Source organism: Coprococcus sp. RTP21281st1_F1_RTP21281_210402, from assembly GCF_040915325.1.
Taxonomy (GTDB): Bacteria; Bacillota; Clostridia; order Lachnospirales; family Lachnospiraceae; genus Coprococcus; species Coprococcus aceti.
This window is the reverse complement of record NZ_JBCPDQ010000001.1, coordinates 129,218-170,958: the sequence shown is the minus strand read 5'-3', so window position 1 is coordinate 170,958 and position 41,741 is coordinate 129,218. Positions and strand designations below refer to the sequence as shown.

The 41,741-nt window shown below is 42.0% G+C and carries 28 protein-coding genes and 1 other annotated feature; of the genes, 26 read left to right on the top strand and 2 right to left on the bottom strand.

The annotated features are described in order from the left end of the window. The 16 genes from AB5150_RS00835 to AB5150_RS00760 form a co-directional block, all read left to right on the top strand. A partial coding sequence (locus tag AB5150_RS00835) for a DUF512 domain-containing protein (RefSeq protein WP_368291057.1) occupies window positions 1-464 on the top strand: 464 nt, incomplete at its 5' end. 25 nt (window positions 465-489) lie between these two features. After that, complete coding sequence (gene der / locus AB5150_RS00830) at window positions 490-1,812, top strand: ribosome biogenesis GTPase Der (protein WP_022216420.1); 1,323 nt, start codon at window positions 490-492, stop codon at window positions 1,810-1,812. Window positions 1,813-1,823: 11 nt separating this feature from the next. Then, complete coding sequence (gene plsY, locus AB5150_RS00825) at window positions 1,824-2,474, top strand: glycerol-3-phosphate 1-O-acyltransferase PlsY (protein WP_334290618.1); 651 nt, start codon at window positions 1,824-1,826, stop codon at window positions 2,472-2,474. A 375-nt stretch (window positions 2,475-2,849) separates the two neighbouring features. Further along, window positions 2,850-3,839, top strand: coding sequence for an NAD(P)H-dependent glycerol-3-phosphate dehydrogenase (locus tag AB5150_RS00820; protein WP_022216421.1), 990 nt, complete (start codon window positions 2,850-2,852; stop codon window positions 3,837-3,839). Window positions 3,840-4,056: 217 nt separating this feature from the next. Next, complete coding sequence (locus AB5150_RS00815; RefSeq protein ID WP_368291056.1) at window positions 4,057-14,712, top strand: Cna B-type domain-containing protein; 10,656 nt, start codon at window positions 4,057-4,059, stop codon at window positions 14,710-14,712. Window positions 14,713-14,886: 174 nt separating this feature from the next. Beyond that, the gene (spoIVA, locus tag AB5150_RS00810) at window positions 14,887-16,353 is read left to right on the top strand and encodes a stage IV sporulation protein A (RefSeq protein WP_368291055.1); all 1,467 of its coding nucleotides are present in this window, start codon (window positions 14,887-14,889) and stop codon (window positions 16,351-16,353) included. 122 nt (window positions 16,354-16,475) lie between these two features. After that, window positions 16,476-17,234, top strand: a complete 759-nt coding sequence (locus tag AB5150_RS00805) for a ScpA family protein (protein ID WP_022216424.1) — start codon at window positions 16,476-16,478, stop codon at window positions 17,232-17,234. A 13-nt stretch (window positions 17,235-17,247) separates the two neighbouring features. Next, window positions 17,248-17,922, top strand: a complete 675-nt coding sequence (scpB, locus tag AB5150_RS00800; RefSeq protein WP_173794515.1) for an SMC-Scp complex subunit ScpB — start codon at window positions 17,248-17,250, stop codon at window positions 17,920-17,922. Between the two features lie 101 nt (window positions 17,923-18,023). After that, complete coding sequence (locus AB5150_RS00795) at window positions 18,024-19,211, top strand: D-alanyl-D-alanine carboxypeptidase family protein (protein ID WP_368291054.1); 1,188 nt, start codon at window positions 18,024-18,026, stop codon at window positions 19,209-19,211. A 60-nt stretch (window positions 19,212-19,271) separates the two neighbouring features. Beyond that, a complete protein-coding gene (locus AB5150_RS00790) occupies window positions 19,272-20,189 on the top strand; it encodes a dipicolinate synthase subunit DpsA (protein WP_368291053.1) in 918 nt (305 codons plus the stop codon). Window positions 20,190-20,236: 47 nt separating this feature from the next. Next, complete coding sequence (locus tag AB5150_RS00785; RefSeq protein ID WP_368291052.1) at window positions 20,237-20,818, top strand: dipicolinate synthase subunit B; 582 nt, start codon at window positions 20,237-20,239, stop codon at window positions 20,816-20,818. Between the two features lie 232 nt (window positions 20,819-21,050). After that, window positions 21,051-21,251 (top strand): type II toxin-antitoxin system Y4mF family antitoxin, encoded by a 201-nt coding sequence (locus tag AB5150_RS00780; RefSeq protein WP_015534972.1) that lies wholly within the window; start codon window positions 21,051-21,053, stop codon window positions 21,249-21,251. After that, complete coding sequence (locus AB5150_RS00775) at window positions 21,251-21,586, top strand: HipA N-terminal domain-containing protein (protein ID WP_022216427.1); 336 nt, start codon at window positions 21,251-21,253, stop codon at window positions 21,584-21,586. The genes AB5150_RS00780 and AB5150_RS00775 overlap by 1 nt, the downstream gene beginning before the upstream one ends. Further along, complete coding sequence (locus tag AB5150_RS00770; protein WP_117874208.1) at window positions 21,583-22,533, top strand: HipA domain-containing protein; 951 nt, start codon at window positions 21,583-21,585, stop codon at window positions 22,531-22,533. Before AB5150_RS00775 ends, AB5150_RS00770 begins: the two co-directional genes overlap by 4 nt. Before the next feature lie 163 nt (window positions 22,534-22,696). After that, the gene (locus AB5150_RS00765) at window positions 22,697-23,350 is read left to right on the top strand and encodes a TetR/AcrR family transcriptional regulator (protein WP_368291051.1); all 654 of its coding nucleotides are present in this window, start codon (window positions 22,697-22,699) and stop codon (window positions 23,348-23,350) included. 42 nt (window positions 23,351-23,392) lie between these two features. Beyond that, window positions 23,393-27,454, top strand: coding sequence for a leucine-rich repeat protein (locus tag AB5150_RS00760; protein ID WP_368291050.1), 4,062 nt, complete (start codon window positions 23,393-23,395; stop codon window positions 27,452-27,454). 106 nt (window positions 27,455-27,560) lie between these two features. Here the strand turns inward: AB5150_RS00760 and asnB are convergent, their stop codons facing one another. Further along, window positions 27,561-29,417: an asparagine synthase (glutamine-hydrolyzing) gene (gene asnB / locus AB5150_RS00755; protein ID WP_368291049.1), complete on the bottom strand. Its 1,857-nt coding sequence runs from the start codon at window positions 29,415-29,417 to the stop codon at window positions 27,561-27,563. A gap of 210 nt (window positions 29,418-29,627) precedes the next feature. Here asnB and AB5150_RS00750 point away from each other — a divergent pair, with 210 nt between their 5' ends. The 7 genes from AB5150_RS00750 (at window position 29,628) to AB5150_RS00720 (ending at window position 36,882) form a co-directional block, all read left to right on the top strand. Beyond that, a complete protein-coding gene (locus tag AB5150_RS00750) occupies window positions 29,628-30,983 on the top strand; it encodes an MATE family efflux transporter (RefSeq protein ID WP_368291048.1) in 1,356 nt (451 codons plus the stop codon). Between the two features lie 109 nt (window positions 30,984-31,092). Continuing rightward, on the top strand, window positions 31,093-32,403 hold the full coding sequence (locus tag AB5150_RS00745) for a GNAT family N-acetyltransferase (RefSeq protein ID WP_368291047.1): 1,311 nt from the start codon (window positions 31,093-31,095) through the stop codon (window positions 32,401-32,403). Between the two features lie 74 nt (window positions 32,404-32,477). Further along, window positions 32,478-32,766: a binding site (T-box leader), on the top strand. 101 nt (window positions 32,767-32,867) lie between these two features. Beyond that, window positions 32,868-34,592, top strand: a complete 1,725-nt coding sequence (ilvB, locus tag AB5150_RS00740; RefSeq protein ID WP_022216433.1) for a biosynthetic-type acetolactate synthase large subunit — start codon at window positions 32,868-32,870, stop codon at window positions 34,590-34,592. 81 nt (window positions 34,593-34,673) lie between these two features. Then, window positions 34,674-35,180, top strand: a complete 507-nt coding sequence (gene ilvN / locus AB5150_RS00735) for an acetolactate synthase small subunit (RefSeq protein ID WP_022216434.1) — start codon at window positions 34,674-34,676, stop codon at window positions 35,178-35,180. Window positions 35,181-35,261: 81 nt separating this feature from the next. Then, on the top strand, window positions 35,262-35,708 hold the full coding sequence (gene dtd, locus AB5150_RS00730; protein WP_022216435.1) for a D-aminoacyl-tRNA deacylase: 447 nt from the start codon (window positions 35,262-35,264) through the stop codon (window positions 35,706-35,708). A 166-nt stretch (window positions 35,709-35,874) separates the two neighbouring features. Further along, window positions 35,875-36,537 (top strand): DivIVA domain-containing protein, encoded by a 663-nt coding sequence (locus AB5150_RS00725; RefSeq protein WP_173795395.1) that lies wholly within the window; start codon window positions 35,875-35,877, stop codon window positions 36,535-36,537. Between the two features lie 15 nt (window positions 36,538-36,552). Beyond that, the gene (locus AB5150_RS00720) at window positions 36,553-36,882 is read left to right on the top strand and encodes a hypothetical protein (RefSeq protein ID WP_055144410.1); all 330 of its coding nucleotides are present in this window, start codon (window positions 36,553-36,555) and stop codon (window positions 36,880-36,882) included. Between the two features lie 109 nt (window positions 36,883-36,991). On the opposite strand, the gene AB5150_RS00715 is transcribed toward AB5150_RS00720, so the two are convergent. After that, window positions 36,992-38,020: a 3-deoxy-7-phosphoheptulonate synthase gene (locus AB5150_RS00715; protein ID WP_022216437.1), complete on the bottom strand. Its 1,029-nt coding sequence runs from the start codon at window positions 38,018-38,020 to the stop codon at window positions 36,992-36,994. A 149-nt stretch (window positions 38,021-38,169) separates the two neighbouring features. Between AB5150_RS00715 and AB5150_RS00710 the strand changes: the two genes are divergently transcribed. The 3 genes from AB5150_RS00710 to AB5150_RS00700 form a co-directional block, all read left to right on the top strand. Further along, window positions 38,170-39,417, top strand: a complete 1,248-nt coding sequence (locus AB5150_RS00710) for a D-alanyl-D-alanine carboxypeptidase family protein (protein ID WP_368291045.1) — start codon at window positions 38,170-38,172, stop codon at window positions 39,415-39,417. A 10-nt stretch (window positions 39,418-39,427) separates the two neighbouring features. Beyond that, window positions 39,428-40,282, top strand: a complete 855-nt coding sequence (locus AB5150_RS00705; protein WP_349818366.1) for a metallophosphoesterase — start codon at window positions 39,428-39,430, stop codon at window positions 40,280-40,282. 126 nt (window positions 40,283-40,408) lie between these two features. Further along, the coding region (locus AB5150_RS00700; RefSeq protein WP_368291044.1) for a peptidoglycan binding domain-containing protein at window positions 40,409-41,741 on the top strand (1,333 nt) is incomplete at its 3' end.

Below are 41,741 nucleotides of genomic sequence, written 5' to 3'. Positions count from 1 at the left end.
GGTATGATGGCTTTATCCAGCTTGAAAATGGTGTGGGCATGGTGAGACTGCTCATAGATGAGTTTGATGAAGAGTGGAGCTGCGTAGAGGGCGATGACAGAGAGTATGAGGTGTCCATGGTTACTGGAGTGCTCGTATATGATTCCATAAAGCTCCTTGCTAACAGGATCCCTGAGAAGTTCCCTAATGTGAAGGTGCATCTGTATAAGATCATTAATGATTTTTTTGGACATAGAATAACCGTGACAGGATTGCTTACGGGTGGAGATATAAGAAAGCAGCTCACAGGAAAGCCTCTTGGGCAGCGGCTTATACTGCCTTCCAATACTCTTATGGCGGATGAGCCAAAATTCCTTGATGATGTGACGCTTGCAGAGCTCACAGATGCTTTACAAGTCGATGTTTGTATTGTAGAATCAAGTGGTGCTGATTTTATTCATGCAGTAATTGGCGATGATATGTAATTAATTATATATGGAGGAAGATAGAATGAGTAAACCTATAGTTGCCATAGTGGGCAGACCCAATGTAGGTAAATCAACTCTGTTCAATGTGCTTGCCGGAGAAAAGATATCCATAGTTCAGGATACACCGGGAGTTACGCGAGACAGAATTTATGCTGATATCAACTGGCTGGATTACAATTTCACTCTGATAGACACAGGAGGAATTGAGCCGGAGTCAGACAATATTATACTTAAGAGCATGAGAGAACAGGCAGAGATAGCCATAGAGACAGCGGACGTCATCCTGTTCATGACGGATGTCAGACAGGGAATGGTTGATGATGATGCCAAGGTTGCCGATATGCTCAGAAGATCCAAGAAACCTATAGTTCTCGTTGTCAACAAGGTAGACAGCTTTGAAAAGTTCATGCCGGATGTGTATGAGTTCTATAATCTTGGACTTGGAGATCCACATCCTATATCAGGTTCATCCAGACTTGGAATAGGAGATATGCTCGATGAGGTGGTATCACACTTCAATGAGTCTGCAAAGGATGACACGGAGGATGAGAGACCTAGAATCGCCATCATAGGAAAGCCAAACGTAGGAAAATCTTCTATAATTAATAAGCTTCTCGGTGAGGACAGGGTTATTGTATCAGATATAGCCGGAACCACAAGAGATGCCGTGGATACAGAGATCGTCAGAAATGGCAGAGAATATGTATTCATAGACACAGCGGGACTCAGACGAAAGAGCAAGATTAAAGAGGATATAGAGAGATACAGTATCATAAGAACAGTATCAGCGGTTGAGAGATGTAATGTTGCAGTCCTCGTAATAGACGCAACGGAGGGAATAACCGATCAGGATGCCAAGATCGCGGGAATCGCACATGATCGTGGCAAGGGAATGATAATAGCTGTGAACAAATGGGATGCTATCGAGAAGAATGACAAGACCATATATAAGTTTACAGAGGAGATCAGAAACAAGCTTTCATACATGCCGTATGCGGAGCTGCTCTTCATATCAGCCCAGACCGGACAGAGACTTCCAAAGCTGTTCGAGACCATAGATGCTGTTATAGAGAATCATTCACTCCGCATAGCTACTGGTGTTCTGAATGAGATTATGAGTGAGGCGGTTGCTATGCAGCAGCCACCATCAGATAAGGGTAAGAGACTTAAGCTCTATTATATTACCCAGGTGTCAGTTAAACCTCCTACATTTGTCATATTTGTAAATGACAAGGAGCTTATGCATTTCTCATATACACGTTATATAGAGAACAGGATAAGAGAATCCTTTGGATTCAGAGGTACACCTCTAAAATTCATAATCAGGGAGAGGAAAGAGAAGTAGTCATGGAGATGTTGATTAGGGCTATATGTCTGGTTGGGGGCTATGGAGTAGGACTCATTCAGACAGCGTATATTTACGGCAGGATAAAAGGTGTTGATATAAGAAAGTATGGAAGTGGAAATGCGGGAACGACAAATGCACTGAGAGTTCTTGGAAAGAAAGCTGGACTGATAGTTTTCCTGGGGGATTTCCTCAAAGGAATAATCGCCTGCTCACTGACACATATCATACTTGGCCAGCTAGGTATAGGTAATGCATACATGTTCGTACTGTATACAGGACTTGGAGTTGTGCTTGGTCATAACTTCCCATTCTATATGCAGTTCAAGGGCGGCAAGGGAATTGCTGCCAGCGGCGGAATGATAGTAGGTCTGTGGGACTGGAGATTGGTAGTGATACTCCTTGCAGCGTTCGTTATAAGTGTTGTGATAACAAGATATGTATCGGTTGGATCACTTACGATCATGATCGGATTCTTCATATTATACACAGTATTTGCAATTCATGGAGATTATAATTTCACATCGAATGCAAAAATGATCGAAGGAATAATCATGGCGGGAATCATAGCCGGAATGGCCGTGATAAGACATTGGCAGAATATCAAGAGACTGATAGCGGGAACGGAGAATAAGTTGTCGTTTGGTTCTAAGAAGGCTTGATGGAAAGCGGAAGCGAATAGAGAGTTATTGAATCCCCTCCTTACTGGATAAAACAGGAAGGAGGGGATTTTTTGTAGTGAGCAACGTTTTATAGATGTCTGGATAAAACAAAATCAGATAACATAATGAGTATACATAAAACCGAGATTATGGTTATGTGATATTTATACGCAGTGAAATGCGTATTAAAAACTGTTGATTAGAATAATGTGAGTTTACATAACTAGCCCAAAATCTAAAAATACAGTAAAAATTTGCAAAAACATCCATGTATTGTCACTATAGACTGGATTAAATGATGAAAAAAAGTTAAAATAGAAAAAAATGATTCAAGGATTGAAAAAAGAAATATAAATATTTTGGAGGTATTTTACGATGAAAATAGGTGTTCTCGGAGCAGGTGGATGGGGTTCTGCACTTGCTAATCTGCTGGCAGGAAATGGACACGAGGTTATAGTGTGGTCTATAGATGAGAGAGAGGTTGCCATGCTCAAGGAATTTCATGAGCAGAGAGACAGACTTCCGGGCGTTATACTTAACAGCAGTATTGAATATACAACAGATGCGTCAAAGGCTGTTATTGGTCAGAAGATGATAGTGTGCGCAGTGCCTTCTCCGTTTGTCAGAAGCACAGCAAAGAACATCGCTGACAAGGTGAGCAACGGACAGCTTATCGTGAATGTCAGCAAGGGAATAGAAGAGTCCACACTCAAGGCTCTCGTGGAGATCATTGAGGAAGAAATCCCACAGGCTAAGGTGGCTGTCCTTTCGGGTCCGTCACATGCAGAGGAAGTAGGCCGCGGAATACCTACAACGGTAGTTGCCGGTGCCCGTGATATAGAGATTGCAAAGACGATCCAGAACGCATTTATGAACGATTATTTCAGGGTATATACAAGCACTGATGTGACTGGTATTGAGCTGGGTGGTTCAGTGAAGAATGTAATAGCTCTGGCAGCCGGAATATCAGATGGACTTGGACTTGGCGACAACACGAAGGCTGCTCTTATGACCAGAGGAATGGCGGAGATCATGAGACTTGGACTTGCCATGGGCGCAGATGTCAAGACGCTGTCAGGACTTTCAGGAATGGGAGATCTTATAGTTACATGTACATCCAAGCACAGCCGTAACAGGAATGCCGGATATCTCATCGGTCAGGGTAAGACCTATGAGGAAGCTATGGCGGAGGTCAAGATGGTTGTTGAGGGTGTTTATTCTGCCAAGGCAACACTGGCACTTGCCAGGGAGCATGGGGTTGAGATGCCTATCGTTGAAGCAGTCAATAATGTATTATTTAATGGCATGACGGCAAAAGAGGCTCTCACAGAGCTTCTCAACAGAGACAGAAAGAGTGAATTGTAATCGATTATATTTTATATGTTTGATATATTTCGATAGATTATGCTGCCGAAGAATAGTAGTACAAAATCACCTAATAATTAAACGATAAAGTAAATGTGAACAAAAAAGCAACAGAAAACTGTTCTTTTTGTTCACAAACTGTTTACAATTACCATGTGTTATGATAAATTTAAAGCAAGTGTGTAAGTCGAAAAATAATTAGAAAAGAGGTATTACAATGGCAAAAACTACGAAAAAGCTTATAGCACTGCTGCTGGCGGTAGTTATGATAACTACGTTGATTTCGCCTTCTAATTATAGTTGGTCCAATGCGGCCGAGACGAGAGGGGGAGACGCATACGCCACGGCTACTGATTCGATAGCAATGCTGTCGAGTGCAGCAGTAACCGGAAATCTTGAAGATTATATTACTGGAGCTACGATTGCTGATAAAGCAGGTAATATATATGGTAGCAGTTCAAGACCGTCCACAACGCCGCTTCCTGTAGATCCAAATGATCCTACAAAAGCCGGTGTAGATATCCAGATGTCTATGGATATAGTGTTTCCGGAAAATGTTGTTAATAGCATAGTGGAGTCTGGTGAAGATGCAACATTTACTTATACGATGCCGGATACCATAAAGTTTAATTCCGATATTCTGAATGAGGATATAACTGATGGAAGTGGTAACAGGATCGGTTCGTATTCAGTTGTGAACGGAGTCCTTACTGCGACGATCGATCATACAGCACTCGAGGGGGGAGCCCAGCTCAAGGCTTTCTTCAAGGCGTGGATCGATATGGATCTCACAAAGTACAATGAGAAAAACCAGGTCGAGAACAAATTCACAAGCACTGTGATTGTGACTGTGGATGTGGATTTCAAGCCTGATGTGGATGTGAAGAAGACCGCATCCGAGGGTAGAGTTACAGATCCTAAGGATGGATATGTATACTTTGACTATACCGTAGAAGTTTCATCCAATCATGGAAGTGCCAGTGAGGATCTGAACTTTAGTGATGTTATAGCCAACGACATAGCAGGTGTCATACCTGAAGTTACAGATATAAAGGTGATTAAGTCTGACAACACAGACTGCAGCTCATCACTCACATATAACAGTAGTACCTCTACTATAGAAGGAACTCTTCCTGCACTCGGTGCAAAGGAGTCATATAAGATAACCTATACAGTAAAGAGTAAAGTCGATGATCTTTCTCAGGACGTGATCAATCTGAACCAGAGCAATATTGCAGAGGCTAAGAATTCAAAGGTTGATGATAAGGATCAGACCAACAAGGGCTACAAATATGTGAAGGACGGTGCCACAGATCTCAAGGTTACAAAATCCTCAGATGGTGTGAGCATTGATCCTGACGATCACAAGATAGTTTACAAGTACAAGGTTATAGTAAGTTCTGAGTATGGAAGCGATGGTGATATTACACTTGATGATATTCTTGCAAATGAACTTGACTCAAAACTTGGATCTGATGCCAAGAGAACAGTACAGAATGTTACATGCAAGCTCAAGGACAGCAACGGACAGTACACGGATGTCACAGCAAATGGATATGTGACTCCTGCAACAGGAACCATAGGAAATGGTGAAACAGTTATAAATGGAAATCTTCCGAAGCTTGACGCTAATTCACAGTATGAGATCACATACGAGGTTATTGTCTCAGATATTGCCGATGACATCGGAAGCATAAATGTACACAATAAGAATGGTGTAGACGTGTCAGATGATTCACATGACGAGCATACTGATAACGACAGCAGTACATGGTACAATGCCGGCAAGTCTACAGCATCCATAAGTAAGACCGGTTCACTGTCAGGTGACAAGTCAACCATAACATGGACAGTAACCGTGAATGCGGATAAGAAGAAGAATCTGACAGGAATGTCAGTATCGGATATACTCACAAAGAATGGGACAGAGCTCACAGACGAAAAGACGTGCAGCGTATCCATAAATGACACAGATGTTTCAACCACTATCAATCTTCCTGCAAGCTTTGTGGAAGAGAATGGTAAACTTTATTTGACGGATGGAACTTCAAGGGTTGATGTGACAGAGAACAAATCCAAGATCGTGTTCACCTACACAACAGATTCATCCAAGCTTGATAAGCTGACTGATGTTTATAAGAATGTAGCGACAATAGAGAAGAACGGAGTTACGGACAGCGCCGAGGCGACTGTAGAGGTGGCCGGTGATTCAGTAAAGAAGGAATTCGTATCAGAGACGGAGAACGATGATACATATACCCTTGCATGGAAGTCTACAATATCTGGCGTTGACAAGCTCAATGCGAATGATACATATACTGACTCTGTAACATATGATAATGGAGCACTTCCAAAGCATTACTTTACGGCAGATCAGATAAACGGACTTACAATAGCTGGCCTCACAGAGGGAGTTGACTACAAGGTAAAGGTAACATACGCTGACTTCTCAAATGTATGGGCACCAACGCTTTCAACTATTGACAGCGTTGCAGATGTTCCGGCATCATCTGATAACTACATAATAGGATATACAATAGAATTCCTCAGAGATATAACAGGCACGGAGGAGACCCCGATAGATTATGTTATCACATATAATACGACAGTAAAGTCTGACAGCAAGTATACGGCAGTCAACAAGGGTACTCTTACTATTGATGGTTCATCCAAGACATCACAGGATTCACATCCTGTATCTGGAATAACGAAGGGGTCTGTTGTAGAGAAGTACAGCTACACTAATGGTACTGATGAGAAAGAAAGCATTGTAGTATATGACAAGGCTAACAATGTGTTCGTATATAAGGTAGTTCTCAACGGTGACTTTGCGTATGGAGATGGAGACAGACTTTCCTTTACAGATACACTTCCTGCAGGAACTGAGCTCGATACTACATACCTTAAGAGTGATATGCTTCCAGAGGGTGTAGGAGAGACTATTGGCCATGCTGGAATATATTTTGTTTCTTATTATGCAGATAATAAGACGAGACCTCAGACAGGTGCAAATAATTATATAGAGAACTTTAATGTGGCAAGCAACAGTATTAGTTTTGACATAAAGTCACTTGAGTTTTATACCAGAAATGTCAAGGTTGTTGTCTACTATGCAGTCAAGGTCACAAAGGATATATCATCCGTTGTTGGTGGCAGTGACGTGGAATTCACCAACAATTGTTCGGCAACAGTTGTCAGAACCGACGGTTCAACTAAGACCAAGGATGACAGCGCAAAGGTTACTGTGACTGGACCGAATATTACCAAAACTGCAGGAAACTATGATAATGACACCAACAGTATTGAATATACTGTGCATATCAATGAGAAGGGTGAGGCTCTTGGCAATACAGGATCCATAACTGTAGTTGACAAGTATGACTACAGCAATGCGGATGCAGTAAAGAGAGTATTTATCAAGGATGGTTCGTTTAAGCTTCTGTACGCAGATACAGGCGCTGAAGTTCCGGCGGACAAATACAGCTATACATATGCAGATGATACGACAGCTAAGATGTCTACACTGACACTCACCATGCCGGATGAGACAAAGTTTATTCTGAAGTATACATATACTCTTGTATATACAGGTAAGCTTACAGCGGATGTTAAGAACAGCGTTGGTATTCTTGGATCTACAAGTTCGGCAGATTCGTCATCAACGGACACGAACATCAATGATCAGGATTCATCAATGGGAACTGATACAGAGCAGTTTAATCTTTCGATAATAAAAACTGACTCTATAATGACAGGAATCAAGCTTGCTGGTGCGAAGTTTGCGCTTTACAGATATGGTGATCCAAACAACAGTGCAGACACTAACTGGAATCTCATGGTACCTGGAAGCGATGAGGAAAGAGTAACTAACGAACAGGGAAGACTTACATTATCAAGTTTGTATTATAATTACTATTACAAGCTTATAGAGGTGGAAGCACCAGAGGGTTATGAGAAGCTCACAGATCCTATATACATATATGAGAACAATATCTCATCCAGCCTGACAGGACCGAAACCTGCTGAGGTGACAACTGATTCTATCTCAGACATAGTCCTTGACAGCAAAGGTTCACAGGATTATACACTGCCAGTAGATAACACTCCTGAGAACAGAAAGATAACTGTTAAAAAGGTATGGAAGGATGCTGCAGGTGGAACACTGAAGGATATTCCGGTTGACAGTATAACAGTTAAGATCTATGCATCAACTAATCCATCAAGTTACGACAAGAACACAGATCCTGTTGTAAAGACAATTACCTTAAATAGTGCAAATAAGTGGACAAGCGATGAGATAGAGCTTAAAGTAGCTGATGCAAATGGCAACTACCTCTACTACTTTGCAGAAGAGGATTTCGATAATGCTGATTACCAGGTCACAATAAGTAATAATGGAACAGCAACCGGAACGATCACCATCACGAACACCAACACAAAGGTGACAAATGAGACGATCGATATTCCTGTAACCAAGAAGTGGGATGACAGCGACAACATTCTGTCAGCAAGACCAAAGAACATCAAAGTTACACTTGCCACAGAGGATGCGGCGGGCAATATAACAAAGATCGTTGACAAGACACTTACACTCAATGATTCAAATAACTGGAGTGGAACATTTACAGATCTTGATAAGAAGGATGCCGATGGCAATCTTATCAACTACACTGTAGATGAGGATGACGTAGAAGGATATACAAGCGATGTTCAGCTCACAAAGGATGAGAACGATGTAGTTACCGCTGCAACGATCACAAACAAGCTGAATGTTGGAAGCCTTGTTATCACGAAGTTCTTCAGCGGAGACCTCGATGATACAAAGCTTACAGATGCACAGAAGAAGCAGATCACATTTACAATATCAGGCCCTGAGGGATACAAGGGACCTACAATCGTAACATATGATCAGTTTTACTTAGGAAGCTACGTTATCAATAATGCTCCATATGGAAAATACACTGTAACAGAGACAAGTGCAGCGTTTGATGGATATACACATAAAGTTACATATACTGTAGGTTCATCAACAGGCAATACGGCTGCGGATGTTGTTATTTCATCATCGTCATCATCACTTGTGACTGTGGCGAATGAATACAAGGCATTTATCACGGTAAGTGGAACCAAGGTTTGGGATGACAATAATAATCAGGATGGCAAGAGAGCTGAGGATATTAAAGTCCGTCTTATGAATGGAACGACTGAGGTCGCAAGTAAGACGGTTACCCCTGATGCGTCAGGTAACTGGAATTTCAGCTTTGCTGATCTTCCAAAGTACGATGATAACGGCAATGAGATAGCTTATACCGTTAAAGAGGATGCGGTTGCGGGTTATGATACCAAGATAACCGGCGACGTGAAGACTGGATTTGTCATCACCAACAGTCATACACCTGAGACAATTGATATCAGCGGAACAAAGACATGGAATGATGCAGATAATCAGGACGGAAAGAGAGCTTCTGAGATTACAGTAAGACTTCTTGCAAATGGCAATGAGGTTGCTTCAAAGAAGGTTTCAAAGAATGATAACTGGAAGTACAGTTTCACAGATCTTCCTAAGTATGACAACGGATCAGAGATCATGTATACAATAACAGAGGATGCTGTTAAAGATTATACAACTTTGATAGATGGATATAACATCACCAACAGCTACACACCTGGTAAGACAAGCATTTCAGTGACAAAGGTTTGGGATGATAACAATAATCAGGATGGCAAGAGAGAAACCAGTGTTAAGGTCAAGCTCCTTGCTGATGGATCAGATGTTGCAGATTCAGAAGTAACACTGAATGCCGATAACAACTGGACAAACACATGGAACGATATTCCACTTAAGTCCGGCGGTAAGGATATAACATATACTGTTGAAGAGACAAGCAATGTGCCAGGATATAAGGCTGAAGTTACAGGAGATGTCAAGACAGGTTTCACTGTTACCAATAGTCATACACCTGAGACGATAGATATTGATGGAATAAAGACCTGGAATGATGCAAATGATCAGGATGGTAAGAGACCTAAGAGCATCACAGTAAATCTCCTTGCAAATGGTCAGACTTACAAGACAAAGTCTGTTACAGAGGCAGAAGGTTGGAAGTACAGCTTTACAGGTCTTCCAAAGTACAGCAATGGTCAGGAGATAAAGTATACCATCACAGAGGCCAGTGTGGAGGGATATACAGCAGCTCCAAATGGTTATGATATTACAAACACACATGTTCCAGAGACTACAGATGTCAATGTCACGAAGATCTGGGATGACGCTGGAAATCAGGACGGCAAGAGGGCAAAAGAAATCACTGTCAAATTATTTGCTGATGGCACAGAGGTTGCCGGTTCAGAGGTAACTCTTAAAGAGGACAACAACTGGACGTATACATGGAAAGATCTTGCAGTTTATAAGAACGGTACAGCTATAGGTTATACAGTAGATGAGACAGCCACAGTAACCGGATATACGAAGAAGGTCACGGGTGATGCCAAGACAGGATTTGTAATAACCAACAGCTACACACCAGAGACCATCAATATAGCTGGTACAAAGACATGGGATGATGCAAACAATCAGGATAGAAAGAGACCTGAGAGCATAACTGTAAATCTTCTTGCGGATGGTCAGTTATACAAGACAAAGACTGTTACAGCTGAGGAAGACTGGAAGTATAGTTTCAAAGATCTTCCAAAGTATAGCAGTGGCAACAAGATAGTTTATACCATTACAGAGGATGCGGTCGGTGATTATGCTACTGTAATAGACGGATATAACATTACAAACACATATACACCGGCAAAGACAAGTGTATCAGTCACAAAGAGCTGGGATGATGCAAACAATCAGGACAGAAAGAGACCTACGAGTGTAAAGGTTCAGCTGCTTGCGAACGGAATAACAGTAGATGGCTCAGAGACTATATTAAAAGCAGATAACAACTGGACACATACATGGACAGATCTTGATGTGAACAAGGATGGAGCTGCGATAGCTTACACTGTAGAAGAAACAGATATTACTGAAGGATATACTCCAGTGATAACCGGAGATATGACAACAGGATACACAGTTACGAACAGCTACACACCAGAGACGACATCAGTAAAGGGCGTTAAGATCTGGGACGACGGTGAGAATCAGGATGGTATCAGACCTCCAAGTATCACAGTCAACCTGATTGCAAACGGAACAAAGATCAAGAGTCTTGAAGTCACAGCAGCAAATGACTGGAAGTTTAGTTTTACAGACCTTCCTAAATATGCAGATGGATCAGAGATAACATACGAAGTAACTGAGGATGCTGTTTCCGAATACACTACAGCTGTGACAGGAGACGCAGAAAACGGATATACATTTACCAATAGTCACACGCCTGAAACGATCAATATAGAAGGAACAAAGACCTGGAACGATGCAAACGATCAGGATGGCAAGAGACCAGGAAAGATTACGGTAAATCTTCTTGCAGATGGAGACATATATGCTACGAAGGAAGTAACTGAGGCAGATGGTTGGAAGTACAATTTCACGGATCTTCCAAAGTACAAAAATGGCAATAAAATCACGTACACCATCACAGAGGATACTGTTGAGGACTATCAGACACTTGTCAACGGATATGATATCACGAACAGTTATACGCCAGGAAAGACAAGTGTATCAGTTACAAAGGCCTGGGATGATGCTGATAACCAGGATGGCAAGAGAGCTAGAAATATAAAAGTAAGACTTCTTGCCGACGGAAACGTAGTTGCAGATTCTGAGGTGGATCTCAGTGATGCCAACAACTGGAGTCATACATGGAGTGATCTTGATATCAACAAGAATGGATCACCTATTGAATATACTGTTGAAGAGATTACATCGGTTGAAGGATATGCAACAGTTATCACAGGATCTGCGAAGACCGGTTATATCATCAAGAACAGTTACACACCAGAGACAACTTCAATAAGTGGTAAGAAGATATGGAATGATGCAAATGATCAGGATGGTAAGAGACCAGGAAAGATCACAGTAAATCTTCTTGCAAACGGAGTGAAGGTGGCTGATAAGGAGGTTACAGCTGCGAACGGCTGGAAGTACAGCTTTACAGATCTTCCAAAGTACGCAGGTGGCAACGAGATCACATACGGTATCACAGAAAATGCTGTTGAGGATTATCAGACACTTGTAAATGGATATGATATCACGAACAGTTACACACCAGGAAAGACAAGTGTATCAGTTACAAAGGCTTGGGATGATGCCGACAATCAGGACGGCAAGAGAGAGAGTTCAGTAAAGGTTGAACTCCTTGCTGATGGAACTCCTGTTGTTGGATCAGAAACAACTCTCAGTGCTGACAACAACTGGACATATACATGGGCAGGACTTGATGTCAAGAAGAGTGGTGTGAATATCGTCTACAGTGTAAGAGAGATAACCGCAATTGATGGATATACAACCACAGTCACAGGCGATGCTGAGACAGGATTCACAATAAAGAACAGCTATACACCAGAGACGACATCAGTGAGCGGCAGCAAGTCATGGGATGATGCGGACGATCAGGATGGCAAGAGACCTGGAAATATCAAGGTAAACCTTCTTGCAGATGGCAGCGTATATGCTACAAAGACGGTAACCGAGGCAGAAAACTGGGAGTATAGTTTTACAAATCTTCCAAAGTATAGAGATGGTGGAATTCAGATCAAGTATTCTGTATCTGAGGTTGATGTACCAGAATATACAGGTGAGGTTACAGGTTATAATATCACGAACAGTTACACACCGGGAAAGACAAGTGTATCAGTTACAAAGAAGTGGAGTGATAATGATAACCAGGACGGCAAGAGAACACCTAGCGTAATGGTTCGTCTTCTGGCTGATGGACAGGTTGTAGCTGGCTCTGGGGTAACACTCAGCAAGGCAAATAACTGGACACATACATGGAATGCTCTTGACGAGAAGAAAAATGGACAGACCATCGACTACACAGTTGAGGAGACTACAACTATAGATGGTTACACAACAGTCATAACAGGAAATGCAGCTGATGGATATGTGGTTGACAATCAGCACACACCTGAGACGATCAATGTATCAGGTACTAAGACGTGGGTTGATGACGATGATCACGATGGTCAGAGACCAGATTCAATAACAGTTAAGCTTCTTGCAGATGGTACTGTTATAAAGAGCCTCGTGGTTACAGCAGATACTGACTGGAATTACAGCTTTACAGATTTACCAAAGTACAAAGATAATGGAACCCTGATCAAGTATTCTGTATCAGAGAATGCTGTTTCGGGATACAAGGCATCTGTTACTGGATATGACATAACAAACACATACAAGCCAAATGTTATAAAACTTACCAAGACCATAAATGGAGATATTACAGCAGATGATGCAGCGACAAATGTAAAGTTCAATGTTACAAACAATGCAGGCTACAGTAAGATCATAAAGCTTACAGACTCTGAGGTTGCAAAGCTTGGAAATGGCAAGTATGAGATAACTCTTGTAAATGTGCCGGATGGTACATATACAGTTGAGGAAACATCATATGCATATGATGGAGCAGCGGTAACAGTCAGCTATACTGTGGATGGAATAGACGGTGAAGGAACAGAGGCATCCGGAATAACACTTATTGGTGGAAATACAGCCGATGTAGAGTTCGTTGATACCTACAAGCTTGGCACTGTCAAGTTCACTAAGGCTGGACTTTATAAGGAGTCATGTGCTGAAGACCCGGATGATGTAAAAATGCTTGATGGTGTAGAGTTTGCGCTCTATGAGGGTACAGATACAGAGTGTGAGAATCCTGTAATGACAGCAACAAGTGTAAATGGTGTTGTGACATTCAAGGATCTTAAGATTGGTACGTATCTTGTAAAAGAGAGTAAGACTATCGGAGATTATATTATCGATAACACAGTCTACACAGCAGAGGTAACAGAGGCAAACATTGACACTTATGCAGTGTTAAATGGTGTTCAGGATAACACACTGATAAATGATCTTCCTAGAACAGATCTCAAGATAGAGAAGGTTGCAGAGGAGAACAATGGCATAAAGCTTCCAAATTCAGTATACGGACTCTACAAGGAGAACGAGAATGGTGAGGAAGAGCTTGTCGCTAAGGCTACAACAGACAGCAACGGAGTTCTCAAGTTTGACGGTATTTTGATCGGCACAGAGTATACGATCAGAGAGATACAGGCGCCGGATGGATACTATGTATCTGAACAGCCAATATCAATCAAGTTCAAGAAAGATGAGAACGGAAAGATTACAGTTGAATCATTTGACGGTGGTTTTAATACTGACACAGGTAAAGTCACAGCCAGAGTTGATGAGAATGGAAACATTACATGGCTTGAACCTTCAGTAAAATACAGCTTTGAGAAAGTAGATGAGGATGGTGTTCCTGTAAAGGGCGCAACACTTCGACTCGAGGATGCTGATGGAAAACTCATTGATGAGTGGGTAACAGATGGCAGTGCGCATGAAGTCAACAATGTACTTGTAATTGGCAAGATCTATGCACTCATAGAGGTTAAGGCTCCTTCGGGCTATGACAAGGCTGATGATATACTGTTCACAGTTTCTGATGATAAGGTTGCAGCTGGCGAGGATATTGTTGTTACTATCACAATGGTTGATAAGAAGACAACAACGACCGAGACTACGGAAACCACAGAGACAACCGAGACAACACAGACAACTGAGACTACTGAAATAACAACAGAGGACAAGAACAAGCCGGATACTGGTGACAGAGCTCCTGTTGTACCAATAGCAGTTGTGCTCTTAATAAGTCTTGCCGGATGCGGTGTTATTGTGGCATCTAAAAAGAGAAAAAATAATCAGAGCAGCAAGTAATACAAAGCTGTGACATGTCCCCCGGGAATATCACCTTATATGGTGGTATTCTGGGGGATTTTTTTGTTCATAAAACAGCAGTTACATTCATATGCTATATATAGAAAATGACCGTAGATCTATTGTGTTTACAGTAATATAATTATGTAAATAAATAGCATGTCAGGAGGATGTATGGAGGAGTATCAGGTATATCAGGATATCAAGGCGAGAACAAACGGAGAAATATACATCGGCGTAGTTGGACCGGTGAGAACAGGAAAATCCACATTTATAAAAAGATTTATGAACCAGATGGTTATTCCTAACATTTCAGGGGAAAATGACAGGCAGCTTGCACAGGATGAACTGCCGCAGTCGGCATCAGGAAAGACCATAATGACGACTGAGCCGAAATTTATACCAAAGGAAGCTGTATCAATCAATGTTGCTGACAATCTGGATATGAAGGTAAAGATGATCGATTGCGTGGGATATGTCGTCAAGGATGCCGAGGGTCAGTTTGAGGATGGCAAGGAGAGAATGGTGAGAACGCCGTGGTTTGACTATGACATTCCGTTTTCCAAGGCGGCGGAGATAGGCACAAACAAGGTTATAAATAACCATTCAACTGTTGGGATTGTTGTGACCACGGATGGCAGCTTTGGTGAGCTTCCGAGGGAGAGCTATCTTGAAGCTGAGCAGAAGACTGTTGATGAGCTGAAGGCCATTGGGAAGCCATTTGTCATTCTTCTCAACACCGACAAACCATCCAGCAGTCAGACGGCTGCGCTCTCGGCAGAAATGAGCGATACATATGGTGCAAGTGTTATTCCGGTAAACGTGGAGCAGCTCAGAGAATCGGATATTACATATATTTTTACAGAACTTCTTATGAGCTTCCCTGTCACATCTATATATTTTGAGATACCGAAATGGCTTGAGGTTGTCGATGATGACAATGAGATCAAGAGCAGCGTTATATGTGATGCAGTCCAGATAATGGCGGCTGCAGACAGCCTGAGGGATATCGATCATATGGACTACCCTGAGAATGAATATGTCAGGAGATATAAGTGTTCCAGCATAAATATGGCGGATGGATGTGTGAATATAGACGTCGATATCTGCGATAATTATTATTACGCAATGCTGTCAGATATGATGGGCGCAGATATAACAAACGAGTACGATTTTATCACTGAGCTCAAATCCATGGCAGATAATCGTAAGTATTGTGTGAGTGTCATAGGAGCGCTTGAGCAGGTGAACAATGGAGGTTATGGCCTCGTTATGCCGGATAAGTCGAATGTCCAGCTCGGAAGTCCTGAGGTTATAAAGACCGGAGGAAAATTTGGAGTGAAGATATCGGCGAGCGCGCCATCGGTACATATGATCAAGGCGAATATCACCACCGAGATCATGCCTCTTGTGGGAAGCAAGGAGCAGGCGGATGATCTTGTCACATACATATCTGACAACAGCGATGATGGAGATATGTGGGGAGTTAATATATTTGGCAAGACCATAGAACAACTCGTTGACGATGGACTTAACAACAAGGTCAGCAAGATAGGTGCGGAGAGTCAGCAGAAGCTTCAGAATACCATGGAGAAGATCGTAAATGACGGAAATGGCGGAATGGTGTGCATAATAATATAAGATTGCATATTTATGGCAGGCTATGTTAAAATGTCTAAGGTGTTCTGGTGGATGCCTTAGACATTTGATTGTCCGGGCATGGAACATTATGGTGGTTATCAATTCAGGATGGAGACGTACATATGTCTGCGATAGATGTAAAGCTTAATGTATTTGAGGGCCCACTGGATCTTCTTTTGCATTTGATAGAGAAAAACAAAGTCAATATATACGATATTCCGATCGTCACTATCACAGAGCAGTATCTGGAATATGTGAACAATATGGAGGAAGAAGATCTTGACGTCATGAGCGAATTTCTGGTCATGGCGGCGACTCTGATCAAGATCAAGTCCAAGATGCTCCTGCCGAAGGATGAGGAGGATCCTGAGGATGAAGAGGATCCTAGAGAAGAGCTCGTCAGACGACTGCTTGAGTACAAGATGTACAAGTATGCTGCCGGTGAACTGAAGGATCTGGAGATTGAGGGAAACAAGGCATTTTTCAAGAAGGCGACCATACCGGCTGAGGTGAAGAATGTCAAGCAGGAGGTCGATCCTTATGAGTTGATCTCCAAGGCTGATGTGGATCTCCAGAAGCTCAATGAGATATTCAAATCGGTTATGCGTAAGCAGGTCGACAAGGTAGATCCGATACGAAGCAAATTCAAAGAGATCGAGAGGGAGGAGATTTCCCTTGAGGAGAAGATGGCGGAGGTAAGAGAAGAAGTCAGAGGACTGGAGGGCATAAACTTCAGGACACTGCTTGAGATGCAGGCATCAAAGATGAATATCATAGTCACATTCCTTGCCATACTTGAGCTTATGAAGATAGGCGCAATAGCGATCAGACAGGAAGATATATTCGGAGAGATAATCATTGATTCTCTGGATACTATATAGAGATGAGGTAACGATGAATAACGAAGATTTACAGAATGAGGAAATAGATGAAGTAAATACCCCTTCAGAAGAGAATGAGGAGGCCAGGACGGACAAGGAGTACAGTGACGATTATCTCACATCCGCCATCGAGGCTATACTTTTCTCAGTGGGTGAGTCTGTATCGATCGACAGACTTGCCTCAGCTCTTGAGATGGACAAGAGGAAGCTTACAAAGCAGCTTGAGGGTATCATATATAATTACAACAACAACGACAGGGGTATCAGGATCATAGATCTTGACGGTTCGCTTCAGCTCTGTACGCGCAACGAATACTATGGAATTCTCGCCAAGGTTGTCAATACACCGAAGAAGCTTTCCCTCACGGATGTTGTTCTTGAGACTTTGTCTATAATTGCATACAAACAGCCGATAACAAGGCCCGAGATCGAGGCTATAAGAGGAGTTTCATGTGTACATGCCATAAACAAGCTCATAGAGTACAATCTCGTGCAGGAGGTTGGAAGACTTGATGCTCCTGGACGACCTATCATGTTTGGAACAACAGAGGAATTCCTCAGATGCTTTGGAGTGTCATCGACAAATGATCTTCCGATGATAAGCCCTGATAAGATAGAGGACTTCAAGAAAGAAGCGCTGGAGGAAGCAGATTTCACGCTCAGTGTAGATACGACATCCGAAGAATAACAGACATGTTCCTGTAATATAATATCATGACCAATATTATGAGGATATGACGGTATATGTATATGTTTTCTACAGGAAAAAGATCACGCATAAGGCGGTTTATGTTGCTTGTTGCAGCCTGGACTGCAGCAAGTCTGGTAATACAGTTTCTCGTTGGTAACAATATATTTATAAAAGCGTATGCTGAGGAAGACAATACAGCGGATGTACAGCTATTTGCCAGAAATGCGATTCTGCTGGATGGGGAGACTGGAGATATACTATATGACAAATGTAGTGATGAGCACAGACCCAACGCCAGCACGACCAAGATACTTACATGTATACTTGCAATCGAGTGCGGGAATCTGGCGGATGATGTGACAGCTTCATCCTATGCATCCAAGATGCCTGAGGTCAGACTTGGGGTTCGTGACGGCGAGAAGTACACACTTGAAGACATGTTGTACGCCATGATGCTCGAGAGCTACAACGACGCTGCTGTAGTCATAGCGGAACATATCGGTGGCAGTGTACAGCACTTTGCGGAGATGATGAACGCAAAGGCTGAGGAGATAGGCTGCCATTCTACATATTTTATCACGCCAAATGGTCTGGATGCCCAGGACGAAAATGGCGTCCATGGCACCTCTGCGGAGGATCTTGTCAGGATCATGAGGTATTGTATTCTTATTTCACCCCAAAAGGATGAATTTCTGAAGATTACCCGAACAAAATCATACACATTCAATGATAATACCGGAAATAGAACATTTGCATGCATTAATCACAATGCATTTCTCGATATGATGCCATGCGCATTGTCAGGAAAAACCGGCTTTACCTGCGATGCTGGATATTGCTATATAGGAGCTGCGGAGGTTGAGGGACATACATATATATGGGCTCTCCTTGGCTGCGGATGGCCGAATAATAAGACTTATAAATGGAAAGATTCCAGGGCGCTTGTGGCATTTGCGCAGGAACACACCATATACACGGAGCTTAAGGCGCCTGCTTCGCCTGACATCAGGATAACATATTCATCGGGCTCGTCGGCAGATGGAAGCACAGCGACAAAATGCAGGCTGAACAGGACTGTGACAGCATCTGAAGGTAGTATACAGTATGTATACAAAGTCGCGGATACATTAAAGGCACCTGTGCATAAAGGCGCTGTAGCCGGTTCGCTTGAAGTGTACCTGGACGATGAACTTATAGATGTTGAGAATGTTATTGTGTCCGAGGAGATAGCTGATGTGACATTTAAGGATGAGATAATAAAAGTTTTATATCGTGCTGCAATGTAACATTTGCCTGGCACAGGCATATCCTAAATTATCAATAATATAAGGGCGGTGCACTGAGGTATGGATATGAATTGTGTATACTACGTGGTAGGCGGTGACAGGAGAAGCTGCTATATGTCTCTCAGTCTGGCGGAGAAAGGCAGTAATGTGTTTCATTTCGATCCATATGATGCCGATCTGCTGAGACATTCGCCGGTCACCATTATTTCGGGGGCTTCAGGAGTGGGCTTTCGCAGACTGATAGAGGGCGAATGTGCGTCTCCATCTGTAGAAATGCTGAAAGCTATCATTCTTCCTGTGCCTGTTACGAGGGATGGTGAATTTGTCAACGGCAGAACCCTTCTCACCATGAACAGCATTCTGGAATGCAGCAAGGAATTTGACATTGTGTTTGGAGGCGGGATAGGCAAATATATGTCTGATACAAACGAAAATAGTCCTTATGTATTTGATTTTCTTGCAGATGATGTTGTGGCCGAGAGAAATGCAGTTGCAACCGCGGAGGGGGCAGTCTGCGATGCGGAGGAGCTGTCTGATATTAATATAGACGGAAGCGTATGTCTGGTGACGGGATTTGGCAAATGTGCCAGGGTTCTTGCCGAAAGGCTTGCATCCTGGGGAGCAGATGTAATAGTTATGGCAAGACGTCCAAAGCAGAGGAGTGATGCGGCGCTCATAGGCTACAAGGTTATGTCATTTGAGGATATTCCGATATATAAGCATATACTGTCAGAAGTGGATTTTTGCTTCAATACAGTACCTGCGAGAGTTGTATGTGAAGATATCCTGTCTCTGCTCAGCAGACATGCGGTTGTAATAGATATAGCATCTATGCCGGGAGGGGTGGATTTTGATTATTGCAAGGAACATGATATTCCTTATAAACACAGCCTGGGAATCCCGGGTAAGCTGTCTCCAAAGACCTCGGGGATGATTCTTGCCGATGCAGTGATAGAGGCAGTGTCGGCTCACCGCTGAAATGGATTTGTATGAACTGACGCTTAATAAATAGGAGTGTATATAACATGGATTTATCAAAGTGCAATGTAGGTATGGCTATAACCGGTTCATTTTGTACCTTTGATAAGATTAAGATAGAAATAAAGAAAATGGTTGAGATGGGAATAAATGTGTATCCGATATTCTCGCCTCACTCCGCAGAGTACGACACAAGATTTGGAAAAGCTGACAAATTCGTAAATGACGTTGAGACGATAGCAGGGCGAAAGGGTATTTACACTATACAGGAGGCTGAGCCTATAGGTCCCAAGGCCTATCTTGATGCGCTGGTCATAGCACCTTGTACCGGAAACACCATCGCCAAGCTGACAAATGGAATAACTGACACATCGGTTCTCATGGCGGCAAAGGCGCATCTGAGGAACAATAAGCCGATCATCATATCTGTGTCAACAAATGATGCCATGGGTATGAACTTCAAGAATATCGGCCAGCTCATGAACATGAAAAATATTTATTTTGTTCCATTTGAACAGGATAACTGTGTGAAGAAACCCAATTCACTCATAAGCAGACTTGATCTCATCCCAGCCACCATAGAGGAGGCTCTTGAGGGAAGGCAGATACAGCCGGTTCTCATAAAGTAGTTTTACTGCACCCGATAGGGTATAAGTTTGTTGCTTATTGCGGCTATTATACCCCATCGGGTGTAGTTTTGTTTTATATAATACTTTTTATACCCGTTATGGTATAAAAAATATTATATTCGATTGAAATTATACCTTATCGGGTGTAATATATAAGGAGAATAGCGTATAAGAAGAATCACGTGTAAGAGGAATCACGTGTAGGAGGAATCACATATAAGAGGTAATAACGATGAATAAGATAGCTGAATTTATAAAGACTAACAGAAAAGAAGCGGGTCTTACACAGGAAGAATTCGCAATAAGATCAGGCCTCGGACTCAGATTTGTCCGCGAACTTGAACAGGGGAAAGAAACTGTGCGTATGGACAAGGTCAATGAAGCTCTTGCAATGTTCGGCATGGAGGCGGTTCCAGGGAGAAAGGATGATTGATGGTGGATAATACTTTTAGAACGGCTTATGTATATATAAGAAATGAATTTGCGGGAATTTTATGTGAGACCGACGAGGGATATACATTTTCTTACGATGAAGAATATCTTGATAGAGAAAATGCCAGTGCTGTATCACTTACCATGCCATTGTCGAAGGACATGTATCGATCCAAGACTTTATTTTCTTTTTTTGATGGACTCATCCCCGAGGGCTGGCTGCTTGATGTGGTCAGTAGAAATTGGAAAATAGATGTAAGGGACAGGTTTGGATTGCTGCTTGTTGCATGCCGCGATGCGATAGGCAATGTAAGTGTCAGGGAGGATCGCATATGAATTGTTTGTGCTGTGGAAAAACTTTGAAAAATGACGACGGAACAGGCTGGCATAAAGCTTGTGTGAAGAGATTTTTTATGACGACTAAGCTGCCAGACATAGATATAGATGATCAGAAACTAAAAGTTCTTGCAGAGGAAAGTATAAACAAGGGGTATACGGTTCCGGGTGTACAGAAGAAACTGTCGTTACACCTGCTTTCTGAACCAGGTAATCCAAGACTTACATTGGTAAACTACCCAACAGGATATATACTTAAACCTCAGGTTGATCAATTTAAAGCGATGCCTGAAGCGGAGCAGCTTGTGATGTCTATGGCTGATATGATAGGAATTTCAACGGTGCCGCATGCATTGATCAAAGGAAATGGGCAGATGGCATATATTACTAAAAGAGTGGATAGGATATTCGAGAAAACAACTGTTGAAATGCTTGCAATGGAAGATTTCTGTCAGTTGGACTATCGTCTTACACAGGACAAATATAAAGGTTCATACGAGCGATGTGCAAAGATCATAGAAAAATATTCAAGTCGTGTAGGTCTGGATATGGCAGAATTCTATATGAGAATTGTATTTTCTTTCGTGACTGGCAATTCCGATATGCATTTGAAGAATTTTTCGCTTATTGAAACAGAGGTGGGAAGCGGAGATTATGTTCTCTCACCAGCCTATGATCTGCTGCCGGTAAATGTTATCATGCCTGAGGATACAGAGCAATTGGCGATACCGATGAATGGGAAAAAGAGAAATGTGAGAAGAAAAGATTTCCTTATATTTGCTGATGTATGTGGTTTAAGTCGGATATCAGCGGAGAAGATGATAAGTTTGGTAGTTAAAAATAAGGATAAAATGAAAAAGATGTGTGACGAATCTTATATACCTGAAAAAATGAAATCAGACTTCGATCATTTGATTGAGGAAAGAATGCTGATTTTGGCAGATTGATAAAAATTTAATATAATACGAAATCCCAGTAGTTACTTACTATCGAAATGTGATTCGAAATGTGACTTCTGGGATTTTTGTTGACTGACATAAGATAGTCCTGTAGAATATTTATTGTGAGACAGGGAGTATCACAATATAACTTTGGAGTGTAAAGTAATATATGAGAGATCCAGATAAATTGAAAGAGGAAATGGACGAGCGCAATAGAAAGATCCTTGACGTTGCATTTGAACTGTTCGTAGACAAGAAGATAGAGGCGGTGAGTATGGGAGATATCGCAAGGGCTGCCGACGTGGGAAGGGCTACATTGTTCAGGTACTATCCAAGTAAGCTTGAGCTGGTCATAGCGGTATGTGCTGATCAGTGGAAGAGATACCTGGATGGCCTGGACGAGAGAAGGCCTATATCGTCTGTACATGACATACCAGCCATAGACAGACTGATATTCACCATGGACAGCTACATAGATATGTATCAGAACCACAAGGCGTTGCTGAAGTACAACGATAACTTCAACTATTATGTAACCCATGAGGGCAAGAACAATGATCAGCTTGTAGATTTCCACAGCTCACTGTATTCGGTGGACACCAGACTTCACATGATGTACGAGAAGGCGAAGGTGGACAGAACTATACGGACTGACATACCGGAATCAGAATTCATGCGTGTCACCGTCCACTCCATGATGACGGCCTGCGCCCACTATGCGGAGGGCTTCATATGGGGATCGGACGACAACAAGGACTACACAGACGAGCTTATAATGATCAAGGAAATGATACTTGATTATGCAACAAAAGGGATAAAGTAACAGAGTTTATAGGATAGAATGTTATGGAAATGGAGGTATGGAATGAGAAAAGAAATACTATTTAAGAAGGGAATTATAACAGCACTTACGGTGGCGATGGTTACGTCGCTGGCGCCTGCGATCGGGGCAGGTGGCTTAAAAACAATCACTGCGAAAGCTGAAGAAACAGAATCGCACAACTATAATTCACAGGGTTTTTGTACAGAATGTGATGCTTACCAGTCGGCGGTGCTCACTACAGACAAGTATGATATTGACGATGATAATAGCAAGGACGATGTGTACGAGATTGGAAATGCAGGTCAGCTTTTCTGGTTTGCAGGACTTGTAAACGGCACTCTTGATGGAGTTAAACAAAACAAATTAGCCAATGCAGTTCTGACAGCCAACATCACAGTAAATGAAAATCTTCTTGATTCCTTACAATACGATGCAGAGGGCAACGTTTCCAACGGAAGTGATTTTATAAGCTGGACTCCGATTGCAGATTGGATGGGAAATCGTACAACACAGTATTCAGGAACGTTTGACGGAAATAATAAAACCGTAAGTGGTTTGTACTTTAATGGTGATTCAACATGTATTGGATTATTCGGAAGTTCAGAATCCGATGGCAACATAAAAAATGTTGGAGTCGTTGATTCCTATTTCAAAGGGAATGATCATGTGGGCGGTGTGTGCGGAAACAATGCTGGCACAATCACAAACTGTTATAATGCAGGGAATCTTACCGCTATTGAGTCATCTGCTACTATAGGCGGTATATGTGGATATAATAATGGTGGCACAGTCACAAACTGTTATAACACAGGAACTGTTACTGCTACCGGCTCAGCAGCTTCTGTAGGTGGTGTGTGTGGTTGTAGTATTGAACTAATTTTAAACTGTTATAACATAGGAACTGTTACTGCTACTGGCTCAGATGCTGATATAAGCGGTATATGTGGATACAATTTTGGGCCAATCAAAAATTGCTATTACCTCGCAGACACAGAAGATGAAAATGGCGGCAAAACCGCCGCACAATTCGCCAGCGGTGAAATTGCGTATCTCCTGTCACAGGGCTGCTCAACCGGAGAAGGTGATAACACTGTGACTTACGATGGCTTCATCTGGGGACAGACCATCGGAACAGACACATATCCTGTATTACGCGGTGCAAAGGTATATAAGAACATAACTTATTTTGGCTGTAACGATTCGTCTGACGTTGTCTCGGTTGCGTATAGCAATGAAGATAAGACAACTTATGGAGACCATGACTATGTTGACGGGGTGTGCAGATACTGTGACGAAGAAGCCTTGGCATCTGTTACAAGTGGTGAGATTATCACATACTATTCATCATTTCAGGATGCGATAGATTATGCCGAAAATATACCTGGCAGTGTTGTCGCTGTGATGTCATATACGGGATATAAAACTTGCTATGTAAATAATCCTGATTCCGATTTTACCATTGATATAAACGGAAATAATGTAAATGGGGTTACAGTAAACAATGGGAAAATAACAATAATTGATTCCAAAGCGAACGGTGAAATGCAGGGCAGCTTAGTAGTAAGTAGTGATTCAATAGTAACGCTTGGCGATGTGAAGATATCAGAGTTAATAAAAGTCCATGGACAACTGGTATTAAATGGCGGAGATTTAGAAAGAATAAATTTATATGAAAACAGTGCGAAAGTATTCTTTAACAACAGTGATATAAAAATCAACAATTGTATATATTGGTGGGATGAATATTTTGAAGGACTGATTATAAATGCCGAACTTCACAATATTATTCCTATTATTCCAAATTGGTCTAGACTTGAAGCAAATACTCCACTTGTCGGGGCAGGAAATAATATTACATTGGATGTAAATTGGTTCAATATATTGTCAGGGGTTACGGAACGTGATATGACATCCAGCATAAAGGATAATAAACTTATAATTGGAGCATTGATCAATGAAAAAGTGAAGACCGAATTTGAGGAAGGCGCAACGTTTACTTATTCTGGCGCTGAATTAAAACCAACTGTTAAAGTATATATTAATAAAGTTTTACAGGATGATGAACAGTTAATAGAAAACACGGATTACATCGTATCATATTCTGACAACATCAATGCCGGCACAGCAACTGTAACCATAACAGGAATCGGCGCTTACTCAGGATCAAAGAATGTCACATTTACCATCGAGCCAAAGAAGATTGACAGTCCAATATTTGACGGACTTAAGTCTGAGTACACATACACAGGACAGAAGGTAGAGCCTGAGTTTGCTCTCATGGACGGTGATACAGTCATTCCATCAAGCGAGTATGAAGTCATATACAGTGACAACACAGAAGTTGGAACAGCTACAGTAACCATCAAAGATGCCTCCGGTGGAAATTACGAGGTGAATTGTAAGGCTGAATTCAATATAGTTAAAATTGATACAGTTATTATAAATGAACTTCCAGTGGCAGATGCTGTAAGCTATGATCCAAATAAAACTTTAGGAGCTATAAACATTTCTGGTGGAAATGTACTTGACCCTTCAGGGAAAAACGTACCAGGAAGCTGGAGCTGGGCAGATACCTCAGTAGTACCGACAGTGGACAATTCAGGTTATGATGTTGTATTTACCCCTGATGAACAGGAACATTACAATCCGGTCAGTGGAACTGTTCAGGTAAATGTCTCAAAGGCTGATGTAAACGTAGTTGATTTGCCAGTGGCAAGCGCAATAACATATGGCGACGATCTTGCAAAAGCTGTTATATCTGGAGGAAGAGTGTCCTTTGATGGTATTGATCAGGTTGAGATACCGGGAACATTTGCATGGAAAGATGAATCCATAAAGCCATTTGTATCTGACAGCGATAAGACACTATACACCGTTGTATTTACTCCGGCTGACAGTGTGAATTACAACACTGCAGAAGCTGAGATTACGGTAAATGTGAGCAAGGCTACAATGCCGAATCTGCTGTTAAGTGTAGATAATACAAATAAGACAGTTGGAAGTATTGCACTTCCGGGAGACTGGACATGGCTTGATGCGGATGCTAAGACTGCGATAAAGGCAGGCGGATCAGTGGAGGCAACCGCTGTATACGTTGGCGATGACAAGGAAAATTATGACAGCACAGAGCTGAAGATAACCATCTACAGAGCGGCATGTTCAGAGGGCAAGACTGTAAAGTATACACTAAAAGGAGAGAAGGCACCAACCTGCACAAAGGCAGGAACTGGACATACAGAGTGTTCAATCTGCGGCGATGTAATGAGCACAGGTGTATATGTAAAGGAACTTGGACATAAGTGGAATTCCGGCAGGGTGACAAAGAAACCTACATACACGGCGACAGGTGTGAAGACATTCACATGTACCGTGTGCAAAGCAACTAAAACCGGAAGTATTGCCAAACTTGCAACCACAGACATAAGCAAGAATACAAGCAAGATCACTGTTTCCGGAATAGAAAACAAGATCTACAATGGAAAGGTACATACCCAGAAGTCTCTTGTTGTAAAGGCTGGTGCAAAGACACTTAGACTGAACAAGGATTACACTGTCACCTACAGCAAGAACAAAGCGGTGGGCAAGGCTAGTGTGATAATACGTGGTAAGAATGCATATTCAGGAAAGATAACAAAGACATTTGCCATAGTAAAGGCTGCCAAGGGAAAGACATATACAGTTGGAAAATTCAAATACACTATAACCGGAGCAAAGACAGACGGCACCGGAACAGTTGCAATTGCCGGTACAACGTACTCAAGGTCAGATAAGAAATTTGCATCACTGACCATCGCAGATACTGTCATTATAGGAGATGTAAGGTTTAAGATAACATCTGTAAGCGCAAATGCATTCAGCAGGTATACGGCTCTAAAGAATGCCACTATAGGTAACAATGTGACAAGCATAGGGTCAAACGCATTTTTATCATGCAAAAACCTTAAGAAGATGACGATAAAGTCAGCTAAGCTCAAGAGCGTTGGCGCAAAAGCCTTCAGTGGAACATACAGCAAAATTACATTTGCAGTACCTAGGAATAAGGCCACAGCATACAAGAAACTGATAAAGAAGGGCGGTCCTTCTGCGAAAGCAATCTATAAATAACAAATATATAAATTGCCTGTAAAAACAAGACTTTCAGACCTCTTGTACATGCAGCGTATTCGCCATTTTCGATACGCCACATGTATACAGAAGGCTGGAAGTCTTTTTATATGTCAAGGACAATGGCATATTTTCTCAACCAGTGATCAATCTGGAGAAGATATGCCATCATCTGAGGGCCTGCCATGAGCTGACCGAACCAAGGTCTGCCGTAATCCTTTGGCGCATTTATGAAACTTTTCACATATTCTCTGTCGATGAGAGGCAGAAGAGGACTTTCCGGATCGTTTAGCACGCAGAGAAGCCTCTTTGCAAGCTCCTGTTCATAATGAGGGTCATATGACTTTGGATATGGGCTTTTCTTTCTGTACATGATCTCGTGCGGTACGTAATCCTTCATGGCTTCTCTCAGAAGCTTTTTCTCACAGCCTTCGGAATATTTGAATTCCCATGGTACGTTGAATACATATTCAAGTATCCTCGGATCGGCAAATGGAACTCTGGCTTCCAGACCGCTTGCCATGCTGGTTCTGTCCATTCGGTCAAGCAATGTCTGCATGAACATCCTGATATTCAGATAAGATATCTGCCTGCGCCGCTTTTCTGTATCGGATTCCCCCGGAAGAAGATTGATCTCGGACAGGAGAGAATTGTATAGTGATGACACATATCCCGGTATATCAAGACTATCTCTGATGTCCGGCGACAGTACTGAGAGCCTTGGCGACAGATCCTTCATCCATGGAAATGTGTCTGCAGACAGCAGTTCATCCCTGTAAAACCAAGGGTAGCCTCCGAATATCTCATCTGCGCATTCTCCGGTCAATACTACTTTGTATTCATTTGCCACAAGTGAGCAGAAGTAGAGAAGGGAAGAATCCACATCCGCCATCGTCGGCATATCCCTTGATTCCACGGAAGTATACAGATAGTCTGCAAGATCACTGTAATTGCAGGTGAGATATGTGTGGTCTGAACCTATGTGGGCTACCATCATATCTACATATGGTCGATCCTGCTCCGGCTGGAATGCATTTGACTTGAAATATTTGGAATTATCTTTGAAATCAAATGAGAAAGTGTGCAGCTTTTTCCCTTGCTCCCTGAGTTTTGCGGCGCATACGCTGCTGACGATTGATGAGTCGATGCCCCCCGAGAGAAATGTACATACAGGCACATCCGATACGATCTGTCTCTCTATACTGTCCTTGACAAGATAACGGACTTTTTCCACAGTGTCTTCATAGCTGTCAGTGTGAGGATTGCTGGTTATGCGGTAATATGTGAAGTCTGTCATTCCGTAGGATGAGAATTTCATGAAATGTCCCGGCTTTACTTCGTCTATATTCTGAAATACTCCACAGCCTGGAGTCTTGGACGGCCCGATTCCGAACACCTCACATAGTCCCCGTGCATCAATGACAGGCCTTATACCTGGATAGTAGAGCAGGCCTTTGATCTCTGAGGCGAAGACAAGTGTTCCGTCATCAGTTACTGAGTAGTACAGCGGCTTCACACCGAAGTGATCCCTGTACAGATATATGGTCTGGATATGTTCGTCATATATCGCAAATGCAAATATTCCGTTCAGCCTGTGAACAAAATCGGGACCGAAGTGAAGAAAACAGTTGAGAATAACCTCTGTGTCCGAAGTTGTATCAAATGTATATCCAAGGGCGAGCAGCTCCGATTTCAGTTCCTTTGTGTTGTAGATCTCGCCGTTGTACACTATGTATATAGTATTTTCGCCGATGACCTTTTTCATAGGCTGTTCGCCTCTTGCTACGTCACGTATGGAAAGTCTTGTGTGTGCCATTCCACAGTGCGATGACAGCACTGTATTTTGTGCATCCGGACCTCTGTGAGCAAGTGCCTTATTCATGTCGTTCAATATGTATGAGTATCGTTCATGTTCGGTATTGAAATCCCTGTTGGAATTATAGAATCCTGCGATGGAACACATATATTTACCTCTTTTTGTGGTATCTATATATTATATTGGGGAGTTGATTTTATAGAACTTTTATATAATACTATAAGTTTGATGCAAGATATGTTAAGTATTGATATAATGTATCATATTTGTTTTTTGTGAGTATGAACACAAAATCGGCAATAAACATCATGACATTTGAACCTACAAAATATTGATAAAAGAAAGAGAAATACTGCAATGAAAAACACTTTAATAAAGACTAACAAAAAATACCTTCCGGGACTTTTAAACATCGCGGTTCCGATCATGCTGAGCAATCTGATATCACAGCTTCAGATGCTTATAGACAGAATATTTTTAGGACACGTAAACAGCATGTACATGAGCGCACTTGGCAATGTGACTTCACCGATGTGGACCACCATGTCGTTCTGTTTCTCCATCGTGACAGGAGCGTCTATACTGATAAGTCAGAGCGTTGGTGCAGGAGATACCGAACACATAGAGGAATACTCCGGTGCCATGGTGAAATACAATAATATCATACCGATACTGTTATTTTTCTTCTGGACATTCTGCGCTGAATTTGTATTCAGACTCATGGGTGTGTCAGACGGCCTGATGCCGATGTGTCTTGATTATTCCAGGTATTATGCGCCCGTATTTTTGATAACAGGACTGGGCGGTGCATTCAGCGTCATACTCCAGACATCAAACTATACCAAACCACTTGTTGTATATGGAATATTAAGATCTGGTGTAAATATACTCCTTGACTGGGTTATGATATTTGGAAGATTTGGGTTCCCAGCCATGGGGATAAAGGGTGCAGCCATAGCGACGACAATAGCGGAGTACTCTGGACTTATATTTGCAGTGATATTCGTGGTATCAAGCAAGAAACTTAACACTAAACCATCTATGAAATGGGTAGTAAAGGCACATATAAAGCCGTATCTTTTGTCGGCAAAGCTGGGAGTGAACACAGCTCTTGAGGATTTTGCATGGAATCTTGGTAATCTGCTGATTATAAGGATTCTCAACGCCATAAATGAGATGGCTGCCGGAATTTATTCCATCATATTCAGTGTCGAGGTCCTGGCGGTTGTCATCATTGGAGCGATAGGAAACGGTACAATGACGCTAACCGGTGAGGCAAAAGGAAACAATGATCTGAGTAAATACAAGGGTGTATGTGTCTGTGCGTATGGCTTGTGTATAGTAGTTGGAATCATCACACTCGGTGTCTGTCTTGCGTTTCCACAGCAGATCATATCACTTTTCACCAACGACAAGAGTATAATTGCATCGTGTGGGATATATCTGATCTTTATCAGTATCAATCTGTTTGCCAAATCAGCAAATATAGTGGTTGGCAATGCGATCAGGGGCAGTGGCAATACGATATGGATGCTCATAACACAGCTGTTTGGTACGGTGTGGGTGGTTTCTGTGGCGCTTTTGTTTGTGTTTGTCCTTAAGCTTGGAATAGCAGGTGTCTTTCTTGCAGTCATAGTGGACGAGATCGTTAGATCTTTTATCAATCTCGGCAAATATCTGAGGATAGTGAAAAACTGGGAAAGCACAGACTGAGGTAAAAAGGCTGAATTAGCTAAACAGTGGGTGCGACATTCAGTGGCATATATAATTTAGAATAGACGTATCAGAAAAAGAAAGTCTTATATGAAAGGGGATATATGATTTGATTTTAGAAACTAATAGGTTAATATTACGTCACTGGCAGGAGAGTGACGCAGATATATTATTTGAATATGCAAGTGACCCTGATGTGGGACCTATAGCTGGCTGGCCAGTGCATGAGAGCAGGGAGTACAGCCTTGATATGATACGGAATGTATTTAATGGGCCGGAGTGTTATGCTGTGTGTCTGAAGGACAGCGGCCTGGTTGTCGGTGCCATCGAATTACTGTTAAATGGAAGGACAGATATGACAGACCGCGATGACGAATGTGAACTCGGATACTGGATAGGAAAGCCTCACTGGGGCAACGAATACGCACCGGAGGCGGCCAGGAGACTCATAGAACATGGATTTCTTGATCTGGGCATGAGAACAATATGGTGCGGTTACTACGATGGCAATTCCAAGTCCTGCATAGTACAGGAAAAGCTTGGATTTGTGTTTCATCATACCTGTGATGAAGTGGATGTGCCTCTTTTGAATGAAATCCGGATAGGACATACGAATATTATGACGAGAAAACATTGGCTGTCTGGAAAGATGAAGAATTCACTGTATGATCAGCTGGCCAGGGATTACTGCTGTGATGCGGCTGATATATATTCTGGTGACAATATATTTTCTGAATACAGACAGATAGAAGGACAAAGACGGTTCAAAGGACAGGAAAAGTGCCCACTCAAAATAGCTGTGGTAAATAGCAAGTTGCTATTTACCGGTCGTAGAGAGATTGTAGAAGAATGCAGAAAACGCTATGAGAACACAACTGGCAAATGGTTCATGGATATAGAGAAATTTCGTGAGCTCGACAATATTCTTTCCAGATACGGATGCAAATTGAAATCTGCCCACCCATTTTACCTTCCGACGAAACTGAGCGAACAGGCAGCGAGAAAAGATAATACAGATAAAACCGTTGATTCGATGATAAAAGAAGATTTTAACCTTGTCAGGTATACGGGGGATGAGATCCTGCAATTCAAAGGAGATGACAGATGGAATGAGGCATTTTGCTTTGATGATAACACTCCTGATGTGCTGGCTGTGGCTGCTGTATCAGATGGTGAGATTATTGGTATGGCTGGCGCAAGCGCTGACAGTGACGACTTCTGGCAGATTGGTATAAATGTTGTTCAAGAAGCTGAGGGAAGACATGTGGGTACATCGCTTGTATCTGAACTGACCAAGGATATACTCAGGTGTGGCAAAATACCATATTATGGCACAGGAATGTCCCATATAGCCTCCCAGAGAGTTGCCGCTGCAGCGGGATACGATGTATTTTGGTTTGAACTGCTGGCGGGCAAGTAAAAGAATCGTTGACACATCTTCATGTTAATGATAAAATAATCACATCTAAGGGTCGTAAAACGACCGGGAAATAGTCAAATGCTATGACGAGGAGGAGTACATGCATCCCCCCGATCAACAGAGAGAAGACGGTGGTGAGAGTCTTCATCAGGAATGTGTGGAAGGTAGCCTTCGAGCAGTGGATTGAAAGATTGCAGCATACATATTTGTCGGCTGTTGTCGAGTAGGTTTCAACGGTTTTCCCCGTTACAGGAATAAGATATTAATAATGATTACAGTGATAATTTATTATAGTATCTGATGAGTGCAGACATTTGTCTGAATTTAGGTGGTACCACGGATATGAACATATTCGCCCTAAGCGTAAAACAGTTGCGCTTAGGGCTTTTTCTATGCATGGGGTGCATATATACATCCCGAGGCGTAAGTTTAGATTATCATGAACTTTACAGGAGGTATAAGATATGGAGATCAATGGAGCAAAGATGTTTGTAAAAGCGTTGCAGGAAGAGGGGGTAGACACTCTGTTCGCATACCCTGGTGGAACGGCGATAGATCTGTTTGATGCGTTGTATGATGCAGAAGGTATCGATATGATACTTCCAAGACACGAGCAGGCGCTTGTCCACGCAGCAGATGGATATGCACGTTCAACAGGAAGAGTTGGAGTGTGTCTGGTAACAAGTGGTCCGGGCGCGACAAACCTTGTAACGGGAATTGCCACAGCCAACTACGACAGCGTGCCACTGGTATGTTTTACAGGACAGGTTCCAATGAATCTTATTGGAAATGATGCTTTTCAGGAGGTTGATATAGTTGGAATCACAAGAAGCATATGTAAGTATGCAGTCACAGTAAGAAAGAGAGAAGATCTTGCAAGGATCATTAAAAATGCTTTTTACATAGCAAGAACCGGAAAGCCAGGTCCTGTAGTTGTTGATATTCCTAAGGATATACAGCTTGCCATGGGAAGTGACGAGTATCCTACAGAAGTAAATATCAGAGGTTACAAGCCTTCAGAGGGTGTACATGTTGGACAGATCAAGCGAGCCCTTGCGGAGCTTAAGAATGCAAAGAAGCCTGTGTTCCTCTGCGGCGGCGGAGTCAATATCGCACATGCGAGAAAAGAAATGCAGGAGCTTGCAGAGAAGACCGGTATACCTGTAGTTACTACAATTATGGGTAAGGGTGCTATTCCTACTGACCATCCACTCTATGTCGGTAACATCGGTATGCATGGTAACATGGCATCCAACAAGGCTATCATGGAGAGCGATGTACTTTTCTCCATCGGATGTAGATTTAACGACCGAATAACAGGTACTATAGATACATTTGCCAAGAATGCCAAGATCATACATGTTGATATAGATGCAGCGTCCATATCAAGAAATATAAAGGTAGATATACCTATCGTTGCTGATGCCAAGGTTGCCATATCCAAGATGCTTGAATATGCAGAACCTCTTGATATCAAAGGCTGGGTGGATGACATTATGAATGTCAAGGCTGAGTATCCTATCAACATGAACAGATATGATGGTGTGACCCCTGAGGCTATCATCAGAACCATAAACGATATGTACAGCAATCTCATCGTTACAACTGATGTTGGGCAGAATCAGCTCTGGACAACGCAGTACATTGATATAGACGAGAACAAACAGCTCTTAACTTCTGGAGGTCTTGGAACCATGGGTTATGGATTTCCTGCTGCCATAGGCGCAAAGCTTGGCAACATGGATAAAGATGTTATTTGTATATCCGGAGACGGCGGAGTCCAGATGAACATTCAGGAGATGGCTACAGCTGTTGCACTTGAGCTTCCTGTTACCCTCTGTATACTGAACAACGGCTATCTCGGCAATGTACGCCAGTGGCAGGAGCTGTTCTTCAATAAGAGATACAGCAGTACATGTCTCAGATATAGAAGAAGATGCAACAGAGACTGTCAGAATCCGGATAAATGCTGTCCAAAGTATTCTCCTGACTTTGTAAAACTGGCAGAGAGCTATGATGCAAAGGGCATAAGAGTTACAAAGCCTGAGGAAATCAGGCCGGCATTTGAGGCTGCCAGGGCAAATACAAACGGACCTACAGTTATAGAATTCTTCATCGATCCTACGGCCAACGTATTTCCTATGGTTCCGGGTGGAAAGTCACTGAATGACATGATACTTGACTGCTGATATTGATAAATTGATTTTATATTGGTAATAGAATGTACATATATATATTTGTATATTATCCAGATGAAAGGGGTATATAGAATGAGCGTAAAGAAGAGATGGATATGCCTGTTCGTAGAGAATGAGGTAGGTGTACTTGCAAGAATTTCAGGTTTGTTTTCAAGCAAATCATACAATATAGATACTATAACCGTTGGAGTAACCGAGGATGAGACAATATCCAGAATGACCATCGGTTTCACCAGTGATGACAGGACATTTGAGCAGGTGAAAAAACAGCTCAATAGAAGTGTGGAGGTTATCAAGGTCGTCGACTACACTGATATAGCCATTCACAACAACGAGATTTTATATGTCAAGGTCAACAGCTGTTCAAATGAGGATAAAGATGAAGTGTTCAGAATTGCAAATGCATTTGGCTACAAGATCACTGACTACAATAAGAAATCAGTGCTTGTTGAGTGTGTTCAGACTGATGCAAAGAACGACAATGCAATAAAACTGTTCAAAGAGAGTTTTCCTAACAGAATAGAGGTTGTAAGAGGCGGAAGTGTTGCAGTTGAAGCGATAAGCATGTCGGACAGATAGTATGACCAGAAAATAACTGTCACAATGATATTGCTGGTAAAATAGTCTGTAAAAAGATTATGAAAGGATCCGTAAAATAAAATGAAATTTGTAATACAGCGTGTAAATCACGCATCAGTAGAGGTGGATGGCAAAGTGATCGGCAGCATACAGAAAGGTTTTCTGGTTTTTGTCGGAGTATACGATTCGGATACCAAAGAGATTGCTGACAAGATGATAAACAAGCTTGTGAAGATGAGGATATTTGCCGACGAAAATGGCAAGACAAATCTTGACATAAACAGTGTAAACGGCCAACTCCTGATCGTTTCACAGTTTACCTTGTGCGCAGACTGCCGGAAGGGCAACAGACCATCATTTACTGGTGCAGGAGCGCCTGATATGGCCAATGAGATGTATGAGTATATAATTGAAAGATGCCGTGAGTTTGTTCCTGTGGTGGAACATGGAGAATTTGGCGCAGATATGAAAGTGGATCTGTCCAATGATGGGCCATTTACCATATTACTTGACAGTAATGAATTGTAATATATCCATGATTTGCCGAAAAAATTGTAATATAATGGGAAAATTTTATAAAATCCAACAATATTGTTGAAAAAATGAATATTTGTTAATATAATTACAAGTGGAGTTTCTATATGCAAAGGATAATATTATAGAGAGAACTAATACTGAAAAGGAGAACTATACAATGACAAAGGATCAGATTGAATCTAAAACCTTTAAAAAAGGACTTTTTGGATATAATAAGGATGAGGTTAACAGCTTCCTGCGCTCAGTTGCAGAAGATTATGCAGAACTTGAGACAAAGTATGCAGCTCTTGAGTCAGAGAACGAAGTGTCAAAGAAGAACCTTATGGAGAACAGCGTAAAGATTTATGAGCTTGAGAAGCAGCTCGAGCAGGCTGCTCCTGGTTCCAAGAAGGAAGCCAACGCAGCAAATGCTGAGGCTAACAAGATAATAAACGACGCTAAGAAGAAGGCTAACGAGGTTATCGCAAATGCAAAGGCTGAGCTTGCCAAGCTCAAGGAAGAGATGGAGACACTCAAGAGCGGATCAAGTGCAAAGGTTGCTGAGGCTGCAAATAAGGTTGAAGCTGCAGTTGAGGCGGATCCTATAACAAAGCTTAAGATGAAGTCGCAGGGCGGAGATGCACCTCAGAAGCTCAAGATGACACCAAAGGCTGCTCCAGAGGCAGAGCCAAAGCCGGCAGCATTCACAGGTAAGAGTGCTCAGGCTGCTCAGGAGGAAGAAGAGGAAGAACTTATTGTTGGTGAAGTAGAAGAAGGAGTAAAGCGTAATCAGGCACTTATCGGAGATGGCGATGAGGATGCAGACTTCGAGTTCTTATAAAGATTGGGTGTTTATATGACGTATAAAGAATGCGTGGAGTGTATCGACGGCGTTCTCAGTTCTTTGGAATTGGCGGATATTGATGATTGTTGTCTTCAGTTCAATGTTATCGGCAATGATAGTGGGGTGTTCTACATAGATATAAGGGATCATGTTGCCAGATTAACAGAGGATTCGGACAGGGAGTATAAGGTTAAATATGTATTTACAGTTCCAGTTCTTTCAAGACTTTTGAGAAGAGTTGTCGATCCGATGTATGCGTATACTACAAGTAAATATAAGATGATGGGAGATGTGTCTTTGGGAAGATGCATACTCGTCAAACTCTGCGAGGCTTCGGCCTGACAGATAAATAAAGAAAACCGGCGGTATCATGATAGATCCGCCGGTTTTCTTGTGTTGTATAAGCACAGCACGTGTAATTGTATAAGCGCGCAGGCTTAAAATGTATTTTTTACAGAAGATCTGCAACTTCCTTGAGAAGTCTCTCTGTCTTATCCCATCCAAGACAAGGATCTGTGATAGACTTACCATAGCATCCACCATCTACTGGCTGGTTGCCATCCTCAATATAACTCTCAACCATAACACCCTTTACAAGATTCTTGATCTCAGAATCGTAATTCCTGCTGTGGATTATCTCCTTGACAATTCTTGGCTGTTCAATAAATTTCTTGCCAGAATTATTGTGGTTGGCATCAACTATACATGCATGATTTACGAGGTTGAACTTCTTGTATGTGTCAGCAAGGAGCCTAAGATCCTCATAGTGATAATTGGATATAGACTGTCCATGCTTATTCAGTGCACCTCTCAATATACAATGTGTCAAAGGATTTCCGTCTGTGTGTGCCTCCCATCCGGAATAGAGGAATGTGTGGTGATGCTGTCCTGCTATACAGGAATTCATCATAACGTTGTAGTCACCACTTGTAGGATTCTTCATACCTACAGGAACATCCATTCCACTTGCGGTAAGTCTGTGCTGCTGATCCTCAACAGAACGTGCGCCTATGGCAACGTAAGAGAGGATATCATCTACATACTGCCAGTTTTCTGAATAAAGCATCTCATCAGCAGCGGTGAGTCCTGTCTCCCTGATAGCTCTTATATGCATTTTTCTGATGGCGTAAAGGCCCTCGAGCATGTCTGATGCCTTTGTAGGATCAGGCTGATGGAGCATTCCTTTGTAACCATCACCAGTAGTTCTTGGCTTGTTAGTATATATACGTGGAATGACCAGTATCTTATCCTTAACTTCATCTGCAACCTTTGCAAGACGATTCTGATAATCGCAAACAGCATCCTCATTATCTGCTGAACAAGGTCCGATGATAAATATAAATCGGTCATCATCGCCTACGAAAATTTTTCTGATCTCTTCATCTCTTCTGGCTTTGATGGCTTTCAACTCGCTTGAAAGAGGGTATAGTTCCTTGATCTCATCGCCAGTTGGTACTCGTTTAACTAATTTCATACTCATGAAACATGTCCTCCTTTTTTCTAGCCATTGATTATATCAGAAAAACTTTACAAAATAAAGAAAATAATACTATATTGGTGGGATAAAAAGTCATATTGCCGGATAAATGCATAATATAATATATAAACAGAAACTGAAAGAGGAGTTGTATGCTGCATTTTCCGGATAGAAAAAAGATGGGCAGGAAGAAAAATATCAGAAGATTATCTGTTATAACGGTACTCATCTTTATCATATTTGCAAACACAAATGGTACGAATCTTATGGTATATGCAGAGGAACAGACAGAGACTCAGGCGGCAGACCAGACAGAAGTTCTGGAGGTGGAATCTCCAAGCTGTATACTCGTTGAGGCATCCACAGGTCAGGTGTTATTTGAAAAAAACTGTGATGAAGCCATGGCTCCGGCTTCGGTTACAAAGGTTATGACGCTTCTTCAGGCTTTTGAGGCGATAGGGGCCGGACAAATGACTCTTGATGATATTGTAACTGTGAGTGAACATGCTGCGTCCATGGGCGGATCGCAATGCTTCTTTGAGGCAGGAGAAGAACAGACTGTTGAAGATATGATAAAGTGTATTATAATTGCATCCGGAAACGATGCGGCTGTTGCCATGGCGGAAAAGGTTGCCGGAAGCGAAGAAGCGTTTGTGAAAAAGATGAATGAGAGGGCTGCTGAGCTGGGGATGACAAATGCAAGTTTCAAAAATGCGTGTGGCCTGGATGCGGATGGACATAAAATGTCAGCACGGGATATCTCTATAATGTCCAGAGAACTCATAACAAAATATCCTGCCATCTTTGATTATTCAGGCATATGGATGGATTCAATCATACATAAAACACGAAGGGGCGAGAGTCAGTTTGATCTCGTCAACACAAATAAATTTTTGAATATGTATACAGGAGCAACCGGCCTTAAGACAGGTTTCACAAATACCGCAAAATATTGCATGTCGGCGACTGCTGAGAGGGACGGCATACAGCTTATTGCTGTCATCATGGGAGCTGATACAAAGGATATCAGAAACAAAGACGCCTGCAGGCTGCTTGATTATGGATATTCGATGTGCCAGAAATATACAGATCTGAATATTCTTCAGGAAAAAGAGATTTCCATAGACAATGGCACCGAAAGTTGTGTTACAATTAAGACCGACTCACAATTCACCGGGATCTTGCTTGCGGGAGAACACGCGGAGGATGTGAAGAAGAAACTGGAGATGAGAGATCCACTGACTGCCCCGGTTGACAGTGGTGAAGAGCTTGGAAAGATGAGCTATTATATTGGCGAGAGGTGCATCGGTTCAGTGCCGATATATGCGGCGGAGAAGGTTGATTCCATGAGTATGAAGTACGCTTTCGTTAAAGTGCTCAAGTTACAATTTACATATTGAGGTTAAATACATGAAGATTTTTTTAGTTGTAGTTATCGTACTATGCATTATAACGCTTGTTAATCTTTTGATAGAGAGTTACCGCGAAAACAGAAGAATCTCGTTTTCAAATTATCAACTGCATGACAGGAGAATAAGAAAAAAAGCCCGGATAGTCATGATATCAGATCTCCACAATGCGGAATTTGGAAAGGACAACGAGAAGCTTATAAGCTGTATAGAAAAGATCAATCCGGATTTCATACTGGTGGCGGGGGATATAATAGTCGGAAAGCCGGGACTTACAGTAGATATAGGTATACATTTCCTGAATGAACTTGGCAAGCGTTTTCCTGTGTATATGGGAAAAGGAAATCATGAGATGCGCGCATCCATATATGAAAAATATGGTGATATGTGGAACAGGTTATATGAAGGAACAAAAGATAACATCACCTGGCTTATAAATGAAAGTGTTCATCTTGATGAATACAATGTCACGATATACGGACTTGACATGAAGACGGAATATTACAGAAGATTCAAAAAGCTCGATATGGATGAAGAGTATTTGCTGAATGAACTTCCACCGATAAGCAGATCCGATTACAATATACTTATAGGACATGATCCTGATTATTTTGAAGAATATTCCCGATGGGGCGCTGATCTTACTGTATCCGGCCATGTACATGGTGGACTTGTGATCCTGCCATTTCTCGGGGGCGTGATATCGCCTATGATCAGACTGTTTCCAAAGTACTATAAGGGGTTATATTCCTGCGATGGACATAATATGATAGTCTGTGCAGGACTCGGACTTCACACTATCCGAATCAGAGTTAATAACGAACCGGATCTGGTGACCATCAATTTGTCCAGATAACAGTGCGTTAGCCTCTTATATTTAAACATAATTAAGTGTTGAATTATAGTAATATAGCATATAATATTATGTATGTTGGATGTAAGTTCGCATGGAATTATGTGTGAAGGGGAAGAGCGTGATTTTATGAACAATAACACAGATGATAACAATATAGATAAAGATAATGTGAACACTGATGCCGCTGAAGAGATAGTTGCTGAAGAGACAATATTCGGGGGGACAGAGACCGAACCGGATGACAAGCCTGCAAAAAAGACTCACAGAGCTTTGAAGATCACAGCGGCTATATTTGGAGCGGTGGTCGTATGTACATATATAGTTATATCGATATGGTTCATGTTCCATTACAACTACAAGACATACATCAATGATATAGACTATTCGTTTTACTCACTTGATGATGTCGATGCATACATAGAGAGTTACATACAGGATTATTCCCTCACACTCAAGCTCAGGGGCGGTGAGGAACATGTCATAAAACCAGAAGATATATCGCTTGATATAAAGCCGAATATAACAGCCAAGAAGATCATAAGCGAACAAAATGGTTTTCTCTGGCCTTATTACATGCTAAAGAGAAAAGATTATGACCTTTACTATTCAGCGTCGTATGACAAGGATGCTCTCGAGAAGCTTTTGAAGAGCTATGACAGTCTTGACGAGTCCAAGATGGAGAAACCGGAAGATGCCTATGTTACGATCAAGGATGGAGAATCAACAATTATTCCTGATTCTGAAGGAAATTATCTTGATTTTGACAGATTATGCTGTATAATAGATGAGGCGATTGTTAAAGGTGAATCCGTGCTTGATGTATCGGAAAGTGACGCATACGAGAGTCCTGAGCTCACAGCCGACAGTGAAGAGATAGTAAATGAGCAGAAGGATCTTGCAAAGATCCTTGAGATGACCATTACATATGAGATTGATCAGGTGTCATGGAAGCTTACCAGCAAGGAATATGGCGACTGGATCAGCAACGTAAAAGGAAAATGGAAATTCTCAGAAGACAAGGTGCGTGAGTATGTCGAGAATATCGCAAGCAGATACGATACATACGGTGTGCCGAGGAATTTCAGAACTCATAATGGTGATGTCATCACTCTGGCGAATACCTGGTATGGCTGGATGATCGATGTGGACGGTGAGACAGAAGAGCTCATGAAGCTTCTTGAAGCCGGAGAGTCCACAACACATACACCGCCGTTTGACTGCTACGCTGCAGTTTATCACGATGGCGGCGATGATATCGGTGATTCATATATCGAATGTGATTTTGGCCAGCAGCATGTATATGCATATGTAGACGGCAATCTTGTGTGGGATTCCGACTGCGTAACCGGAAGCCTTGCAAACAATGGCAAATACAGAACACCTGAAGGTGTATATACGATCCTGTATAAGAAGACACCTGCTGTGCTTATCGGCGATGACTATGAGACTCCTGTAACAT

Excerpts from the sequence above, each read along its gene's own strand:
- der (WP_022216420.1), top strand. The coding sequence starts at position 490 with ATGAGTAAACCTATAGTTGCCATAGTGGGCAGACCCAATGTAGGTAAA.
- AB5150_RS00820 (WP_022216421.1), top strand. The coding sequence starts at position 2,850 with ATGAAAATAGGTGTTCTCGGAGCAGGTGGATGGGGTTCTGCACTTGCT.
- AB5150_RS00815 (WP_368291056.1), top strand. The coding sequence starts at position 4,057 with ATGGCAAAAACTACGAAAAAGCTTATAGCACTGCTGCTGGCGGTAGTT.
- spoIVA (WP_368291055.1), top strand. The coding sequence starts at position 14,887 with ATGGAGGAGTATCAGGTATATCAGGATATCAAGGCGAGAACAAACGGA.
- AB5150_RS00805 (WP_022216424.1), top strand. The coding sequence starts at position 16,476 with ATGTCTGCGATAGATGTAAAGCTTAATGTATTTGAGGGCCCACTGGAT.
- scpB (WP_173794515.1), top strand. The coding sequence starts at position 17,248 with ATGAATAACGAAGATTTACAGAATGAGGAAATAGATGAAGTAAATACC.
- AB5150_RS00795 (WP_368291054.1), top strand. The coding sequence starts at position 18,024 with ATGTTGCTTGTTGCAGCCTGGACTGCAGCAAGTCTGGTAATACAGTTT.
- AB5150_RS00790 (WP_368291053.1), top strand. The coding sequence starts at position 19,272 with ATGGATATGAATTGTGTATACTACGTGGTAGGCGGTGACAGGAGAAGC.
- AB5150_RS00785 (WP_368291052.1), top strand. The coding sequence starts at position 20,237 with ATGGATTTATCAAAGTGCAATGTAGGTATGGCTATAACCGGTTCATTT.
- AB5150_RS00780 (WP_015534972.1), top strand. The coding sequence starts at position 21,051 with ATGAATAAGATAGCTGAATTTATAAAGACTAACAGAAAAGAAGCGGGT.
- AB5150_RS00775 (WP_022216427.1), top strand. The coding sequence starts at position 21,251 with ATGGTGGATAATACTTTTAGAACGGCTTATGTATATATAAGAAATGAA.
- AB5150_RS00770 (WP_117874208.1), top strand. The coding sequence starts at position 21,583 with ATGAATTGTTTGTGCTGTGGAAAAACTTTGAAAAATGACGACGGAACA.
- AB5150_RS00765 (WP_368291051.1), top strand. The coding sequence starts at position 22,697 with ATGAGAGATCCAGATAAATTGAAAGAGGAAATGGACGAGCGCAATAGA.
- AB5150_RS00760 (WP_368291050.1), top strand. The coding sequence starts at position 23,393 with ATGAGAAAAGAAATACTATTTAAGAAGGGAATTATAACAGCACTTACG.
- asnB (WP_368291049.1), bottom strand. The coding sequence starts at position 29,417 with ATGTGTTCCATCGCAGGATTCTATAATTCCAACAGGGATTTCAATACC.
- AB5150_RS00750 (WP_368291048.1), top strand. The coding sequence starts at position 29,628 with ATGAAAAACACTTTAATAAAGACTAACAAAAAATACCTTCCGGGACTT.
- ilvB (WP_022216433.1), top strand. The coding sequence starts at position 32,868 with ATGGAGATCAATGGAGCAAAGATGTTTGTAAAAGCGTTGCAGGAAGAG.
- ilvN (WP_022216434.1), top strand. The coding sequence starts at position 34,674 with ATGAGCGTAAAGAAGAGATGGATATGCCTGTTCGTAGAGAATGAGGTA.
- dtd (WP_022216435.1), top strand. The coding sequence starts at position 35,262 with ATGAAATTTGTAATACAGCGTGTAAATCACGCATCAGTAGAGGTGGAT.
- AB5150_RS00725 (WP_173795395.1), top strand. The coding sequence starts at position 35,875 with ATGACAAAGGATCAGATTGAATCTAAAACCTTTAAAAAAGGACTTTTT.
- AB5150_RS00720 (WP_055144410.1), top strand. The coding sequence starts at position 36,553 with ATGACGTATAAAGAATGCGTGGAGTGTATCGACGGCGTTCTCAGTTCT.
- AB5150_RS00715 (WP_022216437.1), bottom strand. The coding sequence starts at position 38,020 with ATGAGTATGAAATTAGTTAAACGAGTACCAACTGGCGATGAGATCAAG.
- AB5150_RS00710 (WP_368291045.1), top strand. The coding sequence starts at position 38,170 with ATGCTGCATTTTCCGGATAGAAAAAAGATGGGCAGGAAGAAAAATATC.
- AB5150_RS00705 (WP_349818366.1), top strand. The coding sequence starts at position 39,428 with ATGAAGATTTTTTTAGTTGTAGTTATCGTACTATGCATTATAACGCTT.